At 61.5% G+C, this 47,454-nt stretch carries 40 protein-coding genes; 9 read left to right on the top strand and 31 right to left on the bottom strand.

What is annotated here, in order from left to right; translation table 11 throughout:
* Positions 1 to 76: 76 nt before the first annotated feature.
* Positions 77 to 628, bottom strand: coding sequence for a DUF4760 domain-containing protein (locus tag AB7I51_RS08720; protein WP_428405242.1), 552 nt, complete (start codon positions 626 to 628; stop codon positions 77 to 79).
* 144 nt (positions 629 to 772) lie between these two features.
* On the opposite strand from AB7I51_RS08720, the gene AB7I51_RS08715 reads away from it, so the two are divergent.
* On the top strand, positions 773 to 2,749 hold the full coding sequence (locus AB7I51_RS08715; RefSeq protein ID WP_428405241.1) for a glycosyltransferase: 1,977 nt from the start codon (positions 773 to 775) through the stop codon (positions 2,747 to 2,749).
* A gap of 282 nt (positions 2,750 to 3,031) precedes the next feature.
* Here AB7I51_RS08715 and AB7I51_RS08710 read toward each other — a convergent pair whose 3' ends face one another.
* Genes AB7I51_RS08710 through hppD form a run of 4 tightly spaced genes read right to left on the bottom strand, consistent with a single transcriptional unit; the run spans position 3,032 to position 6,670 of the window.
* Entirely contained in the window at positions 3,032 to 3,196 is a 165-nt protein-coding gene (locus AB7I51_RS08710; protein ID WP_428405240.1) for a hypothetical protein, read from the bottom strand.
* 58 nt (positions 3,197 to 3,254) lie between these two features.
* On the bottom strand, positions 3,255 to 4,274 hold the full coding sequence (locus tag AB7I51_RS08705) for a fumarylacetoacetate hydrolase family protein (RefSeq protein WP_428405239.1): 1,020 nt from the start codon (positions 4,272 to 4,274) through the stop codon (positions 3,255 to 3,257).
* Positions 4,271 to 5,572: a homogentisate 1,2-dioxygenase gene (gene hmgA, locus AB7I51_RS08700; protein WP_428405238.1), complete on the bottom strand. Its 1,302-nt coding sequence runs from the start codon at positions 5,570 to 5,572 to the stop codon at positions 4,271 to 4,273. Before hmgA ends, AB7I51_RS08705 begins: the two co-directional genes overlap by 4 nt.
* Before the next feature lie 3 nt (positions 5,573 to 5,575).
* The gene (hppD, locus tag AB7I51_RS08695; protein WP_428405237.1) at positions 5,576 to 6,670 is read right to left on the bottom strand and encodes a 4-hydroxyphenylpyruvate dioxygenase; all 1,095 of its coding nucleotides are present in this window, start codon (positions 6,668 to 6,670) and stop codon (positions 5,576 to 5,578) included.
* A gap of 68 nt (positions 6,671 to 6,738) precedes the next feature.
* On the opposite strand from hppD, the gene maiA reads away from it, so the two are divergent.
* Positions 6,739 to 7,368 carry a maleylacetoacetate isomerase gene (gene maiA / locus AB7I51_RS08690; RefSeq protein ID WP_428405236.1) on the top strand — a complete coding sequence of 210 codons (630 nt, stop codon included), beginning with the start codon at positions 6,739 to 6,741 and terminating at the stop codon, positions 7,366 to 7,368.
* 175 nt (positions 7,369 to 7,543) lie between these two features.
* On the opposite strand, the gene AB7I51_RS08685 is transcribed toward maiA, so the two are convergent.
* From AB7I51_RS08685 to pdhA, 3 genes are read right to left on the bottom strand one after another with little or no spacing between them, the layout of a single operon-like run.
* Positions 7,544 to 8,644 carry a dihydrolipoamide acetyltransferase family protein gene (locus AB7I51_RS08685; RefSeq protein ID WP_428405235.1) on the bottom strand — a complete coding sequence of 367 codons (1,101 nt, stop codon included), beginning with the start codon at positions 8,642 to 8,644 and terminating at the stop codon, positions 7,544 to 7,546.
* Positions 8,641 to 9,621, bottom strand: coding sequence for an alpha-ketoacid dehydrogenase subunit beta (locus AB7I51_RS08680; RefSeq protein ID WP_428405234.1), 981 nt, complete (start codon positions 9,619 to 9,621; stop codon positions 8,641 to 8,643). The genes AB7I51_RS08685 and AB7I51_RS08680 overlap by 4 nt, the downstream gene beginning before the upstream one ends.
* Positions 9,614 to 10,711, bottom strand: coding sequence for a pyruvate dehydrogenase (acetyl-transferring) E1 component subunit alpha (gene pdhA, locus AB7I51_RS08675; RefSeq protein ID WP_428405233.1), 1,098 nt, complete (start codon positions 10,709 to 10,711; stop codon positions 9,614 to 9,616). Before pdhA ends, AB7I51_RS08680 begins: the two co-directional genes overlap by 8 nt.
* A gap of 150 nt (positions 10,712 to 10,861) precedes the next feature.
* Here pdhA and AB7I51_RS08670 point away from each other — a divergent pair, with 150 nt between their 5' ends.
* Positions 10,862 to 11,983: a Glu/Leu/Phe/Val family dehydrogenase gene (locus AB7I51_RS08670; RefSeq protein WP_428405232.1), complete on the top strand. Its 1,122-nt coding sequence runs from the start codon at positions 10,862 to 10,864 to the stop codon at positions 11,981 to 11,983.
* 110 nt (positions 11,984 to 12,093) lie between these two features.
* Here the strand turns inward: AB7I51_RS08670 and AB7I51_RS08665 are convergent, their stop codons facing one another.
* The 10 genes from AB7I51_RS08665 to AB7I51_RS08620 all read right to left on the bottom strand — a co-directional run bounded on the left by AB7I51_RS08665 (position 12,094) and on the right by AB7I51_RS08620 (position 25,260).
* Complete coding sequence (locus AB7I51_RS08665; RefSeq protein ID WP_428405231.1) at positions 12,094 to 13,281, bottom strand: acetyl-CoA C-acyltransferase; 1,188 nt, start codon at positions 13,279 to 13,281, stop codon at positions 12,094 to 12,096.
* 25 nt (positions 13,282 to 13,306) lie between these two features.
* Positions 13,307 to 14,380: an enoyl-CoA hydratase/isomerase family protein gene (locus tag AB7I51_RS08660; RefSeq protein WP_428405230.1), complete on the bottom strand. Its 1,074-nt coding sequence runs from the start codon at positions 14,378 to 14,380 to the stop codon at positions 13,307 to 13,309.
* A 3-nt stretch (positions 14,381 to 14,383) separates the two neighbouring features.
* Positions 14,384 to 15,535 (bottom strand): acyl-CoA dehydrogenase family protein, encoded by a 1,152-nt coding sequence (locus AB7I51_RS08655; protein WP_428405229.1) that lies wholly within the window; start codon positions 15,533 to 15,535, stop codon positions 14,384 to 14,386.
* Between the two features lie 67 nt (positions 15,536 to 15,602).
* Entirely contained in the window at positions 15,603 to 16,523 is a 921-nt protein-coding gene (locus tag AB7I51_RS08650) for a hydroxymethylglutaryl-CoA lyase (protein WP_428405228.1), read from the bottom strand.
* Positions 16,520 to 18,526 (bottom strand): acetyl/propionyl/methylcrotonyl-CoA carboxylase subunit alpha, encoded by a 2,007-nt coding sequence (locus AB7I51_RS08645; protein WP_428406182.1) that lies wholly within the window; start codon positions 18,524 to 18,526, stop codon positions 16,520 to 16,522. The genes AB7I51_RS08650 and AB7I51_RS08645 overlap by 4 nt, the downstream gene beginning before the upstream one ends.
* A 1-nt stretch (position 18,527) precedes the next feature.
* Positions 18,528 to 19,316 carry an enoyl-CoA hydratase-related protein gene (locus AB7I51_RS08640; protein ID WP_428404687.1) on the bottom strand — a complete coding sequence of 263 codons (789 nt, stop codon included), beginning with the start codon at positions 19,314 to 19,316 and terminating at the stop codon, positions 18,528 to 18,530.
* A gap of 10 nt (positions 19,317 to 19,326) precedes the next feature.
* Entirely contained in the window at positions 19,327 to 20,934 is a 1,608-nt protein-coding gene (locus AB7I51_RS08635) for a carboxyl transferase domain-containing protein (RefSeq protein WP_428404686.1), read from the bottom strand.
* 15 nt (positions 20,935 to 20,949) lie between these two features.
* Positions 20,950 to 22,119, bottom strand: a complete 1,170-nt coding sequence (locus tag AB7I51_RS08630; protein WP_428404685.1) for an isovaleryl-CoA dehydrogenase — start codon at positions 22,117 to 22,119, stop codon at positions 20,950 to 20,952.
* Positions 22,120 to 22,201: 82 nt separating this feature from the next.
* Positions 22,202 to 23,806: a phosphoenolpyruvate carboxykinase gene (locus AB7I51_RS08625; RefSeq protein ID WP_428404684.1), complete on the bottom strand. Its 1,605-nt coding sequence runs from the start codon at positions 23,804 to 23,806 to the stop codon at positions 22,202 to 22,204.
* A gap of 320 nt (positions 23,807 to 24,126) precedes the next feature.
* Positions 24,127 to 25,260, bottom strand: coding sequence for a HupE/UreJ family protein (locus AB7I51_RS08620; RefSeq protein WP_428404691.1), 1,134 nt, complete (start codon positions 25,258 to 25,260; stop codon positions 24,127 to 24,129).
* Between the two features lie 315 nt (positions 25,261 to 25,575).
* On the opposite strand from AB7I51_RS08620, the gene AB7I51_RS08615 reads away from it, so the two are divergent.
* Positions 25,576 to 26,031, top strand: a complete 456-nt coding sequence (locus tag AB7I51_RS08615; RefSeq protein ID WP_428404683.1) for a copper resistance CopC family protein — start codon at positions 25,576 to 25,578, stop codon at positions 26,029 to 26,031.
* A gap of 81 nt (positions 26,032 to 26,112) precedes the next feature.
* Positions 26,113 to 26,679, top strand: a complete 567-nt coding sequence (locus AB7I51_RS08610) for a hypothetical protein (RefSeq protein WP_428404682.1) — start codon at positions 26,113 to 26,115, stop codon at positions 26,677 to 26,679.
* Between the two features lie 35 nt (positions 26,680 to 26,714).
* Here the strand turns inward: AB7I51_RS08610 and AB7I51_RS08605 are convergent, their stop codons facing one another.
* Positions 26,715 to 27,923 carry a PepSY-associated TM helix domain-containing protein gene (locus AB7I51_RS08605; RefSeq protein WP_428404681.1) on the bottom strand — a complete coding sequence of 403 codons (1,209 nt, stop codon included), beginning with the start codon at positions 27,921 to 27,923 and terminating at the stop codon, positions 26,715 to 26,717.
* A 600-nt stretch (positions 27,924 to 28,523) separates the two neighbouring features.
* Between AB7I51_RS08605 and AB7I51_RS08600 the strand changes: the two genes are divergently transcribed.
* The 3 genes from AB7I51_RS08600 (at position 28,524) to AB7I51_RS08590 (ending at position 30,404) form a co-directional block, all read left to right on the top strand.
* A complete protein-coding gene (locus tag AB7I51_RS08600) occupies positions 28,524 to 28,781 on the top strand; it encodes a hypothetical protein (RefSeq protein WP_428404680.1) in 258 nt (85 codons plus the stop codon).
* A 148-nt stretch (positions 28,782 to 28,929) separates the two neighbouring features.
* Entirely contained in the window at positions 28,930 to 29,589 is a 660-nt protein-coding gene (locus tag AB7I51_RS08595; protein WP_428404679.1) for a hypothetical protein, read from the top strand.
* Between the two features lie 134 nt (positions 29,590 to 29,723).
* On the top strand, positions 29,724 to 30,404 hold the full coding sequence (locus AB7I51_RS08590) for a hypothetical protein (protein WP_428404678.1): 681 nt from the start codon (positions 29,724 to 29,726) through the stop codon (positions 30,402 to 30,404).
* Between the two features lie 38 nt (positions 30,405 to 30,442).
* On the opposite strand, the gene AB7I51_RS08585 is transcribed toward AB7I51_RS08590, so the two are convergent.
* From AB7I51_RS08585 to AB7I51_RS08540, 10 genes are all read right to left on the bottom strand, one after another.
* Positions 30,443 to 32,149, bottom strand: coding sequence for a protein kinase domain-containing protein (locus AB7I51_RS08585; protein WP_428404677.1), 1,707 nt, complete (start codon positions 32,147 to 32,149; stop codon positions 30,443 to 30,445).
* A gap of 14 nt (positions 32,150 to 32,163) precedes the next feature.
* On the bottom strand, positions 32,164 to 33,426 hold the full coding sequence (locus AB7I51_RS08580) for an MFS transporter (protein WP_428404676.1): 1,263 nt from the start codon (positions 33,424 to 33,426) through the stop codon (positions 32,164 to 32,166).
* A 19-nt stretch (positions 33,427 to 33,445) separates the two neighbouring features.
* Positions 33,446 to 36,202: a molybdopterin-dependent oxidoreductase gene (locus AB7I51_RS08575; protein WP_428404675.1), complete on the bottom strand. Its 2,757-nt coding sequence runs from the start codon at positions 36,200 to 36,202 to the stop codon at positions 33,446 to 33,448.
* 8 nt (positions 36,203 to 36,210) lie between these two features.
* A complete protein-coding gene (locus AB7I51_RS08570) occupies positions 36,211 to 37,812 on the bottom strand; it encodes a sulfite reductase subunit alpha (protein WP_428404690.1) in 1,602 nt (533 codons plus the stop codon).
* A gap of 5 nt (positions 37,813 to 37,817) precedes the next feature.
* The gene (locus AB7I51_RS08565; RefSeq protein ID WP_428404674.1) at positions 37,818 to 39,572 is read right to left on the bottom strand and encodes a NirA family protein; all 1,755 of its coding nucleotides are present in this window, start codon (positions 39,570 to 39,572) and stop codon (positions 37,818 to 37,820) included.
* Between the two features lies 1 nt (position 39,573).
* Positions 39,574 to 40,806: an NAD(P)/FAD-dependent oxidoreductase gene (locus tag AB7I51_RS08560; RefSeq protein WP_428404673.1), complete on the bottom strand. Its 1,233-nt coding sequence runs from the start codon at positions 40,804 to 40,806 to the stop codon at positions 39,574 to 39,576.
* A 325-nt stretch (positions 40,807 to 41,131) separates the two neighbouring features.
* Entirely contained in the window at positions 41,132 to 42,280 is a 1,149-nt protein-coding gene (locus AB7I51_RS08555; RefSeq protein WP_428404672.1) for a CmpA/NrtA family ABC transporter substrate-binding protein, read from the bottom strand.
* Entirely contained in the window at positions 42,277 to 42,849 is a 573-nt protein-coding gene (locus tag AB7I51_RS08550) for an ANTAR domain-containing response regulator (protein WP_428404671.1), read from the bottom strand. The genes AB7I51_RS08555 and AB7I51_RS08550 overlap by 4 nt, the downstream gene beginning before the upstream one ends.
* A 98-nt stretch (positions 42,850 to 42,947) precedes the next feature.
* Positions 42,948 to 44,132 carry an alpha-amylase gene (locus AB7I51_RS08545; RefSeq protein ID WP_428404670.1) on the bottom strand — a complete coding sequence of 395 codons (1,185 nt, stop codon included), beginning with the start codon at positions 44,130 to 44,132 and terminating at the stop codon, positions 42,948 to 42,950.
* Positions 44,133 to 44,698: 566 nt separating this feature from the next.
* Positions 44,699 to 45,142 carry a hypothetical protein gene (locus AB7I51_RS08540; RefSeq protein WP_428406181.1) on the bottom strand — a complete coding sequence of 148 codons (444 nt, stop codon included), beginning with the start codon at positions 45,140 to 45,142 and terminating at the stop codon, positions 44,699 to 44,701.
* 302 nt (positions 45,143 to 45,444) lie between these two features.
* On the opposite strand from AB7I51_RS08540, the gene AB7I51_RS08535 reads away from it, so the two are divergent.
* Positions 45,445 to 45,720, top strand: a complete 276-nt coding sequence (locus AB7I51_RS08535) for a DUF3303 domain-containing protein (RefSeq protein WP_428404668.1) — start codon at positions 45,445 to 45,447, stop codon at positions 45,718 to 45,720.
* Between the two features lie 193 nt (positions 45,721 to 45,913).
* Here AB7I51_RS08535 and AB7I51_RS08530 read toward each other — a convergent pair whose 3' ends face one another.
* Positions 45,914 to 46,399 carry a TIGR00725 family protein gene (locus tag AB7I51_RS08530; protein ID WP_428406180.1) on the bottom strand — a complete coding sequence of 162 codons (486 nt, stop codon included), beginning with the start codon at positions 46,397 to 46,399 and terminating at the stop codon, positions 45,914 to 45,916.
* Positions 46,400 to 46,849: 450 nt separating this feature from the next.
* On the bottom strand, positions 46,850 to 47,454 hold a 605-nt coding region (locus AB7I51_RS08525; protein WP_428404667.1), incomplete at its 5' end, for an OmpA family protein.

Genomic DNA, 47,454 nt, shown 5'->3' with positions numbered 1-47,454 from the left:
CTCCACGTCCGACGCCCCGCACTAACACCATCATTCGCAGCCGCCATCTGGTGTCCACCTCTTCGATGGTGGACACCTAATCAACTCCACATGCAGAGCGGTAGGCGGTCGTCCGATCACGCTTACTAAGCAGGCGCTCAAGCCATCTTTGGTAAAACTCAGGCTTGGCTTTTTCCCATCGGAGGTAGACCCACTCCAAATGTTCATAAGTGGTTTGCCTCCTGCGGATATCCCTTTGCATCCAAATAAAATTGGACGATTTATAGTAAAATTCAATGAGTTGTGCATGAAGGCAATCACGCATTAGCCGCTCGTCAAGATCCCCATTTCTGATGCCGGCGGCAAGAAATTCATAATGATTGGCCATGAGCCTAAAAGCTTCGCGCTCGACGGTTCCCTCCTGCAGCGAATCAATGTCCCCATTTTTTATCAACGGGACAAGCTTCGCTGAGGCTTCATTTAAGCCCCTGTCGAGACTTGAATGGAGAATCACATTGCAGGTGTGCTGTTTGCGCGACAAATCACGAGCGCGACGCGCCGTATAGACCCACCCCATGGTCGCGAAAGTCGCAGCGAATAGCACTGCCGCCGACGCATCAAGAGCCTGGAGAAGGGAGCACCCGAGCATGTCACAGCGCCGTTAAGCGAAGAAACGCTAATGTCAGCTTAAATGTTAGCATATCACCGCGCAACTAGGCTAAAGAGCGACATCATGATCATCGGAAATGGCAAGACCGATCCCAGTTATTGATAGCGGCTTGGACATAGCCGCATGATCGATATGCCGTTGACAACGTGTCCGATTTTTGGCCTTTCAACACCGAAATTGTCTATCGCATGGATTAGGGCTCTAAGCCCAGCGTTACGGTCGGCCGCCCAAACCTCATCAAGCGAGCCGGAAGGGTCGCCTGCAGAAAAAGTGGCGTTGAGCCTGCTCAATCAGCTCCCTGCGATTGACGTAACGTTTATGGGACGAATGGATAGGATAAATTGCGAGCATAGTGGCGGCTTAGCGATTCGCCAGTTGAAAGATTTTAACGGGCGTCTTCGTTTTTTGAACGATTTTAGCCAAGCTGATGCGCTTCGTTATATTCAGTCACACGGAAACGCATTATGCGTTATTCCGTCACTTATAGAAAACAGCCCTTGTGTGGTAGGTGAATGCTTCACAATTTCAAAACCATTTATATGTAGCGATGTGGGCGGAGTCGGCGAACTCATCGCCACAGAGGATCACGAGCGGGCGCTTTTTGCGCCGACAGCTCAAGGCCTTTGCAACATTCTGCGCCGTGTGTGGACCGATGGGCTTTCGAGCATCAAGTCCACGCTCAACCCTGCCGACATCATTGCGCAATGGCGGGAACTCTGCAAAGAGCTTGACGCTCCGCCGCATGCGAAGCCGGCAGAGCTGCAACAACCGCTCGTATCGATTTGTGTCACCCATCACGAGCGACCCGAACTTTTGCAGCGAACTGTAGCAAGCATACTTGCGCAGACATATAGAAACATCGAAGTCGTCATCGTAGACGATGGCAGTCGCTCCAAATTTGCGCTCGACCGCCTTAATCAGATGGAAGCCGAATTTGGAGGACCCAATTTTCGCATTATTAGGGCTGAGAATAGATATTTGGGCGCGACCAGGAATTTAGCTGCGGCGAACTCCCGTGGCGAATTTTTGATTTTCCATGCCGACGACAACGTGGCGGAGCCGAATGAGCTAGAGCTGTTTGTCGCCGCCGCCTTGCGCGGGCGGTTTGATGTGTTGACGTCACAATATTTTGTCTTTGACGATGACGAGGAGCCCGAGGACGGTAAGGTCCTACATTTTCATCTGGGCATTGGGGGAGAATTCTCCTATTTCCGCAATAGTTTTGGCGACGCAAATGCGATCGTCCGCAAAGACGTTTTCGATCGTCTAGGCGGATTCACGGAGCTCTATGGCGTAGGCTTCGAGGATTGGGAGTTTTTTCTGAAAGCGCATCTTTCTGGCGCGGCGATGGGCATCGTGCCTTTGACGCTTTTTCGATACCGAGTATCCAGAACTGGAATGCTGGCGACGGGCGCCCCGATTTTGGATCACCGAAGCATCATTGACGCGGTTGACAAACTCGCGCCCAAATTGACTTCCGATTTTGTGTCGCTTGCTCGGTCGTCGGAACTATCCAATATCGTTCTTGATAAGACGTGGAATATTCTTGAGCGACAGGAGCATGGGGCCTTATTTCAACAGCTGACGACTGTCGAGCCTAATTCTGGCGAGGCCGTGAGCATACTGATGCAGCTGGCATTTCTGTACGGCCGTCTCGATGAAGCGATTGAGCTGGGCATACGATCTCCCGACGACAGAGCGACGCTCTATCGACTCTTGTCGGCGACAACCAGTCAGCCAATGGAATCAGCGCGCCTGGTTATTGAGCAGCTGCCTCGGGTCGAGCAATTTTTTGCAACGGTGAAATTACGAGGTTGGATCTGCAATCGAGAGCTTGTTCCAACGGAATTCGACGAGCTCGAAATAGATGGTCGCGTCTTTTCGGTTACGCGGTTGGCGCGCATAAGCCGACCCGACGTCGCCAACGAATTTGATCAGAAGGGGCAACCGCTTGTTGGATTTGAGCTTCAAGCAGTTGAAACCAAGCAACGCAACGCGCCTTCCATCTTTCGATGGGGCAAAAAGGCCTCCAAGGTGCCGTTGCGTTCAACGGGCAAGCCACATTCAAAGATCAATATTATTGCAAGGACTACGCATTAGGATCTAAGAGGACATATCGATTTTTACGCCCCACTCTTCGGCGCCGCGATTCAGCTGCCTTCCGCTAGCGATTTCAAATTTAGTGGACGCATAGATGTTGAACTTCCTTCGCCAGCAAATTATGTCTCGCTAACATATAACGGCCTCGAAATGAAAGCCGAGCAAATTGGCGACGGTCATTATTCAGCATATTTTCAAGAACTCGAGTTCGCTGGTAAATTTCGTGACGGATCGACGACCGTCCACATTTCAGTTGATACGAAGCAACCAGCGGCAGACGTTTCATTCTTTCGATGGAAGTAATCTTACGGCTTTGGCGATCCCTTCTGCCGAAAATTTTTCGACAATGCGAAGAAGCGCCAGCGTTTGACGCTGACGTTTGAGCATAGACGTCGAAATGGACGCCCAAATGTGCATCGCCAACGCACGCGCCGTTGATGCCGTCATGGGCGTGTCTCGAGCCGGCGCGACTTATAGCATTCCGGCATGCGCCCATGGTCTTATATTAATCCCGCCGCCCCGAATTGACGACCCGTTGCTCGATCGCGCCGAAGATCGAGCCCCCCGCCGAGTCGCGCATCTCGATTCGCACCACATCGCCAGCCTTCAAGAACGACGTTCGCGGCGCGCCCTCGATGAGTTTCTCCACGACGCGCTGCTCGGCGATGCAGGAATAACCGTCCCCGCCCTGCCCGATTGGCCTGCCAGGCCCGCCATTGGCGTCACGGTTGGACACCGTGCCTGAGCCAATGATCGTGCCGGCGCACAGCGTCCGTGTTCTCGCCGCATGAGCGATGAGGCGCGGAAAGTCGAAGGTCATGTCCTTTCCCGCATCAGGCCGGCCGAATGGCGCGCCATTGACAAAGGAAAGCAGCGGCAGCGACAGCCTTCCGCCGTCCCAAGCGTCGCCGAGTTCATCAGGGGTCACGGCCACAGGTGAAAAAGCGGACGCCGGTTTCGACTGAAAAAAGCCGAAACCCTTCGCGAGTTCCGCTGCAACGAGACCGCGCAAGGTCACGTCATTGACCAGCAGAATAAGCTTGATGTGGGTGCGCGCCGCCTCCGGCGTGACGCCCATTGGCACATCATCGGTAATTACGGCCACCTCGGCTTCGAGATCGAGGTCCTGCGTTTCGTCGAGCAAGGGAATGTCGTCGCGCGGCCCGAGGAACGCGTCGGAGCCGCCCTGATAGATCAGCGGATCGGTCCAAAAGCTCTCCGGCATCTCAGCGCCGCGAGATTTTCGAACCAGCGCGACATGATTCACATAGGCCGAGCCGTCCGCCCATTGATAGGCGCGCGGCAGCGGCGCGGCGCAATCCCCTTGGCGAAAGGGAAAGCTTTCGCGAAGTCCGCATTCGAGACGCGCCGCCAGCGCCTGCAACTCCGGCGCGACGGCGTCCCAGTCGTCGATCGCCGACTGCATCGTCGGCGCGACAAAGCCCGCCGCCACGGCGCGCGACAGATCGCGCGAGACGATGATGAGCGCGCCGTCGCGCCGACTCTTCAAGGACGCGAGCTTCACGGGCCATCGCCGGTAAAATGACGCCGCAAACCCGACCAGCAGTCCGCATAGTCCTTCTGCAGCGTTTCGAGCGAGAGGGCGAAAACGGTCGGATAAAAGGGCAGCCGAGACTCGAACATGAAGGCGAGCGCGTCGTCGATCTTCGCCGGAACAAGCTCTTCCTGCGAGGCGCGCTCGAAGGCTTCGGCGTCGGGACCATGCGGCAGCATGGCGTTATGCAGCGACATGCCGCCCGGCTCGAAGCCAGACGGCTTCGCGTCATAACGTCCGTAAATCAGTCCCATGAATTCGCTCATAATGTTCAAGTGATACCAGGGAGGCCGGAAGGTGTGCTCAGCGACCTGCCAGCGCGGCGGAAAAATAGCGAAATCGACGTTGCCGACGCCGGCTTCATCCGACGGAGAGGTGAGGACCGTAAATATTGATGGATCGGGGTGATCGAAGAGCAAGGCGCCGACCGGGCAGTATTTGCGCAGATCATATTTATAGGGCGCATAATTGCCATGCCAGGCGACGACGTCGAGCGGCGAATGGTCGATGTCGCAGCGAAAGAAGGCGCCGCCCCATTTTATCGTAAGCCGGCAGGGCTTCTCCTTGTCTTCGAAGGCTGCGGTTGGCGTGAAGAAATCGCGCGGATTGGCGAGCCCATTGGCGCCGATCACGCCGCGATAGGGCAGAGTGAAGGGCGCGCCGTAGTTTTCGCAGACATAGCCGCGCGACGGACCGGCGGGAAGCTCGACGCGAAATTTCACGCCTCTCGGAATGACGCAAATCTCGCCGGGCGCGCATTCGATCAGGCCGAATTCGGTGAAGATGCGTAGATCACCGAGCTGCGGAACGATCAGCAGTTCGCCATCCGCGTCGTAGAAATAATCGTCCTCCATCGACTGCGCGGCGAGATAGAGATGCGCCGCCATGCCGATCCTCGACCCGCAATCGCCGGCCGTCACGATTGTGTGCATGCCCTCGATAAAGGAGCCTGCGTCGCCGGCGATGGCGCTCGCGCTCCAGCGCAGCTGCCCGAACGGCGCGTCGACATCGCGACAGGGCGCGGTCTTCCAACGGGGTTGCGCGATCCGTTTAGGCTCATGGATGTGAAGGACCGAAGGCCTGATCCGATAAAGCCAAGAGCGCCGATTGACATGTCTTGGCGCCGTGAACGCCGAGCCGGACAATTGCTCGGCGTAAAGACCGCAGGGGCATCGCTGCGGCGAATTCTGGCCGATCGGCAAGGCTCCCGGAAGCGCCTCGCTTTCGAACTCATTGCCGAAGCCATGCAGATAGCGCGTCGGCGTCATCTCTCAGCCCGCCGCCCGGTTCAAGACGCCGCGGCGGATTTGATCCTCTTCGATCGACTCGAACAGCGCCTGGAAATTTCCTTCGCCGAAACCCTCGTCGCCCTTGCGCTGAATGAATTCGAAGAAGATCGGGCCGATGACCGTTTTTGAGAAAATCTGCAGCAAGAGACGACGCGCGCCGCTCGTGGCGCCGTCGATCAGAATGCCCAGCTCCTTGACGCGCTGCGTCGGCTCGCCATGGCCCGGCAGCCTCTGCTCCAGCGCGTCATAATAGGACTCCGGCGGAGCTGGCATAAAATCGAGCCCATTATTGCGCATCGCGACGACAGTCTCATAGATATCGCGACAGGCGCAGGCGATATGCTGAATGCCCTCGCCCTTATAGGCGTCGAGAAATTCCTCGATCTGGCTCTTCTCGTCCGAGCTTTCATTGATCGGGATGCGAATTTTGCCGCAGGGACTCGTCATCGCGCGTGAGCGCAGGCCCGTCATCTTGCCTTCGATATCGAAATAGCGAATCTCCCGAAAATTGAAGATCCGCTCATACCATTTCGCCAGCGCGTCCATGCGGCCGCGGCGGACATTGTGCGTGAGATGGTCGATTTCGGTCAGGCCCACGCCGAAAGGTTTGGGATCGCGCTCGCCCGTCCATCTGAAATCGACATCCCAGATCGAACCCTGGTCGCCATAGCGATCGACAAAATAGATGAGCGAACCGCCGACGCCTTCGATCGCTGGGATATTCAGCTCCATCGGGCCGACGCCGGAAGCGATAGGCTTGGCGCCGAGTGAAACAGCGCGGCGCATCGCCTTTGCCGCGTCGACGACGCGAAAGCCAATGCAGCATACAGAGGGGCCATGGGCCTTCTGGAAGTCGGCGGCGAAGCTGCGCGGCTCCGCATTCAGCACATAATTCACCTCTCCCTGCCGATAGAGCGTCACGTCCTTGGAGCGGTGGCGCGCGACAGCGGCGAAGCCCATCTTCTCGAACAGGGCCGCCAGCTGCGCAGGCTCCGGATGGGCGAATTCGACAAATTCGAATCCATCCGTTCCCATCGGGTTTTCGGCCGCCGTTGCGGCGCCGCGCGTCGAGTCCATAACAAGGCCTATACAGCTGTCTCTGAGCTGCTATTTAAATATTGCGTCGCCGACCCGGTTAAAGGCCCATGATCCTTTACGACTATTTCCGCTCGTCGGCCGCCTATCGCGTGCGCATAGCGATCGCGCTCAAGGGGCTCGCCGTCGAACGCCGGCACATCCATTTGTTGCGCGGCGAACAGCGTGACCCCGGCTATCGCGCCAAAAACCCGCTGGCGATCGTGCCGACGCTGGAGCTCGACGACGGCAGGCTCGTCACGCAATCGTTGGCGATCATCGACTATCTTGACGCGCTACAGCCTGATCCGCCGCTCCTGCCGAGAGACGCCGTATTGGCCGCTCAGGCGCGGGCGGCGGCGTTGACGATCGCCTGCGAGATACATCCACTCGCCAATCTGCGAGTCATCGAGGCGCTGCAAAGTTCATTCGGCGCGAGGGACGAGCAGATCACCGAATGGCGCCGGCGCTGGATCGCCGAGGGCCTCCACGCGGTCGAGGCGCTGATCGCGCCTGCGCCTTTCGCCTTTGGCGCGGCTCCGTCGCTTGCCGACATCTGTCTCATTCCGCAGGTCTATAATGCGCGACGCTTTGACGTGCCGCTCGATTCCTGCCCGCGCATCCTTGCGGTGGACGCCGCCTGCGCCGACCATCCCGCCTTTTTGGCGGCGCGTCCGGAGGCGCAAGCCAACGCCGAATAATGCGGTTTCGGGGCGATCTGATCGGCTGTCGTTCCCGACGCTCGCGAAGCGAGCGATCGGGAATCCAGAGTAATGCCAGCGTTCTTGGATTGGCCCTGGATTCCCGGTCAGGCTTTCGGCCTGCCGGGAATGACAAGATCCCAAGCGAATGGACCATCCGGAATCCATATGATTCTTAAACCGCGAGCGTCAGATCGGCGATCGCCGCCGCCAGAAAGCGGCCGGCTTCGCCGCCGGTCACCACGCGATGATCGAAAGTGAGGCTGAGCGGCAGGATCCGATGCGCCGCCGGCGCGCCATTCACCGCCACGATCTCGTCGCGTATGCGGCCGGCGCCGAGTATCGCCACCGTCGGCGGTAGAACGATCGGCGCGGCGTAGCGCCCCGCAATCATGCCGAAATTCGAGAGCGTGATGGTCGCGCCGCGCAGTTCTTCCGGCGGAATGCGTCGAGCGGCCGCATCCTGCCGCATCCGGTCCAGCGCCGTGCGCAAATCCTTTGCGTCGCGATTGCCGATGTCCCGCAAGACGGGCACGAACAGGCCTTCTTCGGAAAGGTCCACGGCGACGCCGAGGTCGATCTTCTTCATGACGCGCCGCGCGAAGGCGTGAGGCTCGAACCAGGCGTTGAGCGCAGGCTCCGCCTCGCAAGCCTTTACAAGAGCCCGGATCAAACGGACGGTCGTGTCGGTCCCGGCTGCCCAGGCGTTGATGTCGGCATCGTCGACGATCGTGGCCGCGGCGACTTCCGCCTGCGCCTGCGCCATATTATGCGCCATGGCGCGACGCGCGCCGCGCAGCGGCTCGGCGGCGACGGTCTCGCTGAGAATGCGCGCCACCCGTTCGATGTCCTGGACGGTGATCAGCCCATCAGGTCCCGAGGGCGTCACCATCGCGAGATCGACATTGAGCTTGCGCGCCAGCGCTCTCACCGCAGGCGTCGCCCGCAGCGCGCCGCCGGCGTGCCCAACCGAGATCGGCTGGTCGCGGACGACTGCGGCGCCGTGCTGAACGGCGCCAACGACCGAGCCTGTATCCTCCCCCGCGCCTTCAAAGCCCACCAGCGGCGCGCCGATGCGGATGACGTCCCCGGCCGAGCCAAACAGCCGCTCGATGCGGCCGGCCTGAGGCGACGGGATTTCGACGACGGCCTTGGCGGTTTCGACGGCGACGAGCGGCTGATCGACCTTGACGTCCTCGCCAGCGGCCACGCGCCATTCAACGAGTTCGGCCTCCTGCAACCCTTCTCCGAGATCGGGGAGACGAAAAATGTTCATGACGCCTCCATCGCTTGCCGAACGCCGTCGATGATCCGATCGACGCTCGGAATATATTGCTTCTCCAATTTCGCGAGCGGCACGACCACATCATAGCCGGTGACCCGCTTGATCGGCGCCAGCAGCGAATAGAGCGCGCGCTCGGCGATTTCGGCGGCGATCTCGGCGCCGAGTCCTGCCGTGCGCGGCGCTTCATGGACAATGACGCAGCGTCCGGTCTTTTCGACCGAGCGCAGGATCGTTTCAATGTCGAGCGGCTTTAGAGTCGCGACATCGATCACTTCGACTGCGACGCCCTCTTCTTCGAGCTTTTCGGCGGCGGCCAGCGTCTCCGGAACCATCGCGCCCCAGGTGACGACCGTCGCGTCAGCGCCTTCCCGCAATGTGAAACAGGCGTCGAGCGGCAGTTCCGCGCCATCGTCCGCGACCTCCTCACGGAACAGGCGATAGAGCCGCGTCGGCTCGAGAAAAATCACCGGATCTGGATCGCGCACCGACGCCAGAAGCAGTCCATAGGCGCGAGCTGGCGAAGACGGCGCGACGACACGCAGCCCCGGCATATGCGCGAACATCGCTTCGGGACTTTCCGAATGATGCTCGGGCGCGTGAATGCCGGCTCCGCAAGGCGAGCGAAGCACCATCGGGCAGGTCATTCGCCCCCGCGTGCGATTGCGCAATCGGGAAGCGTGATTGATGATCTGATCGATGGTCGGATAGATGAATCCGGAAAACTGAATTTCCGCGACGGGCTTCAGCCCCATCGCCGCCATGCCCACCGCGACTCCGGCGATGCCGCCTTCGGCCAAGGGCGTGTCGATGACGCGCTCGCGGCCAAAGCGCGCCTGCAAGCCGTTGGTCGCCCGAAACACGCCGCCATTGACGCCGATGTCCTCGCCGAGCAGCAGCACGTCGTCGTCTTCGCTCATTGCGCGCGCCAGCGCGAGATTGACAGATTCGACCAAAGTGATTTCAGCCATGGCCGTTCCCGTTAGTTGGCGCGAAGCGGCGCGCTTCTTCGCGTTCCCACTGCATGGAGTCGGGGAGCTTGGCGTAAAGATGCTCGAACATCGCGTCCGAGCTGAGCGGCGAAGCGTTCAGATAGGCCGCGACCTCCCGATCGACCTCTTCCGCGCATTCCTTGAGCAGCGCCGCCTCCTGCTCTTTCGACCAGGCACCTTCATTGACAAGATAAGAGCGTAGCCGAGAGATCGGTTCGCGCGTCCACTGCTCGCGGACAATCTCCGGATCGCGATAGCGCGAGGCGTCGTCGGCGGTGGTATGATCGCCGAGACGATAGGTGAGCGCTTCGATCACCGTCGGACCGCCGCCCGAGCGCGCCTTTTCGATCGCCCGGCGCACGACTTCATGGACGGCGACGACGTCATTGCCGTCGACCTGTCGTCCTTCGATTCCGGCGGCGACCGCCTTTTGCGCGAGGGTTTCGGCCGCGCTTTCGAGTTCCCGCGGCGTCGAGATCGCCCAGCCATTATTGTTGATGATGAAGACGACCGGCGTTTTCCAGACCCCCGCCATGTTCAACGCTTCGTAAAAGGCGCCATTGGAGGTGCCGCCGTCGCCGATAAAGGTGACGACGACGCGATCCTCCTTCCGCATCATCAGCGCGTAACCCGCGCCGACCGCCTGAGGCACCTGAGTGGCGACAGGGACGCAGTTTGGAAAGTCGCCGCGCGCATTCTTAAAATCGCTGCCGCGCTCATCGCCGCCCCAATAAAGCAGACATTCGGACATCGACATGCCGCGATAGAATTGCGCGGCATGATCTCGATAGGACGGCACGAGCACGTCGCGTTCTTCCATCGCCGCCGCCGCTCCAACGCCGATCGCTTCCTGTCCGAGCGCGGAAGCGAATGTGCCGAGCTGACCGGTGCGCTGGAGGCTGATCGCTTTATTGTCAAAAATCCTGGTTCTCGTCATCGCGCGATAGAATTGGACCAGTCGCTCAATGTCCTTCGCCGATTTGCTGGCCGCCTTGCTCATCTCGCCGCTTGGCGACAGCAGCTGGACGAAATCTACATGGAGATCGAAACCCATTTCGATGCTTCCCATCGCCCCGCTCCTGATGAGCGAAGTAGCGCGGCGCTGCGGGACGTCACCGCTCCGCGACAACTTTTTTGTCATGTGGGGGGCGCCGCGGCGCAAGAAAAGGGGGTTTGTCTCGAGACTTGACTGTATCGTCGGTCGTCCAATTTACCGATCATGCCCGCCGAATCGGAAGTTGATCCCTTCTCATTCCGAGACGAATTCGGTCCCGCGAAGATCGTTCACATCTGGTCGCCTTCGGTCGATCTCCGCGCCGTCGTCGTCATCGACAATATTGCAGCAGGTCCCGCCATCGGCGGGACCCGCATGGCGCCCGACGTCAGCCTCAGGGAGTGTGTCCGACTCGCCCGGGCGATGACGTTAAAGAACGCCGCGTGCGGACTTCCGCACGGCGGCGCAAAATCGGTGATCTTCGGCGATTCCGACATGGCGCCGACCGACAAGGAACGGCTGATTCGCGTGTTCGCCAAATCGATCGAGCAACTCGTCGACTATATTCCGGGACCCGACATGGGCACAGACGAGACGGCGATGGCCTGGATCCATGACGAAATCGGCCGTTCCGTCGGTCTTCCGGCCGAGATTGGCGGCATTCCTCTCGATGAAATCGGCGCCACCGGTTTCGGCGTCATGATCGCCGCCAGCGCGGCGGCGCCTTTCGCCAATCTTTCTCTCAGCGGCGCGCGCATCGTTGTGCAGGGGTTCGGCGCCGTTGGCATACATGCGGCGAGGTTTCTTGCCCGCAAGGGCGTGCGCATGGTCGGCGTATCCGACAGCCGCGGCGCGGTGGCGGATGGAGAAGGACTCGATATCGAGGCGCTCGTTGCGTTAAAGCGTGAAGGCAAGAGCGTCAGCGACTTTAAAGGCGCGCGCGCCGTCGATCCTGAGGCGCTGATCGCCCTGCCCTGCGAAATCTTCATTCCGGCGGCGCGTCCTGACGTGCTGCGCGCCGACAATGTCGACATGCTCAATTGCAAATTGGTGGTGCAGGGCGCGAACATTCCGGCCACCGCCACAGCGGAACGCATGATGTTCGAACGCGGAATCGTCAGCGTGCCCGATTTCATCGCCAACGCCGGCGGCGTGATCTGCGCGAGCATCGAATATGCCGGCGGCGGCGAACGAGCGGCCTTCGCGGCGATAGAGGAAAAAATCGGACGCAATACGCGGCTCACACTGGAGCGATCGCGCGCGCTGAAAGTGGCTCCTGTCGACGCCGCAATGAAGCTTTCGACCGACCGGCTGCGCAAGATCATGCAACTGAGGCGCTGGCGGTAGAGCGCGCAGCGAAAAAGCGGGAACCGGTTTTTCGCGTAAAGCGCGCTCTAGAGCTTTGGAATTGATCACTTTGTCTGCATTTGGGCGATTCCGCCCGAATGCAGCGTGATCTAGACCCGCTCGATCGCGATCGCGGTGGCCTCGCCGCCGCCGATGCAGAGCGTCGCCACGCCCCTTTTTAAGTCCATCGCCTCCAATGCGGAAAGAAGCGTGACGATTATCCGCGCGCCCGACGCGCCAATCGGATGGCCGAGAGCGCAAGCGCCGCCACGGATATTGACCTTGTCGTGCGGCAGGTCCAAATCGCGCATGGCCGCCATTGCGACGACGGCAAACGCTTCATTGATCTCGAAGAGGTCGACGTCGCCGGTCGTCCAACCGACCCTATCCATCAGCTTACGGATCGCTTCAATCGGCATGACGGAAAAGCGGCTCGGCGCGCCAGCGACGGTGACATAGCCTCGGACGATCGCGAGCGGCTTCGCGCCGGCGCGCTCGGCGTCGTCGGCGCGCATCAGAGCGAGAGCCGCCGCCCCATCCGATATTGCGCTCGCGTTGGCCGCGGTGATCGTTCCGTCCTCCCTGAACGCCGGCTTGAGGCGCGAGATATCCTCCGCCTTCGCTTTGCCCGGCAGTTCGTCGCTGGCGATGGTTCGCGCATTGGCGCCTTTGCCGAGAGTGATCGGTGCGATCTCTTTAGTGAAAGATTGGTCGGCAGTAGCACGCTGGGCGCGCGCCAGCGAAGTCACAGCATATTCATCCTGCATCTCGCGGGTGAATTGATATTCGGTTGCGCAGTCCTCGGCGAAAGCGCCCATCAGCCGGCCTTTTTCATAGGCGTCCTCGAGACCGTCCAGGAACATGTGATCGAGAACCTTGCGATGGCCCATCCGGTAACCTGAGCGAGCGCGATCGAGCAGATAAGGGGCGTTGCTCATGCTCTCCATGCCGCCCGCGACAGCGATGCGCGCGCCTCCCGCCGCAAGCTGGTCGCTGGCGAGCATCACCGCCTTCATTCCTGAGCCGCACATTTTGTTGACGGTGACCGCGCCGGTCGTCTCCAAGAGTCCCGCGCCGAGCGCCGCCTGACGCGCCGGCGCCTGGCCAAGACCCGCTGAAAGGACGCAGCCCATCGCCACTTCCTCTATGTCGCTTGGGGCGAGTCCGGCGCGCGCGACGGCGGCTTCGATGGCATGGGCGCCGAGCTGCGGCGAAGATATGTCCTTCAGCTCTCCCAGAAACCCGCCGATCGGCGTGCGCGCGGCGCCGATGATGGCGACGGATGCGGCGGCGCTCATGACAATATCCTCATCTTCGGGCCCGTTAATTCTCCCAAGGAGAATATGGCGACGAATTCCAGCTTTTAAACATCGGCGGCGGCGTATCGTCGCCGGCAAGAATGTCTTCGATCGTTTCATCGCTCACCGCGTCGAGGCGATCTGGCGACCATTTCGGACGCCGGTCCTTGTCGATGATCGCGGCGCGAATGCCTTCATAGAGATCGTGAGTCTCGAGCATGCGGCACGCCGCCTTGAATTCATTGGCCAGACAGATTTCGAGACTGGGAGCCTGTCCGGCGCGCCGCAGCAAGGCGCGCGTGACTTTCAGCGCCGTCGGCGACTTCGATCCGATCTCCGCCGCCGCGCATAGCGAAAACTCCGACCCTTCGTGCGAGAAAGCCGCGATCACATCCGCGATCTTCTCATGCGCCGTCGCTTCAGCGAGGAATCTCCTGAAGGACGAAAGCGTGGAGACCCCCGGCTGGCATGAAAATCGCCGCAGCGTCTCGTCCACGTCCGCGGCGCGCTCGATCGTCGAAAGCTTTTCGATCAGGCGCTCGATATCTTGCAAACGGATCATGAGATCGGCGAGTCCGGCGCCGATGGCGTCGGCCGCCGTCACCGTTGCCGCCGACAGCGCCATATAGAGACCGACCGCGCCGGCGCGCGAGAGAAGCCAGCTCGCGCCCACGTCGGGAAAAAATCCGATGCCAACCTCCGGCATGGCGATTCGGCTGCGCTCCGTAACGATCCTGCGGTTGCCATGCGCGGAAATGCCGACGCCGCCGCCCATGACGATCCCATCCATGATCGCGACATAGGGTTTGGGAAAGGAGGCGATGCGGGCGTTGAGTTCGTATTCCTCCCGCCAGAAGTCGGCGAAACGCCACTTCTGCGCGGCCTCCAGCTCATAAAGAATCCTCACGTCGCCGCCGGCGCACAGGCCGCGATCGCCGGCTCCTGTGACGAGCACCGCGCTGACGCCGTCGCCATTCCCAAATTCGTCGAGCGCTTGCCGAAACGCCCGCACCATCGGCAGCGTCAGCGTATTCAGCGCCCGCGGCCGGTTGAGGACAATGCGTCCGAGCCGCCCCTCGCGCGAAGCGATGACGTCCATAGGCTACTTCAACAGCGCGCGCGCGATGATGACGCGCATGATTTCATTCGTTCCTTCGAGAATCTGATGGACGCGCAGATCGCGAACGATTTTCTCGACTCCATATTCGCTGAGGTAGCCATAGCCGCCATGCAACTGCAGCGCTTCATTGGCGACGTTAAAACCGGCGTCGGTGACGACGCGCTTCGCCATCGCGCAGAGCGTCGTGGCGCCTGGGGCCTTTGCGTCGAGCGCCAGCGCCGCGCGCCAAAGAAAGGTGCGCGAAACTTCAAGCTGTGTGGCCATGTCCGCGAGCCGAAACTGCAACGCCTGGAATTGGTCGAGCGCCTGTCCGAACGCCTTGCGCACGCTCATATAGCGCAAAGCATGATCGAAGGCCGATTGCGCGCCGCCGAGCGAGCAGGCGGCGATGTTCAGCCGCCCGCCATCTAGCGCCGCCATCGCGATCTTGAACCCGTCGCCCTCCTCCCCGATCAGATTTTTTGCGGGCACATGGCAGTCGTCGAAGATCACGGCGCGCGTCGGCTGGGCGTTCCATCCCATTTTCCGCTCAAGCGCGCCGAAGCTCAAACCCGGCGTTCCGCCTTCGACGATGAAGGCCGATATGCCTTTCGGGCCCGGTTCGCCGGTCCGCGCCATGACGACGTAAAGATGATCGTCGCCGCCCGCGCCGGCGCCGGAAATGAACTGTTTCGCGCCATTCAAGACATAGTCATCGCCGCTCTGCGTCGCATAGGCGCGCAGCGCCGCCGCGTCCGATCCGCTCCCAGGCTCCGTCAGGCAGTAGCTCGATAGAACTTCCATCGTCACGAGCTTCGGCAGCCATTTGTCGATCTGGCGCTCGCTTCCGAAAGCGTCGATCAGACTCGCGCACATGTTGTGAATCGAAAGATAGGCGGCAATCGTCGGACAGCCCATCGCGAGCGCCTCGAAGATCAGCACGCCGTCGAAACGCGTCAATCCGGCGCCGCCCGAAGCCTCCCGCACATTGATCGCCGCCATGCCCAGCGCGGCAGCGTCGCGCAGCGCGTCTACAGGGAAAACATGCTCGCGATCCCAATCAAGCGCAAAAGGCGCGAGGCGGTCGCGTGCAAAATTTCGCGCCATCTCGCGGATGGCCTCCTGCTCGGCGCTCAATTCAGAATAGGATGACATGTCGCCATTCACCGCAATGGTTGAGGTAAATCTGTCGCGGCGCGGCCTTTTGACAAGGCGTTGGCGCTCACCATCGGTCGGCCGGTTGATTGCATTTTGCGCCATAGGCCTGCGCGACGCGGCTCGCCGGCGCATGATCGAGCTGCGCACAGGCGAAGGTCCCCGCCGCCAAGAGTCGCTCGAGCGATACGCCGGTCTCAATATCCATCCGCTGCAGCATATAGACGACGTCCTCGGTCGCGACATTTCCCGCGGCGCCGGGCGCGAAGGGACAGCCGCCGAGGCCGGCGACCGAACTATCGACGACCTCGACCCCGACCTCAAGGCAGGCGAAAATATTGGCGAGCGCCTGTCCATAAGTGTCATGAAAATGCACCGCGATCCTGTCGAGCGGCGCGACCCGCGCCACGCGTTCGACCAGCCGGCGGGCTTGCAGCGGCGCGCCGACCCCGATCGTATCGCCGAGCGACACCTCGAAACATCCCATCTCCAGGAGCGCGCTGGCGACCGACGCGACCGCGACGCCATCAACTACTCCTTCGTAAGGACAGCCCAAGACGCAGGAGACATAGCCGCGCGCCAAAACGTCGTGTCGCCGCGCCTCTGCGACAACTTTGGCGTATCGTTCGAGACTTTCCTCAATCGAACAGTTGATATTGCGCTTGGAGAAGGTCTCGGAAGCTGCGGCGAATACGGCGATCTCCTTCGCTCCGGCCGAGAGGGCGTCGGAGAGTCCGCGAAGGTTTGGGACGAGCACGGCGAGCCGCAGATCTTTTTTTAAGACCAGCGCGAGCGTTTCGTCCGTATGCGCCATTTGCGGCACGGCTGTCGGCGAGACGAAGCTGCCGGCTTCGATGCGCGTCAGTCCCGCTGCCCCAAGACGATTGATGAGTTCGGCGCGGACTCGCGGTGATAGCGTCACTTTCTCGTTCTGCAGACCATCGCGCGGGCCGACTTCAACGATGCTGACGCGGGAGGAAAGGCTCATGCGCCTTCCCTTCGCATGAGCGTAACGAGTTCAGCGCCTTCCTTCGCCATGTCGCCCGCTGCGTAGGCGACGCTCTTGACTATGCCTTCATGCGGCGCAGCCATGGCGATCTCCATTTTCATCGCCTCCAGAACAACGAGCGTCTCGCCCTTGCTGACCGCATCGCCCTGTTTCACCGCGACGCGGGTGACCGTCGCCGGCATCGGCGCAAGCACACGTTCGTCGGACGGACCTTGGCTCTGAGCGGATGTCGCTGCTTGCAGCCAATTCAAGACATTATTCCTGCCACGCAGAATGATGACCAGGCCGTCATCAACGTCAACGGTTCCGACCTCGTGCTTCACCCCGTTGACAAGCAGAAGGAGGCGATCTCCCATCTTCTGAACGTTTACCGGCGTCTCGACCCCGCCAAAATTCAAAGAAAAGCCGCCGTGCTGCGGGCGCAGGATTTGCGCAGTTAGCTTTCGATTCGCCTGCGTAACGGCGAATTCATAGCCGGCGCGGTCATAGAGCCGCCATGCGTAAGTTTCGGCCCACGGCGACCATTCATCGCCGGCCGCCGTGCTCGCTTCTCGCGCGGCGCGCCGAACGTCGGCCAGGAAAACTGACGCCGCCGCCGCAACAAGGACGCGATCCAGATCCAAGTCCGTTTCAGCAGGGGCAGTCAGCGCGTCAATAGTGTTCGTGACGAACTCGGTGTCGTAATCGCCTCTCGCCATCGCATCGCTCTTGGAAATCGCCCTCAGCAGATCGAGATTGGTCGAGACTCCGACGATCTCGACCTCTTCGAGCGCCGCCTGCAGGCGCGCCAGCGCCTGAGCGCGGTTCTCGCCATAGACGATCAGCTTCGCCAGCAGCGAGTCGTAATAAGGCGTGACGAGATCCCCGGCGCGAACGCCCGAGTCGATGCGCAGGAACGCCGCGCGCTGCGGCGCCCGAAAGTGGATGAGTTCGCCGGCCGAGGGAATGAATCCGCGCGCGGGGTCTTCGGCGCAGAGTCGCGCCTCGATCGCGCAACCGCTTAACTTCAGATCATTTTGAGTCAATGGGAGCGGCGCACCGCAAGCGACGCGCAGCTGCCATTCGACGAGATCCTGGTTCGAAACCATTTCCGTCACCGGATGTTCGACCTGCAGCCGCGTGTTCATTTCGAGAAAATAGAAATGGTCGTCGCCAACCAGAAATTCGACCGTGCCGGCGCCGACATAGCCCGCCGCGCGCGCCACCCGGACCGCCGCCTCGCTCATCTTCTGGCGCAACGACGACGACAGTCCTGGCGCCGGCGTCTCTTCGATGATCTTTTGGCGCCGGCGCTGCAACGAGCAGTCACGCTCATGAAAGGATATCACGTCGCCGTGCGAGTCGGCGAAGATTTGGATTTCGACGTGCTTATAGCCGGAGAAGTATTTTTCAATGAACAGCGTATCGTCGCCAAAGGCGGCGCGCGCTTCGCGCCGGGCGCTTTCGAGCGCCGACGACAATTCATCGGGCGATTGAACGATGCGCATGCCCCTGCCGCCGCCGCCGGCCGACGCCTTGACGAGCAGCGGAAAGCCGAGGGCGCGCGCGGCTTCGGCAAGTTCGGCGTCATCGCCGCCGCTTGAACCAGGCGCTACAGGCGCTCCCGCCTCAGCCATCGCCGCCTTGGCGGCGCTCTTTGAGCCGAGCAGCCGCATCGCGCGTGGCGGAGGACCAACGAAAATCAATCCATTCGCCGCGCAGCTTTCTGCGAAATCCGCGTTCTCGGAAAGAAAGCCGTAGCCGGGATGTATCGCGTCGGATCCGGAACGCTTCGCGACATCGATGATCTTCTCGATCGACAGATAGCTGTCGAGCGCCGGGGCAGGTCCGAGGAGATAGGCTTCGTCGGCCAGTTCGACATGCAGCGCATGCGCGTCCACTTGCGAATAAACGGCGACTGTCGCGACGCCCAGCCTCTTTGCCGTCCGCATGATCCGGCAAGCGATCTCGCCGCGGTTCGCGATGAGGAGCTTGCGCATCATCTCAATCGACCGCGATCCAGTTTGGCTGGCGTTTTTCGAGAAATGCGGAAAGGCCTTCCTGCGCCTCGGCGCTCGATCGTCGCGCGGCGAGACGATGTGCGGCCTCGCGCAACAGCTCCGCCTCGACGCCGTGACCGTCGCATGCCGCAAAGAAGCTCTTCACATCCGCCTGCGCGTCAGGCGCGCCGCGCAGCAAATCGGCGACGATGGTTTCATGCGCCAGGCCGAGCTCCAACCTTGGCGTCACGCGATGAACGAGACCCAGCCTTTGCGCCTCGGCGGCCGAGAACCGCTCTGCCGTCAACGCATATCGACGCAGCTGCCGCAGGCCGATCGCACGGATGAGAAAGGGCGAGACGATCGCCGGAAGCAATCCGAGCCGGACCTCGCTGAGCGAGAAAGACGCGTCATCAGCGGCGATGACGATATCACAGCACGCCAGCAGACCGACGCCCCCGCCGACCACGACGCCCTTGGCCAGAGCGATCGTGGGTTTTGACGTCGTATCCAGAGCATGCAGCATTCGCGCGAGCGCCAAAGCGTCCTGTTCATTGGCGTTGGACGAAGCTTGCGCGACGCTGATCATCGCGCCGATATCGCCGCCGGCGCAAAAATAGTCTCCGGCGCCTTCGAGCGTAATGATCCGAATGTCGGCGCGCGCGTCCAATGTTTCGGCGGCGTCCTTGAGCAGGCCGATGAGCTCCGGATCGAGCGCGTTGCGCTTCTCGGGCCGATTGAGCGTCAAAGTCGCTACGCCTTTCGTGTCGATCGATTGCAGCAAAGCGGTCATGAAAGTTCGCTCACATACGAAACAGGCCGAAGCGCGTCTCCTCGATCGGCGCCTTCAGCGCGAAAGATAGGGCGAGAGCGATGGTTCGTCTCGTGTCGAGCGGATCGATGACGCCATCGTCCCAAAGCCGCGCGCTCGAATAGAGCGGCAGGCTTTGGCGCTCATATTGTTCGCGGATGGGGCGGGCGAATTCTTCTTCCTCGGCCGCCGAAAATTCCTTCTTGCGTTTCTCCATGGCTTCCCGCTTGACGCGGGTCAGCACGCTCGCCGCCTGCTCGCCGCCCATGACGCCGATGCGCGCGCCGGGCCACATCCACAGGAATCGCGGTGAATAAGCGCGTCCGCACATCGCGTAATTGCCGGCGCCAAAGCTGCCGCCGACGATGATCGAGAGCTTCGGAACCGCTGCCGTCGCCACCGCCGTCACCATTTTCGCGCCTTCCTTGGCGACCCCCGCGCTTTCATATTTCGCGCCGACGATGAAGCCGGTGGTATTGTGCAGGAAGAGCAGCGGCGTTTTGCGCCGCGCGCATAGTTCGACGAAATGCGCACCTTTTTGCGCGCTCTCGGGAAACAACACGCCATTATTGGCGACGATCCCGACCGGATAGCCATGGATATGCGCGAAACCCGTCACCAGCGACGCGCCATAGAGCTTGCGGAATTCGTCGAATTCGCTGGCGTCGACGAGGCGCGCGATCACTTCGCGGATGTCGAACTGCTTTCGCGGGTCCTGCGGCAGCAGGCCGTAGATTTCGGCTGGGTCGTAATAAGGCTCCGCAGGCTGCCTCACCGCAACCTTCACGGTCCCCGCAGGGCCGAGATTGCCGACGATGTCCCGCGCGATCTCCAAGGCATGCGCGTCATTCTCAGCACAATGATCGGCGACGCCCGAACGTCGGCAATGCACCTCTGCGCCGCCGAGCTCCTCGGCGCTCACGACCTCGCCGGTCGCCGCCTTGACGAGCGGCGGCCCCGCCAGAAAGATCGCGCCTTGATTGCGGACGATGATGGCTTCGTCGCACATCGCCGGCACATAGGCGCCGCCGGCCGTGCACGAACCCATGACGATCGCGATCTGCGCAATGCCCCGCGCGGACATCGTCGCCTGATTAAAGAAAATGCGGCCGAAATGATCCCGGTCGGGAAAAACCTCCTCCTGGCTCGTCAGATTGGCGCCGCCGGAGTCGACAAGATAGAGGCAGGGCAAATCGTTTTGGGCCGCGATCTCCTGGGCGCGCAGATGTTTCTTGACGGTTAAGGGAAAGTAGACGCCGCCTTTGACCGTGGCGTCATTGGCCACGATCATGCATTCGCGCCCGCGCACCCGTCCAATGCCGGCGACGACCCCAGCCGCCGCGACACGCCCGTCATACATGCCATGCGCGGCGAAGGGCGCGATTTCGAGAAAGGGCGACAGAGGATCAATGAGTGCGTCGATGCGCTGACGCGCCAGCATTTTCCCGCGCGCGAGATGGCGCTTGCGCGCCGCCTCGTCGCCGCCGAGCCGAATCTCCCCGGCAATCCGCTTCAGCTCCGCGACCCGCTCGGCCATGAATTGGTAATTCTTCGCGTATTCCGCGTCCTTCGAATTCACAAGGCTGTCGAGACGGGGCATGTGCTCAATCCAAGGTCAGGCCGTCTCCTGAAAGAGTTCGCGCCCGATCAACATGCGCCGGATTTCGCTTGTTCCGGCGCCAATCTCGTAAAGCTTGGCGTCGCGCAGCAATCGGCCGGTCGGATAGTCATTCATATAGCCGTTGCCGCCGAGGCATTGAATCGCTTCCAGCGTCATCCATGTCGCGCGCTCGGCCGCGAATAATATTGCGCTCGCGGCGTCCTTTCGCGCCACGCGGCCGCGATCGCACGCCTTGGCGACGGCATATACATAGGCGCGTGTCGCCATGACCGCGGTATACATGTCGGCGAGCTTGCCCTGCATCAGCTCGAACTCGCCGATCGGGTGACCGAACTGCTTGCGTTCATGCACATAGGGCAGCACGACATCCATACAGGCCTGCATGATTCCCAGAGGTCCGCCGGCAAGCACCGCGCGCTCGTAATCCAGGCCGCTCATCAGCACATTCACGCCGCGTTCGGGCAGCCCCAGCACGTTTTCTTCCGGAACCTCGCAATCCTCGAACAGGAGTTCGCAGGTGTTGGAGCCGCGCATGCCGAGCTTGTCGAGCTTGGCGCCAGAAGAAAAGCCTCGGAATCCCCGCTCGACGATAAAGGCGGTGATGCCATGTGGCCCTGCGCCAGGGTCCGTCTTGGCGTAGACGATCACGACATCGGCGTCGGGACCATTGGTCACCCACATTTTGCTGCCGTTGAGTAGGTAACGATCGCCGCGCTTGATCGCGCTGAGCCTCATGTCGGTGACGTCGGACCCAGCGCCGGGCTCCGACATCGCCAGAGCCCCGACGTGATGGCCAGCGACAAGGTTCGGCAGATAGCGCTGCTTCTGTTCTTCGGAGCCGTTGCGGTGAATTTGGTTGACGCAAAGATTGGAATGCGCCCCGTAGGACAAGCCCACCGAAGCCGAAGCGCGGCTGATTTCCTCCATGGCGAGGACATGTTCGAGATAGCCCATTCCCGACCCGCCGTAGCGCTCGTGAACGGTCAGTCCCAGCGCGCCGAGCGCGCCGAGCTTGGGCCAAAGGTCCGAAGGGAAGGCGTTTTGCGCATCGATCTGCTGGGCCAGCGGCGCAATTTCCGCAGTCGCGAAGGCTTCAGTCGCGCTACGCACGCGATCGGCGACGTCGCCGAGATCGAAGTCGAAGGTAGGCGTCCAGTGGCGCATGCGCATCTCCGATGGCGCACGGGGATAGAGCCTATATTTTCTCGCGCCGACGAAGTTTCAAGCTGCGGCAGGGCTGAGTCGATTACCGGGTGCGGCCGGGCTGGGCGTCAAGCACCTGCTGATCGACCGAGAGGGCGAGCGTGCCGAAATTCGTCTCGAACATGCGGACGAGCCGTTCCGCCATCTGGTTAAAATCCTCGCGCGACGACCAGGTCTGGACCGGATCGAGCATTTTCTTATCAACGCCCGCCGCAGACGCCGGCACGCTCAAACCAAATGACTGATCAGTCCGGAAGTCGCCTTGCGCGAGGGAGCCGTCCAGCGCGCCCTGCAGCAGCGCGCGGGTCGCCGCGATCGGCATCCGGCGCCCGACGCCGTAAGGACCGCCGGACCAGCCGGTATTGACCAGCCAGCAGTTCGCTTGGCTGGTCAAAATGAAGTCCCGCAGCAGGTCGGCGTATTCGGTCGGCCGACGCGGCATGAAGGGCGCCCCGAAGCAGGCGGAGAAGGTCGCTTGTGGCTCCTTGACGCCGCGCTCCGTCCCCGCGACTTTGGCGGTATAGCCCGAGAGAAAATGGTACATGGCCTGCGCGGGGGTCAATCGGGCGATCGGCGGCAGGACGCCAAAGGCGTCGCAGGTCAGCATCACGATATTGCGCGGATGGCCAGCGCGGCGAGTGGCCGAAGCATTGGGAATATAGCCGAGCGGATAGGCGATCCGCGTATTTTCGGTTTTCGAATCGTCGTCGAAATCGAACCCGCCGGCGCACGGATCGTACGAGACATTTTCGAGGATCGCGCCGCGTCGATGCGACGCCGCAAAAATATCGGGCTCGGAGTGCTGCGACAGGCGAATCGCCTTGGCGTAACAGCCGCCTTCAAAATTGAAGAGGCCGCTTTCGTCCCATCCATGCTCGTCGTCGCCGATCAGGCTGCGCGCCGGATCGGCGGACAGAGTCGTCTTGCCGGTCCCGGAGAGCCCGAAGAACACCGCCGACCCGTCGTCGCCGTCATTGACGGCGCAGTGCATCGGCAGCACGCCTTTCGCAGGCAGAACATAATTAAGATAGGTGAAGATCGATTTCTTGATCTCGCCGGCGTATTGCGTGCCGCCGATCAAGACGACGCCTCTTGAAAAATCGATCGCGATCACCGTGCCGGAACGACAGCCGTGGCGCGAGGGGTCCGCCTGAAATGACGGGAGATCCAGTACCGTCAATTCCGGTTCGAAGCTTTGGGAGGCGCCGTCGGCCGGAACGAAGAGATGCCGCGCAAAGAGCGCGTGCCAGGCAAATTCGGTGAAAACGCGAATGTTGAGCTGATGCGTCGGGGTCGCGCAGGCGTGAAGGTCCTGAGCGAAGAGGCTCATCCGACGCGCATGCGCGGCCATGTCGTCGTAAAGCCGATCGAATTGCGCGGGCGTTATCGGCTGATTGTTGTCCCACCAGATGGTCTGGTCGGTCAGCGCGTCGCAAACGATGAATTTGTCCTTCGGCGAACGGCCCGTGTGAAGGCCCGTTTCAACCACAAGCCCGCCAGTCGAAGCCGCAAGTCCCTCGCCGCGCCGTAGGGCTTCGTCGTAAAGCTCCCTCTCCTCGCAATTGCGACGCGCCCGAGCGGAAAGGTCCAGGTCGTCAAAAGCTGAAATCCCGACGTCATCCGCCCGCCACATCGCCGCGTTCGCCATGCTGAATTTTCCTCGCCGGCCGCTGAATGCAAGATGAATCGCATATAAGCGCCGGATAAGCGCAAGCGCTTTCAAGAAATAAAGCGTGGATGACTCGATTCAAGGCGCAGTGGGACGCGCCAGGACGTAGAGTTAAGGCGGCGTGAACACGATCCTGCACAGCAAGCGAACGACATAGGCGATCAAAGCGACGCCTAAGCTAGCCGCGAATCAGGTTTTCGATAAAAATCCACGAAGGCGCGGCGCCGGCGCTGAAGTTTGAAGCAGTCGAGTTTAAAGGAGCGCCGCCGCGCTTATGCCTGACCGCGCACGAGCGCCGGCTAACCCAGCTCGGAAACGCGCACAAATAACCAGTAGACGCCGAAGCAGGCGATGATCGCCGAGCAGAGCTTGACCAGCAGCGGACTGCGCCGCCCATGGCTGAACATCTTGTCGGCCAAGAGCAGCAAGGGGAGGACGATCAGCACGACGCCAATCTGACCGACCTCGACGCCGATATTGAAGCTCGCCAAAGCCGGCACGATGGCGCGCTGGGGCACGCCGAGTTCGATGAGGCCGCTTGCGAAGCCGAAGCCATGGATAAAGCCGAAGGCGAAAGTATCATGCCAGCGCCCGTCGACCCTTCGCGAAAAGAAATTCTCGACCGCGACATAGATGATCGTGAGCGCGATCGCGATCTCCACCCAATGGCTCGGCAGATTGACGAGTTCCAGCGCCGCGAGCGACAGCGTCACCGAATGCGACACCGTGAAAGCCGTCACGATCTTGACGACCGGCCAGATGCGCGTCGCCCACAGCATCACGGCGATCAGGAAGCACAAATGATCATAGCCGGTCATGATATGCTCGACGCCGGCCGAGAAGAATTTCGGCGCGAGCTGCCAGGGCGTCAGCAGCGGCTTGGAAAGATCGATCATCGGATCGCCGGGATAGATCATGACCTGTCCGGGCGCCGGCTCCCGGCCCATGCGCTGCGCCTCGGTCAGATTGGATTCGTCGCGCTTCTCGCCGATGCTGACGAGATGTTTCGCCCGTGGCCCCTGCGCTTCGAGAAGTCTCGCGGGGTTGTAATAGATCTGCCCCTGAACGGCGCTGCAATCCATTTGCAGCACGACTTTCGAGTCATAAGGATTTGTGGGGTCTTCGCCGACCGAAACGACCGCGCTCGGACAGGTTTGACCCTCCGCATTCTGCAGATCGACTCGTTGCTGAATGAACTTGCCGATCATCCCTTCGATGACGCCCGGCTCGGTCAGATCGACGTCGCTCTTCGGCTTGTTCTCGGCGAACATGCGCTCGATGTCGGTCCCCAGAAAGCCCACCTCGACGCGATAATGTCCCTGCCCTTCCGGCACGATGCGGCTGCTGGAAATATCCGCCGTATGGGCGTGGGCCGCCGACGCAGTCGCGATAAACGCCAAAACCGCCGTCAGCGCACGAATTGGCGACCACATCATTGGGGCGCTCCCTTGACGCGCCGCGAGCCCGCGGCGTATGCACTTTATTTAAAAGTTGCATACCCGGAGAGAGGGACAAGCTCAAGTCGGCCGGTCGCGCATCGCAATCCATAGCGCGTCGTCCGGATGGCGTCGCCGGTCGGGTCTATGACAATATAAAATGCCGGTCGCGCAGCCCCAACATACTCTTTGCTCGCGAGCCGGCCGGCAATGGCTATTGGACTTCGCTGGATGAGGACGAGCGCATACGCAGGATTTTGGATTTTCGCCAGTCGGCGGTCGCGCATTCCATCATTCGTCGGGGCGTTCCTCTTGACCGCAGCGATGTCCGCAAGCGCGGCGGCGAGCAAAACTGACTCGGATATCTCGCCAACCAGGCGCGATCAGCAACTCGGCGCCGCTCCGGCGATTGAACTCACCGGTCCCTTTCGCCCGCCTCGAGAATCTTCGCAGCCGGCGATGATGCTGGCGCACGCCATCGTCGTCCGCACCTCCCCGGCGCAAGGCGGCGTCGGCGCCGAGGATATCGGAAAGGTGGACGTGTGGTATGACGCCGGCATTCGCGACGCCTTCGCCGCCCTGGCGGTCGTGAGCGCCGCGGGCGAAAGAGTCGACAAGCGCGACGCGGCGATCGACAGCGCCGATCCGAGCCATGTCTCGGTAAGCGTCAATCGCTTGACTCCCGGCAAATATACCGTTCGCTATCGGGCGCTATCCGCAGACGGCCATCTCGTCAGCGGCGCGTGGGAATTCGAGGTGCGCCCTTGAGGCTCGCGACGGCGGGCGATGGGCGGTCAAAAGAACAATGCGAAAATTGCTCTTCGGCATAAGAATAGGGAAGCGCAGGCGATGAGTCCGGGACGTCTGAACTTACTGGTATTCGCGGGCATCGTTCTGCTCATCGGCGTCAACGGCGCGGCGTTTTCTTATCGCCTATGGCTTCCGGCGCTCAATCAATATGTCGCCGACTTTTGGAAGGCGCATACGCTGAAACCGGCGGAGAAGGCCGGCGACCGCACGATTGCGGAATGTCTTGGCGTCAGCGATTTCTACTCGGTGCACCTCACGACCTATTTCCTGCCGGATTCCGAAGAGAGCGCCGGCGGCGCGACCGACGATCTGAGCAAATATGACGAATATTGCGATCGTGTGCCGGGAACGGGAAAGGTGATTTTTTCCGTCACGCTCATGGAAAAGGAAGCGAGAAACGAATCCGTCGCGCTGTCTTTTTATCAGGTTGAATCCGACGGCGGCCTCAAACAGATCAGCGCCATGCCGGCCCGGCCGAGCTCAGGCGGCTTTATCACTTTGGAATCGACCGTCGCGCACAAAGGAAAATATTTGCTCAAGCTTACTTTCGGCGAGGCGAAAAACGCCGAGGACACGATCGAGATGCCGATCTTGGTCGGGCAATGAGCAAGACGCGCAAAGCGAACAGGCGCGATTTCTCGCTATTTCGCGCGCCGTCGCGCGCGGCGCCTTTGTCGCCACCTTAAAAAGCCTGTGACGTAAAGCGCCAGCGGCGTCAGCCCGACAAATAAAACGATCGAACGTCCCATCGCGCCGAAAGCTTCGCCCGAATGCAGCGGGAAAAGCCATTCGAGAAATGTCTCGCCGGCGGTGAAGCCATTGCGATCTTGGACATGGAGAATTTTGCCGCTGTACTGATCGACGCCGACATTTCGGTTTGTTTTGGTTTGGTTCGGTTCATCGTCCGATTGCTTGCCCACGACATAAACGCCGCTTGGCGCGCTGGGCAGAAGAATCCAGTGGAGCCTTCCGTCTGGAAAGATTTTGTCGGCGGCGGCAACAGCCGCATTTACGCCGATCGGCGACTGGCCTGGAAGCGGCGTCGATTTCCCGAATTCAGGATCTGGACGCACGGGAGAAAACAAAGCCGTCGCCGACCGCGTCGCCGGCTTGAAGATCATCGCGGCGCCGGTGAACAGCGTGACCAGCAAAATAGCGGCGCAATATATGCCGACGCTCCGGTGCACGTCGAAGACGAGCCGTTCGGCGCTGGCGCCCCATTTGATTTTCAAGCCCAGTCGCCAGTCGCCAGTGAGCGGGAACCACAGATAAAGTCCGATCAGGATGGAAATGAATACGAGTATGGCGAGCGAGCCCAGCACATAGGCGTTGTTGACTCCAAGCAGCAGCGTCCAATGAAAGGTCATGATGATCGGGATGAGCGGCTGCGAAAACGTCCTGTCGCCATGTTGATAAATCCGCCGCCCCAGGACCTTCGCGGTGTAGGGGTCGACGAACAGCTGATAAACGTCAGTTTCGAGATCGTCCGTCTCGACCATATAGGTGATTGCCGCGGCCGATCCCGGTTGGCGCGGCATGGTCAGTCTTTCCGCCTTGCCGTCGGCCGGCATCGCCGCAACAGCGGCGCCGAGAATTTCGTCGGGCGAGCGGTAAGAGGCCTTTGCCGGCGTATCGACGCGCATGATCGCGGCGTTCAGCATTTCGTCGATATTTTCGCGAAACGCGAGAATGGCGCCGCTCAGCCCGACGATTACGAACACCGCCCCAACGAAAAGGCCAATGGTTCGATGAATCTGCAAAAAGACTTTGCGTGCGACGTCGCGTCGCCGGCCGATGCGCGACGGCGACGCCGCCCCCTCGGGGCCGGCTTCGAACGTTCTCTCAACCATCGCGCTAGCTTCAGTCCGCCGGCGCGTTCGCGCCTCTTCGCACCCAATCCCACCGGTTTCGGGCGACCTTGTCAACCGAAGCTGCGGCGCTCAGCGATGCACGGAGTTCGGCGACGGCGCATGCTTAGCGATGACGTCACTTCCTCTCTCGCCGTCGCTCAATGAGCAAATACACGGCTCCGCCAATCGCGATAATTGCCCAGGTCGCGACCGCGAGGAGCCATGTTTGTCCGCTCCACATTTCGCCTTCCCGCGAGCTGCGGCCTCAAGTCGCGCGCCTGTTTGGCGGAGGTCCGCAACGCTTTCCAGCGTTCCCGCCGGCGCGCGGAACTTGCGGCGACTTGATGGTCACGCCGCCAAAGTATGAAAAATATAAGATAGCATCATACCGAAATTGTCAAGGAATTCCGCTCCGGCCTCGGGGTTTATCGAGCACGCGCCGCAAAATCCGCGAGGAAACTGCATCGCGCGTGATCCGCGAATTGCTTCGACTCCCGCGAAGTTCTCCTGTAGTTGCCATTATCTTCAGCTATTGCGGGCGCCATCCTCGAGAAGGCTTCCGAGAGCCTTTGAGAAGAGTCAAAAAGAAGTGGAGGAAAAATGAAAAAGGATGTCTGCAAGGGAGCAACCTTGGCGATCGCCGCTGTTTCAATCGTTCTGGCCGGCGCCGCGGCGCCCGCCAAGGCCGCCTCAACCGGCAAGGTGCATTGCCTGAGCGCCAACAGTTGCAAGGGCAAGGCCGATTGTCATTCGCCAAAGAACGCCTGCAAGGGCATGAATTCCTGCAAGGGCCAGGGCTGGATCTTCATGGAGTCCGACGCCGCCTGCGAAGCGGCGGGCGGGAAGGTTCTCGACTGATCCGTACGAGCTTTACGAAAGGAGCGCGCTCCGGTCCGAGCCATTTGGTCCGTGGTCTAGGTTCGGGCGTTCATAGCGGCGATCTTGCCGGGCCGAAATCGCCGCTAATTTAAGTCCTGTCTTTGGCATAAAGGACGGGAGACAGCCCATGTCGACAATGATCCAGCGCTCGACTTATCGTGAGCGCGCCGCTTTTGGCTTGATCGACGACATCGGCGGCGTCGCGACGGTCCTTCTCGCGGTCTTCGGGTTGGCGGGTCTCTATGCGCCGATCCTGGCGGCAATCGCGACAATCCTTTTCGGCGTCGCGCTCTTGGTGCAGGGAAGAGCGCTACTCGCGCAATATACTCAGGCTTCGGTTGAGGTCGCCGCGAAGACCCCGTTCATCGACTCCGCCGCAGCAGTCCGTTTCGCCGTCATTCTGCTCGGCGCCGGCGGCGCTGCGCTCGGCGTGCTGGCGTTGCTCGACGTGAACTCGGCCGTGCTGACGCCAATCGCATCAATCATATTCGGGGCGGGACTCGTCTTGAGCAGCGCCTCTGCATGGCATCTCAACGCCGTCAGACGCGCGGCCGCAACAGGCGAATCGAGCGCAAGAGACATGCTCGCCAATCAATTGGCGTTAGATTCATTTGGCGTTCAGACCTTTGCAGGATTGACCGCGATGATCCTTGGCGTTCTTGCCACGTTGGGCGTGACCTACGACCTTACATTCAACCTCGTTGCGTTGCTCATTCTCGGCTCGGCGCTGATCCTCAAAGGAAGCAGCCTCAACGCTATCCTTCTCAGTTTTATGCATCAGGTTTGACAGCGGATGAGCGCGACGCCGACGCCGAGACCGCCGCAATCGCGTTGATCGGGCTTGACTGAGTGAATCCGACCCTAATTGGAGTTGCGCGTTGTCCCGCCAAGAAGCGACACCGCAAGCGTGGAGATGATGCCATGTCCCTTACCTCTCGTCGAGAATCGGCATATCGCGAAACTGCGGCCTATGGCGGCCTTGCAGACGCAATCGGCGGTCTAGCCACTGTCGTCATCGCCATCGTGGGCCTTGCAGGCGTGAACGCGCCGACGATGGCCGCAATCGACACGATCGTTTTTGGCGCCGCGCTGCTGATTCTGGCGGGAACCATGCTGTCGGAATACGCTCGCATCATCTTCCCGGCCGGCGCAACGGCTTCCCAGGTTGAGGCGTTTGGCGGCAGTAGCCTGTCCGTCGTTTTCCTCGCCGGCGTCGCCGGCATTGTTTTAGGCGTTCTCTCATTGCTGGGCATCGAGCCTTTTGTATTGATCCCAATCTCAACCATCGCCTTTGGGTCCGCTTTGCTCCTCAGCAGCAATGCCGTGTGGCAGTTGCGCGCGCTCAGCCAAGAATCGTCGAGAGCCAAAGGCGGAGCTAAACTGTCAAGCGGCGAAATTCTCGCGAGCGAAATGGCCTTCGGCTCGGCCGGCGTTCAGGCGCTGTCGGGCTTGGCCGTGATCGTGCTCGCCGTTCTTGCGTTGGTCGGGGTCGCGAATGATCTGACTTTGAATCTTGTTGCGCTGCTTGCGCTTGGCGCCACAATCGTCTTTACGGGCGGCAGTCTGAGCGCGACATTACTCAACTTTATGCGCACGCCGTGAATGAGCGTCGATGAGCGGCGGCCACAACAGGTCGCCGATTATCGATGGAACACGGCGATCGCCAATAAGAGCGCGAGCAACACGCAGAGCGTCTGCCAGAAAATGACAGGGTTGCGTTCGTAAAGAGACTTCTTGCGCGGCGTGAGCGGCTGCGCGCGCGCTGAACCGTTCTCGAGTTCGAAGGCAAATTCCAATACGTCGCCAAAACGATCGCGGCGCTCGACTCCGATCGCTTTAAGGATCGCCGCGTCGAGCCAGGCGGGAAGATCGGGCCTCTTTTGGGCGAGCGGCAGGGGTTTCGCGAAACGCGGTCTGCTGAAAGGCTCGATTTCGCCGTAAGGGTAGCCGCGGCTGAACATGCGATAGACCGTCACCCCGAAGGCGAATAGATCGGATGCTTCATCGCCGGCGGCGCCGTCGAACAGCTCCGGCGCCATATAGCTCGGCGTGCCGGGCGCATGCGCTTCCGGCAAATTCTCAAGATGCTCCGCGCGACAGACGCCGAGATCGACGAGCCGCAGCCCGCCGTCCTTCAGCAGGATGACATTGTCCGGCTTGATATCGCGATGGATGACGCCGGAGCGATGCAGGGTTGCGATGGCGCGCGACAGGCGCGCCGCGATCGAGACGCCTTCGGCAAGGTCGATTCGCGGCTCGCGTCGCAGCCGCCCTTCGAGAGTCTCTCCATCGTAAAAGGGCATGACCGAATAGAGCCGGCTTTGTCGGCCGGGGAGCAGTTCAATGACTTCGCCGACGAACGGACTTCTCACCCGCGCCGCGACCCACGCTTCGTTGACAAAGGCCATTCGGTAGGAGTCGTCGTCGGCGACGCGCGGATGCGGAAACTTCAGCACGACCGATTTTCCGTTCTGCAGATCGGTCGCCCGCATCAGTCGGCTGTAACGACCTTCCGACAGAAGCGCGTCAATTCGAAAATCGTCGACCACATCTCCCATCGACGGCAATTCTCGAATCGGCAGGCCCGCAAAGGCGCGCGACAAGGCTTGCTCGTCGGCAGGCGGCATATCGACGACGTCGACGACAAGCGCCGTGACATTGTCGTTGCTGCCCAATTCCAGCGCCGCTTCAACGATCCTCTCGGAAGTTTCCTGCGGCGCGCGCCGTTCAGCGAGAAGAGCACTGAGCCTGCCGTCAGGCAAGACGCCGTGTACGCCATCCGAACACAGCAGAAATCGATCATGGAGATTGAGACTGTGCAGCCCATGATCGAACAGCAGCGCATCCTCGAAACCAACGGCGCGACGCAGCACATGCGCGAAATCGCCCTGGCCGAAGGTATGATCCTTGGTCAATCTTTCGATTCCATCGCCGGCCAGTCGATAGATGCGCGTGTCGCCGACATGTAGGATGAAGGCGCTGCGGCGCGACAGGATCAGCGCGCTGAATGTCGTCGCCATTCCTTCGAGAGCAGGGTCGACTCTCGACTGAGCCGCGATCCAGCCATTCGCCGCTTCCAGCGAGCGGGCGGCGGCGCGCGCGACGCCCAAAGTCTCCGGTTGCGCATAATAGCCGTCGATGAAGGCGCGCACTGTCGTTTCAGCAGCCGCGCGTCCGCCTTTGTGACCGCCGACGCCGTCGGCGACGGCGGCGACGACGCCTGGCAAGGCGCCGCCGCCGCAGGGACCGAAGCAAAGGGCGACATAGTCCTGATTGTCAGGCCGCCGGCCCTTTTGCGTCGCAAAGCCCGCTTCGACTTGTAAATCATGAACGACGCGGACTGACACGCAGGTTTCTCAGCTCAGATGCGCGCGCCGGAAACGGCGCCCCAGGTCGTGCGCCAGCGCGTTTTCACGAAGATCAAGCCTACGAGACCGAGCAGCGCAAGGAAACCAAAGAAGCCGAAACCGACCATGAAGCCGCCGGTCGCTCCCTTGGAAAGGGCGAGAGTTTTGGCGAGGAAATAGCCGCCGAATCCGCCGGCGGCGCCAACAAGCCCGGTCATCGCGCCGATCTCCCGGCGGAAGCGCTGCGGCAGCAGCTGAAACACCGCGCCATTGCCCATGCCGAGAGACAGCACGCCGATGGAGAACAGCGCCACCGCCGCGAAAGCGACGGGCGGCAGCTGCAGCAGGCTCCATCCCGCGACGCCCTTCGCCGGCGCCGGTCCGGCCGGAAGGAAGGCGACGCCGAAATAGCAGGCGGAGACGATGACGAAGAGAAACGACAAAGTCTTCACCCCGCCGATGCGGTCCGCGATGTAGCCGCCAACCGGCCGGAAACCCGAACCGAAAGCGACGATCAGCGCGACCATCAATCCCGCGGCGACTCCCGTCGCGTGATATTGCGTCGTGAAATAGAGCGGAAGCGCCGAGGCGAGACCGACAAAGCCGCCGAAGGTGATGAAGTAGAAGAACATGAACCAGCGGCTGTCAGAGTCCGCGAGCATTTTGCCATAGCTGGAAAAATCGGTCTGCGTTTTGGCGCCAGGCGCGTCCTTGGCGGCGACGGAATAAATGACCAGCACCAGCACCATCAACGCCAGCAGAACGCCATAGACCATCCGCCAGCCGTAAGCCTCGGCGATCGATGGCGCAAAAAGCGTGTCGAGCACCACGCCCATATTGCCGGCGCCGGCGATGCCCATCACCAGACCCTGATATTGCGGCGGATACCAACGGCCGGCCTGCGGCAGAGCGACGGCGAAGGAGGCGCCGGCAAGCCCGAGCGAAAGACCAAACAGCGCGATCGCGATCGAACTCGTCAGGCCGAAGACGCAGACGAGAGAGACGGCGAACATCACGATGGTCTGCGCGACGATGCCCGTCATCTTCGGGCCGATCGCGTCGGCGAGAATACCAAGCGGAACGCGAAAGAACGCCCCGCCAAGCACCGGAATCGCGACCAGCGAGATTTTGTCCTCGACCGAGATCGGCATGTCCTTGGTGATGTAGATCATCAGCGGACCGAGCGAGACCCAGGCCATGAAACTGATGTCAAAATAAAGGAAGGCCGCAAACAGCGTGGGCCAGTGGCCAGCCTTCCTAAAGTCCGCGAGATTCATACTGTGCTCCTTCTTAAGTTTATGCGTGGTGTCCAGTCGTCGTCGCAGCCGTCGTCGAAGTCGTCGACGACGCGGCGGCGGGAGAGTCCTTGATGAGACGTTCGATTTCCGGCCGGCATGAGCCGCAATTGGAGCCTGCGCGGATGGCCTTGCCGATGTCGGCGGCCGAGCGGCAACCCTGCGCGATCGCGGCTTCGATTTTCTTCTGCCCGACGCTGAAGCAGGAACAGACGAGTGGTCCGTCATTAGCAGATGGCCGGTCTGACCGACCGGAGAGGAGCGATAGCCGCTCCGCGCCATCGAGCCGTTCGCGGGAGAAGAGTTCGAGCGCCAAGTCCCAAGACGGCGACAGCGGCGCGAGTGCCCAGATCAGCGCAGCGCGTTCGTCGACGAAAGCGGCGCCGGAGAAAAGGCTCGTCGTTTCGTCGATCAACTGGATAAGGTCTTCGCTGGGCGCGGCGGCGCGGACAAGCTCCGTCCAATCGTCGTCAGAGAGATCGCCGGCGGCGCGATAGCCGAAGCCATCGGCGACGGCGACCCTCGTCCACCACACGCCTCGCGGTAGAACCATCGGTTTACGGGAAAGGAAGAAGCCCTGACGGGCAAAGCGCGCCGGAGACATCGTGGCTGGCGTCGCCTTGGCTTCCGGCTGCCCTGAGTATGGATCGACAAAGGGAGCAACGAGCGCGCCGACGCGCGCATGCGCGGCGGTTTCATCGGTCCAATGGATCGGCGCGAAAATATGTCCGACCGGCTGACGGTCGGTGACGACCGCACGCAGCACACAGTCGCCATATGGCGTAACCACCCGAGCGAACCCGCCGTCTTCAATGCCAAAGCGATCGGCGTCCGACGCGCTCATCTCGACGAAGGGCTCGGCAAGATGTCGCGCGAGGCGGGGGCTCACGCCAGTGCGCGTCATGGTGTGCCATTGATCGCGGATGCGGCCGGTGTTGAGCCGAAGCGGGAAGTCCTCGGTTACCTTCGTCGCCAAACCGGGCTTCGCCGGCGCGATGAATTTCGCCCGTCGGTCCGGCCATAAATAATCGCCATTCGCGAACAGTCGCGCGCAGCCATTGCGCGCGCCCGCGTGGATCGGCCATTGCGTCGGCTCGAGCGCGTCAAATTCGGCGTCGCTCAGCCGCGCCAGTCCGCCGATATTGAACGCGCGCGCGCCGTTATTCTCGAAGGCCGACAGAGCGGCGTGTTCGCGAAAGACGTCGGCGACCGAGCGATAGTCGAATCCTTCAAATCCCATCCGTCGCGCGACGTCGGAGAAGATCGACCAATCGGGGCGGGTTTCGCCCGGCGTCGGCAGAAAAGCGCGCTGACGAGAAATACGCCGCTCGGAATTCGTCACCGTGCCGCCTTTCTCGCCCCAGGCCTGCGCCGGCAGCAACAGATGCGCGCCGCCGTTGATCGTGTCATTCGACATTACATTGTCGGAGACGATGAACAGGTCGAGCTTCGCGAGAGCGGCGCGCGCCGCATCGGCGTTGGGAAGCGACGCCGCCGGATTGGTTCCCACGACCCACAGCGCCTTGATGTCGCCGCGCGCGATGGCGTCGAACATCTGCACCGCTTTCAAACCTTCGCGCTTCGCCATGCGCGGCGCGTTCCAGAAGCGGCCGACGCGATCGACGCTGTCCGCGTCGAAGCCCATATGCGCGGCGAGGCTGTTCGCGAGTCCGCCGACTTCCCGTCCGCCCATCGCATTGGGTTGGCCGGTCAGCGAGAACGGCGAAGAACCGGGCTTGCCGACGCGGCCTGTCGCGAGATGGCAGTTGATGATTGCGTTGACTTTGTCGGTTCCCTGCGCCGACTGATTGACGCCCTGCGAAAAGGCGGTGACCGTGCGCGGCGTTTGCGCGAAGAGTTCGAAGAAAGCCGCAATATCGACCTCGCGCAGCTGCGTCGACATCGCCGTCGCTTCGATCGACGGCGCGACGTTCCGCGCGGCCGTCAGAGCGCTTTCGAAGCCGGTGGTGTATTGTCGAATATAGTCGGCGTCGAGCGCGCCGAACTTGTCGAGATAGACGAGCAGGCTGCAAAACAGCGCCTGATCCCCGCCCGGCGCGATCTGCAAGAACAGATCAGCGCTTTCCGCCGTCGCCGTGCGGCGCGTATCGATGACGACGAGCTTTGCGCCGCGTTCCTCCTTGTTGCGCATGATGCGCTGAAACAGAATCGGATGACACCAGGCGGCGTTCGAGCCGACGAGCACGATGAGATCGGCTTCGTCCAAATCTTCATAGCAGCCCGGCACCACATCGGCGCCGAAGGCGCGCTTGTGGCCGGCGACCGTTGACGCCATGCACAGACGAGAATTGGTGTCGACATTGGCGGAGCCGATGAAGCCCTTCATCAGCTTGTTGGCGACATAATAGTCTTCGGTCAGCAGCTGGCCGGAGAGATAGACCGCGACGGCGTCGGGGCCGTGTCGGTCGACGATGTCGCGAAGGCCCGCGGCGGCTTCATTGAGCGCCGCATCCCAGCTCACCCGCGCCAAGGCGCCGTCAGGCTGGCGGCGCATCGGATAGAGAAGCCGCCCGTCGAGCCCGAGCGTTTCCCCGAGCGCCGAGCCCTTGGAGCACAGCCGGCTGAAATTTGCAGGATGAGCGGGATCGCCGACGACATCCTTCGCGCTGGGCGAGGCGAGCACGCCGCAACCGACGCCGCAATAGGGACAGGTCGAACGCGTCGCGGTCGCTTGAATCGGCGGCGCGTCAGCCTGCGAGATTTCAGTCGGCGCTGACGCCAGGACTCCGTCGAGCATGCGCGGCCTCAATAGACATCCTGTTGATAGCGTCCGCTCTTTTTGAGCTGCGCGACAAAGGCGACCGCTTCATCTGCGCTGCGCGCGCCGAATTCGGCGACGACGTCGACAAGCGCGCGCTCAACGTCCTTGGCCATGCGCTGCGCGTCGCCGCAAACATAGAAATGCGCGCCTTGCGCAAGCCACGCCCATAATTCGCGGCCGGTTTGGCGCATGCGATCCTGCACATAGAATTTCTCCGCGCCGTCTCGCGACCAGGCGAGGGACAGGCGCGTGAGCAGACCGGTCGCCTTCATCGTTTCGAATTCGTCGGCGTAGAAGAAATCGCAGGCAGAGCGTTGATGGCCGAAGAACAGCCAGTTCTGGCCGCTCGCCTGCGTCGCCGCGCGCTCATGCAGAAAGGCGCGAAACGGCGCGACGCCGGTGCCCGGCCCGACCATGATGATCGGCGTCGCGGGATCCTCCGGCAGGCTGAAACCATGCGCCGGCTGCACGTAAACGGGAAGAGAGTCGCCAGACGCAATGCGCTCGGCGAGAAAGGTCGATGCGACGCCGAGTCGTTTGCGCTTTCCGATCACATAGCGGACGGCGTCGACGGTCAGCGACAGGCGCCCCGGCGACGCCTTTGGCGAAGACGAAATCGAGTAGAGTCGCGGCTGCAGCGGCTCCAGCGCTTCGACGAAGGCCTCGGGGTGCGGACGCGCGTTCGGAAACTTCTGCAGCACAGCGAGCACGTCGAGCGTTGCGGCGTCGCCGTCCGGATCTTCGCCCTGCGCGAGCAAACGCGCCTTCTCGCGCTGCGCGCCGCCGGTGATGAAGGAAATCAGCTCGAACAGCGCATCCGGCGCCGGAGACAGCGACACGTCGCTCAACAATATTTCGCGAAGAGTCTTTTCGCGCACCGGCGTTACATGCGAGGCGCCGAGCATCGCGATGATCTGGTCGACGAGGCCGAGATCGTTTTTGGGAAACACGCCGAAACTGTCGCCGACTTTGTAAGTCAGTTCGCTCGCGCCGATGTCGAATTCAATGTACCAAGTGTCTTTCTCCGAACCTTCCTGGTTGAGCCGGCGACGCGACAGAAAGGTCGCGCGGACCGGATTGTCGCGCGAGCGGCCGGGCGCCGAAGCGACGGCCGGCTCTAAAGCGGGAGCGGGTTCGGTCGGCGCAACGGCTGGGGCCGGCGCGACCTTGTCGAGCTCCGCCGCGAGCGCTTTCAGCGTCCGCGCGGTGTCCTTGCCGCCCGGCGCGCATAGATTGAGCCGCGTTTCCTTCTTGTCGACGAGCGCGTCCGCATAAGTTTCGCAATTATAGCCGCACTGGCCGCAGTCCTGCTGCGCCATGGCCGCCATCATGCGCCGACGCAGCGGTCGTCCCTGCGCGAGCTGCATGCGCGCATCGAGCGCGAGAGTCTGGTCATGCCATGGCGCTTCGCCGTCGTCGGCGTCGGCGGACGCGCCGGCGAGAACCGCGGCGTTGGCTTCCGGCGACAGCGGCGTAACCGAGCCATCGTCCGGCGTGGCGAAGCCGGCAAAGAAGCCGCTGAGCCAGGCGCGCTGCTCGGGCGTGAAAGGCGCGCTCGGCGGAATGAGATAGGGCGGGTTAGACATGTCGGTCACGCCGCGCTCTCCTCATTCACGACGCGACGCAGCGTCTCGATGTCGTGGCGCCGCGCAAACTCGACGAAGGTTTCATCCGCGCTCGCGCGGCTCTTGCGATAGGCGCGGAGAATTTTTGCCACCGCTTCCGGCGCTTCTTCCGCCTTCACATTCTGATGGAGTTCGGCGGCGATGCGAGCGTCTTCCGCAAATCCGCCGCCGACGAGGATGTGATAGCCCTCGACCGTGTCGCCCTCGTCATTGATCGGCACGCGCGCGGCGATCAGTCCGATGTCGCCGATATAATGCTGCGCGCATGAATGATGGCAGCCGGTGAGGTGAATATTGATCGGCGTGTCGATCGGCGCCGCGGCCTCGCAATGCGCCGCGATGTCTTCGGCGTGTCGCTTGGTGTCGGCGGCGGCGAATCGACAGCCGAAATTTCCCGTGCAGGCGACAAGCCCGGCGCGAATCGGCGAGGCCTGCGTCGAAAGGCCGAGCGCCTCAATCGCCACGACGGCCTCGGCGATATGTTCGTCGGCGACGCCGGTGATCAGCACATTCTGCCAGACCGTGAGGCGCAGCCCGCCGTCGCCGAATTGACGCGCGATCTCAGCGAGACCGCGCGTCTGCTCGAGGGTTAACCGACCGACCGGCAGGGAGACGCCGATCCAATTGAAGCCCGTCTGGTTCTGCCGGTGCACGCCGATATGCGCGGCGCGATCCTGTCGCGGACGCGCCTCGATCGCGTCGGCGTCGACGCGCAACAGCTTGCGGCCGAGCTCTTCTTCGACCGCCGCAAGAAATTTATCGAAGCCGAAGGCGTCGAGCACATATTTGAGGCGCGCCTTGGCGCGGTTGGTGCGGTCGCCATGACCGATGAAGACCCGCAGAACCTTGTCGGCGACGTCCACCGCTTCGTCGGGCGGCACGATGACGCCTGTATCGCGGGCGAAGTCCTTGTGGCCGGTGATGCCGCCAAGCGCGAGTCTGAAGTAAACGCCCGGCGCGACGCCGCGCCCATCCTTTACGACGACGGCCTGAAAGCCAATGTCATTGGTGTTTTCCAGCGCGCCGATCTGGCCTGCGCCGTCAAAGGCGATGTTGAATTTGCGCGGCAGGCCGTAAAGCGAGCGATCGTTCAGGATGTGATGATGCATGGCGCGCGCATAGGGGCGCGTATCGATCAACTCCTGCGGATCGACGCCCGCCGTCGGCGTTCCGGTGACGTTGCGAATATTGTCGGCTCCGGACCCCTTGCTCCACAGACCTAGGTCTTGAATCGCCTCGACGATGTTCACAGCGTTTTTCGGTTCGACCTCGCGGATCTGAATGTTGGCGCGCGTCGTCACATGCAGATAGCCGCCGCCGAAATTCTCGGCAAGATCGGCAAGGCCGGCGAACTGCCAATGATTAAGCGCGCCATTGGGGATGCGCAGCCGGCACATATAGGCGTTCTGGGCCGGCGCGACATAAAAGAGGCCATAGAAGCGCCAGCGAAAATTGTCGGCGGGCTTGGGCGGCGCATTCTCCTTTGCTTGCGCGACAAGCCGCGGCCAGGCGTCGAACGGATGTTCCTCGCGCTTCCATTTCTCCTGATCGTTCAGCTTGCCGCCTGCGGCGGTTACGCGATCCTGCGCCGAAATATGCGCCGCGTCCGGCCCCATTGGCTGCGCTCGCGCGGGCGAAGCCTTTTGTCCGCCGCGCGCCGAGGAGCCTGCGGCGAATCCTTCGAGATAGCGCTTTTGGTCGAGCGTGAAATCTGCGGACATTTCAGGCGGCCTTCTGAAGAGGCGCGCCAAACATCAACTCGTCGCGCATCGACGAAATATCCGCGCCGGAGCGGATGAGATCGAGAAAATCCGCCGCGCCGCTCGTATCTCCGATCAGGATCGCGCCCACGAGCCTGTCGTCGCGCACGACGAGCTTGCGACAAATTCCCATGCGCGGGTCCTTGCAGACGATGCGGCGCGTAGTTTCGTCGCCAAGGTAATCGCCGGCCGAAAACACGCGCACGCCAGAGACTTTGAGGTTGGTGGAGACGACGCTGCCGCGATAGGACGCGTCTTCTCCGGCAAGCCGCATGGCGAGAACCCGCCCCTGCTCATAGGCGGGCTCGACAAGGCCGTAACAGACGCCGCGATGTTCGGCGCATTCGCCAATGGCGAAAACGCCAGCTTCGCTCGTCTCAAGTCCGTCGTTGACGATCACGCCGCGCCCGACGTCAAGGCCCGTCTGTCGCGCGAGATCAGCGTTGGGCCGAATGCCGACGGCGAAGATCACCGCGTCGGCCGGCATCGTTCGACCGTCGGCGAACTCTATGCCTTCGACGCGGCCCGATCCGGTAATGCGCGCCGTATTGGCCTTGAGCAGCACGCGCACGCCTTTTTCTTCGACACGGCGGCGCAGGATTTCGGCGCCCGCCGCATCGAGCTGGCGCTCCATCAGCCGATCCATGACATGAACGAGAGTCACGTCGACGCCGCGCCGCGCCAGCCCATAGGCCGCCTCGAGTCCGAGAAGGCCGCCGCCGATAACGATCGTGCGCGCACCACTGCCCTCGAGCCGGGACAACGCCTCGACGTCGTGCACGTCGCGAAAGGTATGAACGCCCGGCAGATTGGCGCCTTCGATCGGCAGCCTTACTGCATGCGAGCCAGTCGCGAGCACGACTTTCGAATAGTCGACGCTGCTTCCATTATCGAGAACGACGCGCCGGGCGGCGGCGTCTATACGCACCGCCTTACAGCCGCTGAGCGCGGAAACGCCTGGGGCGCGCCACCACTGCCGCGGTTTGAGTTCGATATCGTCGACCGACAAATCTCCGGCGAGCACGGCGGACAACAGCACGCGGTTGTATGCGAGTCGCGGCTCGTCTCCGATCACCAGAATGGCATAGCGATCCGGCGCGCGGTTTATAAGCTCCTCGACGAAACGCGTCGCGGCCATGCCGGCGCCGACGACGACGAGCTTTTCGCGGCTGTTACAAAGATGCAAACCTGTCATGCGTCGACTCTGCTGAACGGCCGAACGGTCCGGTCACAAGTCGCTTCGCCTGGTTTGCGGGAAACGGGCAAGACGACCGAAGCGCGCGGCAAGTTGCGCAACCGCTTCTGTGACGGAGCCCAGCCTTGGGCTCGTTCCGGCGGACCGGCGGTCGTCGTTGACCGGTCGGTTAATTGCACGATTCGGGCCAGAAACGCCTAATCGGGTCTCTTGTTGAAAATGCAGGCGTTCCGCGGCTTCGACGGCGATCGGCGGCGCTGTCCGGCGCCGAATGCTTAGGCGCGAGGCGCCTAACGCGTGGCGCTTTTGAACAGCGGCTCGGCGCTTAGAGCCGCTGTCCGATCGTGAAGCCGGCGAGATAATCTCCATAGCTGCGGCCGTCGAAGGACGGTCCGGCAAAGGCCGCAATGTCGCGTCGATCATGCGAGCCGCCGATGGCGGCGTCGAATAGGTCCGGACGCAGGACGCTCTTCGCCCTGTCGGCCATTGCCGGGGAATAGCGCGTCTGCCGCCAGCGGAGCATTTGCGCATAGATCCACTCGGCCTGGCGCGGATCGGGCCGCATCGCGCTCTCTTCGCCAATGATGAGATAGTCCATTCTCTCTCGCGTCTCTCGACCATTGACGCGCAACCGGCCGGTCAGCACGCGCCGAATGAGCTCAGCGTCGACGCCGACATATTCCTGGCGCGAAAGAATATGCGAGACCTCCTCCAGATGTTGCAGCTCATCGACATAGGCGGCGCCTTTGTGGACGGCGCGGACCAGCGCCGCGACGAGATCGGGGTCGTCATCGGCCACGCTCTCGCGCAGCGCGAGAACCTTCTCGGGCGCATACTCGAATATCTCGCAGCCGAAATGCAGAATGATCCCGACGCCGGCGTCGACGGCGACGGAACTCCAGGGCGCGCCGACGCAAAATCCGTCGAGTTGGCCGCGCGCGAGATTTTCCACCATGTAGGGCGGCGGCAGAGCGATCAGGCGCAGGTCTTCATCCGGATCGACGCCGCCTTCCGCCATCCAGTAGCGCAACTGATAATTATGCATGGAAAACGGGAAGGTCATGCCGAAGGTCAAGGGCTCCCGCCCTTCGGCGCGGCGACGCGCCACGAGCGTCGCCAGCGCGCGCGCGGTTTCGCCAGGATGCGCGACCTGGCCTTGCGCAGCGAGTTCGGCGTGCAGCGCCGTCGACACCGCAATCGCATTGCCATTCGTCGCGAGATTGATCGGCGCCGCGAGCGGGACGCGCACGTGACCCAGTCCGAGAGTGGACGCGACCGCCATCGGCGCTAGAAGATGCGCCGCATCGAAGCGGCCGATGGCGAGCTTGTCTCTAATATTCGCCCAGGAGACCTCGCGAATTAGCTCGATATCGAGCCCTTCCGCCGCGGCGAAGCCTTTGTGCGCGGCAATCAGCAGGGCGGCGGCGTCGACAAGCGGGATGAAGCCGATTTTCACATGCGCCTTGCCGGTCATTTGAACATCTCCGCCGCGGTGATGACCGAACGCGCGATTTCGATGATTTTCTTGTTTTCGCGCATCGCCGCGCCGCGCAGCATCTTATAGGCGTCTTCCTCGGAAAGCTTCTTCGCCTTCATCAATATGCCTTTGGCGCGTTCGATCGTCTTGCGCTCCTCGAGGTCGGATTTGGCGCGCTCAAGATCGTCCTGAAGCTTGGAGAAGGCCTCGAAGCGCGAGATGCACAGATCGAGGATCGACTTGATGCGCTCCTTTTTCAACCCGTCGACGATATAGGCCGAGACGCCGGCGTCGACCGACGCTTGAATGGACGCCGTATCGCTTTGGTCGACGAACATGGCGATCGGCCGGCGCACGGCGCGGCTGACCTGAAACATCTGCTCGAGCGTATCGCGCGAGGGATTTTCAAGGTCGATCAGGATGACGTCGGGGTCGATGGCGTAGATCTGCTTGAGCAGATTATGCATTTCACCGATGCGCTCAACCTGCGTGAAACCGGCTTCACGCAGTCCTTCCTGCAGGATCAACGAGCGAATGGGACTTTCGTCGACGATGACGATTTTCAATTGGCGGTGTCCGGTGGGCGCATAAATGGGTCGTGCATGCCGGTCGCCGCACCGCCAGCTGTCAAACTCGCAATGCCCGCCCGGCGCGATCCACGCGGCTATCGCTTGTACCGCAACGATATCCCCGCCTGCCAGTTTTTCATAATCTGCGGACCGTTGAGGTTCTGATAGACGGGAAGGCCCGCTTCGCCGGCCAGCGTCCAGTTGTCGTAACCGATGAGCTTGCCGCTGATCGTCCCGCCGCCGAAGAGCTCCACCCGCTGTCCGCCGTAAAAGGCCGGGTTTGCAGGGACTGCCGGGCCGCGGATCTCAGGATCGAAGCCGCGAATGGGGCCCTGCGTCGAACCATTCACGCGAAAGGTGGTCGTTAGGCCGGGCGTCCATGTATAGCCCACCCACGCGTTCAATTCGTGCAGATCGCCCCAGCGGTAGCCTTGCGAAGGACTGAGGCCGAGCGGGAAGCGCAGGCGATAGTCGAGCAGGTAGTTCCAGGAATAGCCCAGCGAATTTGCGGCCAGCGGCAAGCGACCGCGATAGGCCAGACCCCAGGACCACGGTCCCAGATAGCCCGCATAAACAACGCCCGGCATGATGTCGAAGGTGCCCGTGCCGATTTGCATCCCATAGAAACCGCGGATGTTTTGGCGAACTCCGGTAGGCAGAAGGAAATTATTGAACGTCGCGGTGTTGCTGCCGGTCGGGAATGAAAATCCGAGATTGACCATGACGCGGTGGACGTCGTCATGATAGACGCGATAAACGCCGGACAAAGTGAAGTCGGCGAGACCTTCTGTTCCCGGGTAGCTCCTGCCGAGCGGCAGAATCCCGGACTTTCCCTTGAAGGTTAATGCTTCAAGGCTTTTCTCGGCTGTGCCGGCGGTGAGAACAGCCGCAAAATCGTCGGTCACGCCATAAACGAGCCCAAGTATCTGCGTTCTGAACGAAATATTCTGTGGGATGATCCGCACGGGCTGCTTGGGATTGAGGAAGAACGGCACGTTCGTAACGATGTATTCATTGGACACGGTTCGCGTGCCCATTTTTATTCCGGCCAGATTGCCGAAAACGGAGTTGATCGACACGACAAGTTTGCCGGCGCCAGGCACGGCGGCCCCGAATACGCCCATCGGAGCGGGCGGCGGCGCGGGCGGCGTCGGTGAGGCGTTTACCGGAGCAGCCAGAATCGGTGGCGGCGATGGCTGGGACTGGATCGAAGATGGACCCGCCGTCGCGCGTTTTCGTGGCGCGGCTTCGGCGTCGACCGGGATCAGCGCGACCGCCACTGCGATCGCCAACGCGTCACGCGCTCGCGACTGTTGGACCCTTGATCGTTGCGACTGTGCTCTCTTCATCGCGAACCTCGTCCAGGCCTCGCCTGTGTGCGCAGAAAAACAAAAAGCCGCTGCCCGAACGTCTGCGCGGCAGACGTTCGGGACAGCGGCGATGCTGGGGGCCCCTCTATGGACCGTGGCGTCGCGAACGACGCCTTCGCGAAGATGGATGCAATCCAGGCGCCACCTACAGCGAAGCTGTGTCGGGCGATCTCTCTCTTGAGGACAACGATAGATTTTGCGGGCATTTGCCAAAGCCAGCGGGCGTGTGCGCAACCATCACGAGCTGCCCTTCGCTGACGCGCGATGCTTAAGAGGCGGCAGCGTACGCCGAAAAAAAACGCATCGTGCCGCCGTCGACGACAATGCGCTTGAATTTTTCAGACGTGATGTTGCGCACGACACGGCAAGATTGGCCGAGGCGTTTGAGGCTGAGCGTTGGCCCGCGCGCCGGCGGGAGGCGCAGCCATGACCGCCCTCCGCCGTTCTTGCGCTTTCAGAAAGCGGCTCAGAGCAAATCAGAATCCCGCACGTATGATCAGCTTCACGTCGCCGTCGCAGATGGCTTGGCCGATAAGTCCGTGCGACTTGTCCCCGCCAGCGGGAATGTGTCCATTCCAGACACAGCCCTTTTTCCCGTCGCTGCGCTCCGACATCTCAATTGTATAGACTGAGTCTTTGGCGGAGCCAGCGATCGCGTAAGTGAGCAACTTGCCATTGTCCATCTGCAAATTCGCCGTGCCGGCAATCTTGCCGTCGGCGTCGGTGTTCACCGACCAAGTTCCCTGAGCGCCTTTGACGCCTGACACGCTTTCTTCGGTGACATTCCATTGTTGAGTCGTTGCTAAGGCCGGGCCGCCCATAGCTGCAAGCGCCGCAACAACCGGTAGTAAGAACTTGAACATCTGCGCCTCCCCTTTTGAAGCGATCGATTTCCAAAGGGAACTCCCCTGGTCAATCAAAGCTTATCTGGAGCCCGCGATCGCACGGTCAAACTCTCGCTTGTGGCCCGGCCAACCAACGCTTTGAAATCACTTCGCACCATTAAGCGCTTTAATGTCGAACGGCTTCAGCTCAGCGCTGTTCTTTAGAAACTCCGTGGCCTGAGCAATTTGGGTCACCGTCGCGGACGAAATCCCGGACATGCAGGCGCGCGCCGCGCAGCCCCGCGGAGGCGGCGGCGAAATCCGCCCTAAATGGATAAGAGCCCGGCGCTCGTCAGGCTTAGGGAAAGCGCATTGCCAAACAAATGGGAGGACGGTCGATGTTGTTTGCAGTCCACTATGAAATAACGCCCGAACATCGGGACGAGGCTCTCAAACGCTTTCAGAAATTCGGCGACGACGCGCCGAAGGGCACGAAAGTGGTCGCTAACTGGTTTTCCGTCACTCTATTGGAGGGCTGGACCATCATCCAAGGCGACGATGTCGCAGATCTCTGCAAGCTCTTCCTTCCCTGGACTAACCTGAACGTCAACCACATCACGCCGGTCATCGAAGGGGCCGCGGTGCACAAATTCATCGAAGCCAATAAGAAATGACTGGCGCGCTGCAAGCACAGCGCATGGCTGCGACAGGATTTGCCGTGTCAGGATTCGCGCAATGAAAAAACGGGGCGAAGGCATCGCTGCCGCCCCGATGAGCGCTTTTGCGAAAGCTCAAGGCAGCGCAGTGGGTCTGAACACGACACCGCTGATCCAAATTAGCCCCCAAGAACGCGACAGGCCGAATGCCCTAAATCAGAGTGTGGACGATCGCCATTGCATCTTCGGGCGAAGTCGCCACGTGAACCAGTCTTTCCGAGAGGCCTTTGAGAAACTCGCTTGCTCGCTTGTTTTCGGTTATCAAGACGACGTGCTTTTGCTCTTTCAACGCCAGAGCGATTTCAGAAAGCGTCCCGGCTTCAACGCCACACGCCACCGTCACGTCAGCCGTGAGCGCGTTGATGTAATTTCTCGCGCTGTTCAATCCGGTGACGACAACCAGGTCGGCGAAGGGACTGGCGTCGCTCTTGGATTTTGAGGGAAGAATTCCGATGGTTTGTCCGCCGGCTTCCTTAGCGCCCCTGAGACCCGCCTCCATAACGCCGGATGGTCGGGCCCCAGTTAAAACGACGTAGCCGGATTGCGCCGCCAATTTTCCAATCTCATAGGCGCATTTAAGATTGTGCTCGGTCGCCTTCTCCCCTGGACCCATGATGCCGAGGATTGACTTAGCCATTTTGAAGCTGTCGCTCGTTTTCCGTCAGCCGTCGCCAGGCTCCGCGAAACGCCGCAGGCGGGAGTCCTTGGGGGCGCAAATTTGCGTGGCCCGTCAAGAGTCGAATCCGCTCTTTGTATGGGACTGAATGTGGGGCTGACGAGCGGATCAATTCAGCAATCCCTGTGCATTCCCGTCCGAAGCCGTTGGAATTCGTTGCACGCTGGCAGACGATTTCCAATACGTCTAGCCTCCTCCACCCTGCTGACGCTTATCGTGATCCCGGCGATCTATGCGCTGGTCAAAGGCATAGGATTGCCCGTGACGGAACTCGAAAGCAGCCAAAAGATGCGGGCTGTGAAATCCGGGCCGCCGCCACACGCCGGCTTGAGCGCCTGATCTATTGTGCAGCAGCCGGAAGGCGGCTCGGCGCCAGGCCTTGCCACCATTTCGACAGTGATCCCCGGTCCTCTACTTTGCGATCACGCCCAGGGAGACGCGACGATTTTTCTTTCGTCCGTCTTCGGTGTCGTTGCTCGCGATAGGATGCGCCTCTCCATATCCTTTCGCCTCGACACGCGAACCGTCCGCCCCCATGCCTATCAGCTCCCGGCGTATGAACTCCGCGCGCGCCTGCGAAATTTTCTGGTTCGCCTTGGCGGCGCCAACGTCATCGGTAAACCCGCCAATTACGACGCGCGCCTGAGGATAGGCGGCGAGGATTTTGGCGATGTTGCGCAGCTGTTCTTGAGGGCCCGGTCGCGGCGACCTCCGGCCCGAGTCGAACACAACATGATCGAGGTCGAACCAGGTGATTTCCTTTGATTGAGCGGTTCGATTTTCGAGAAAGGCAAGCAATCTTGCCTCGACGTCGCTTTTGGACAACGTCATCTCGACGCGATTGGGAAGGACCTTCGCGACGCGTTCGCCAACAGCTCTATTCTTTTTTGCCGCCTCGACCTCGGGCTGTTTCATCGCTTCGTGAGGCGTCGCCTCTGTTTCGCTAGAAGCTGACGGAGGCTTTGCGGGCGGGGGCATTGCCGCCTGAGGCGCTGGAATGGTCTCAAGGCTCTCGG

The organism is Methylocystis sp. (assembly GCF_050246715.1).
In the GTDB taxonomy this organism is placed as follows: Bacteria; Pseudomonadota; Alphaproteobacteria; order Rhizobiales; family Beijerinckiaceae; genus Methylocystis.
The sequence above is the reverse complement of the archived record's forward strand: the minus strand, read 5'-3'. Positions and strand labels throughout refer to the sequence as shown.

Coding starts and splice junctions, on each gene's coding strand:
- AB7I51_RS08720 (WP_428405242.1), bottom strand. CDS start 628: ATGCTCGGGTGCTCCCTTCTCCAGGCTCTTGATGCGTCGGCGGCAGTG.
- AB7I51_RS08715 (WP_428405241.1), top strand. CDS start 773: ATGATCGATATGCCGTTGACAACGTGTCCGATTTTTGGCCTTTCAACA.
- AB7I51_RS08710 (WP_428405240.1), bottom strand. CDS start 3,196: ATGACGGCATCAACGGCGCGTGCGTTGGCGATGCACATTTGGGCGTCC.
- hmgA (WP_428405238.1), bottom strand. CDS start 5,572: ATGACGCCGACGCGCTATCTGCATGGCTTCGGCAATGAGTTCGAAAGC.
- hppD (WP_428405237.1), bottom strand. CDS start 6,670: ATGGACTCGACGCGCGGCGCCGCAACGGCGGCCGAAAACCCGATGGGA.
- maiA (WP_428405236.1), top strand. CDS start 6,739: ATGATCCTTTACGACTATTTCCGCTCGTCGGCCGCCTATCGCGTGCGC.
- AB7I51_RS08685 (WP_428405235.1), bottom strand. CDS start 8,644: ATGAACATTTTTCGTCTCCCCGATCTCGGAGAAGGGTTGCAGGAGGCC.
- AB7I51_RS08680 (WP_428405234.1), bottom strand. CDS start 9,621: ATGGCTGAAATCACTTTGGTCGAATCTGTCAATCTCGCGCTGGCGCGC.
- pdhA (WP_428405233.1), bottom strand. CDS start 10,711: ATGGGAAGCATCGAAATGGGTTTCGATCTCCATGTAGATTTCGTCCAG.
- AB7I51_RS08670 (WP_428405232.1), top strand. CDS start 10,862: ATGCCCGCCGAATCGGAAGTTGATCCCTTCTCATTCCGAGACGAATTC.
- AB7I51_RS08665 (WP_428405231.1), bottom strand. CDS start 13,281: ATGAGCGCCGCCGCATCCGTCGCCATCATCGGCGCCGCGCGCACGCCG.
- AB7I51_RS08660 (WP_428405230.1), bottom strand. CDS start 14,380: ATGGACGTCATCGCTTCGCGCGAGGGGCGGCTCGGACGCATTGTCCTC.
- AB7I51_RS08655 (WP_428405229.1), bottom strand. CDS start 15,535: ATGTCATCCTATTCTGAATTGAGCGCCGAGCAGGAGGCCATCCGCGAG.
- AB7I51_RS08650 (WP_428405228.1), bottom strand. CDS start 16,523: ATGAGCCTTTCCTCCCGCGTCAGCATCGTTGAAGTCGGCCCGCGCGAT.
- AB7I51_RS08645 (WP_428406182.1), bottom strand. CDS start 18,526: ATGATGCGCAAGCTCCTCATCGCGAACCGCGGCGAGATCGCTTGCCGG.
- AB7I51_RS08640 (WP_428404687.1), bottom strand. CDS start 19,316: ATGACCGCTTTGCTGCAATCGATCGACACGAAAGGCGTAGCGACTTTG.
- AB7I51_RS08635 (WP_428404686.1), bottom strand. CDS start 20,934: ATGCCCCGTCTCGACAGCCTTGTGAATTCGAAGGACGCGGAATACGCG.
- AB7I51_RS08630 (WP_428404685.1), bottom strand. CDS start 22,119: ATGCGCCACTGGACGCCTACCTTCGACTTCGATCTCGGCGACGTCGCC.
- AB7I51_RS08625 (WP_428404684.1), bottom strand. CDS start 23,806: ATGGCGAACGCGGCGATGTGGCGGGCGGATGACGTCGGGATTTCAGCT.
- AB7I51_RS08620 (WP_428404691.1), bottom strand. CDS start 25,260: ATGTGGTCGCCAATTCGTGCGCTGACGGCGGTTTTGGCGTTTATCGCG.
- AB7I51_RS08610 (WP_428404682.1), top strand. CDS start 26,113: ATGAGTCCGGGACGTCTGAACTTACTGGTATTCGCGGGCATCGTTCTG.
- AB7I51_RS08605 (WP_428404681.1), bottom strand. CDS start 27,923: ATGGTTGAGAGAACGTTCGAAGCCGGCCCCGAGGGGGCGGCGTCGCCG.
- AB7I51_RS08600 (WP_428404680.1), top strand. CDS start 28,524: ATGAAAAAGGATGTCTGCAAGGGAGCAACCTTGGCGATCGCCGCTGTT.
- AB7I51_RS08595 (WP_428404679.1), top strand. CDS start 28,930: ATGTCGACAATGATCCAGCGCTCGACTTATCGTGAGCGCGCCGCTTTT.
- AB7I51_RS08590 (WP_428404678.1), top strand. CDS start 29,724: ATGTCCCTTACCTCTCGTCGAGAATCGGCATATCGCGAAACTGCGGCC.
- AB7I51_RS08580 (WP_428404676.1), bottom strand. CDS start 33,426: ATGAATCTCGCGGACTTTAGGAAGGCTGGCCACTGGCCCACGCTGTTT.
- AB7I51_RS08575 (WP_428404675.1), bottom strand. CDS start 36,202: ATGCTCGACGGAGTCCTGGCGTCAGCGCCGACTGAAATCTCGCAGGCT.
- AB7I51_RS08570 (WP_428404690.1), bottom strand. CDS start 37,812: ATGTCTAACCCGCCCTATCTCATTCCGCCGAGCGCGCCTTTCACGCCC.
- AB7I51_RS08565 (WP_428404674.1), bottom strand. CDS start 39,572: ATGTCCGCAGATTTCACGCTCGACCAAAAGCGCTATCTCGAAGGATTC.
- AB7I51_RS08560 (WP_428404673.1), bottom strand. CDS start 40,806: ATGACAGGTTTGCATCTTTGTAACAGCCGCGAAAAGCTCGTCGTCGTC.
- AB7I51_RS08555 (WP_428404672.1), bottom strand. CDS start 42,280: ATGACCGGCAAGGCGCATGTGAAAATCGGCTTCATCCCGCTTGTCGAC.
- AB7I51_RS08535 (WP_428404668.1), top strand. CDS start 45,445: ATGTTGTTTGCAGTCCACTATGAAATAACGCCCGAACATCGGGACGAG.
- AB7I51_RS08530 (WP_428406180.1), bottom strand. CDS start 46,399: ATGGCTAAGTCAATCCTCGGCATCATGGGTCCAGGGGAGAAGGCGACC.